The sequence below is a fragment of the Streptomyces malaysiense genome (assembly GCF_000980885.2).
Classification (GTDB): Bacteria; Actinomycetota; Actinomycetes; order Streptomycetales; family Streptomycetaceae; genus Streptomyces; species Streptomyces malaysiense.
Map to the genome: position 1 here is coordinate 1 of NZ_LBDA02000030.1, position 57671 is coordinate 57671.

Sequence of the window (57671 nt, forward strand, 5' to 3'; positions counted from 1 at the left end):
TCCTTCAGCAGGTTGGCCAGGCTCTCATTGCTCACGACATCCGCCTTTCGAGGGTGTCCGATGTGTCCCAGGCCACAGCTCATCAGACGTGAGGGGGCGGTGACAAGGGTCGTCGGAAAAATTGGTTTAGACCTGTGCGATGGAAGAGGGGAGGGGTGGAGTAACGGTTCGTAAAGGATCAGTAATGCCACGTAAAGATCATGTGTGACTTTTCGGGGCAAATAGGCGAGTCGATCCCCCGCGGGAGTGAATAAATCATTTGATCGGCTTGTCGTACTACTTCCTTCTCCGGTCCATGTGATCTTGGGCTGCGCCGTTGGTTCAAACCCGGCGGATCACCATAAAAGGCCCTCAACAGCATTCGTCCGAGAGAAGGAAGAAGGTGGGCGGAACATGGCCGCCAACCAGAGGATCGCCATCGGCGTGGTCGCCGCGGCCTGTGCCGTCTCGCTCACGGCGTGCGGGACCGGCGCTCATGGCGCGCGGGAGGGGACGTCCGGCCCGCGCAAAGGGGCGCCCGCGGCGCCCGCGCCCGAGAGCGTGCTCCGGCTGATCGGCGACGGATCGACCGCGTACACCGGCACACAGCCCCACCTGCCCAGGCCCGAGCGGCTGAAGCCCGGTCAGAAGCCCCCGCAGTTCGTCGTCTTCTCCTGGGACGGCGCGGGCGAGGACAGCCAGAAGCTGTTCTCGCACTTCCGCAAGGTCGCCAAGGAGAACAACGCCAACATGACGTTCTTCCTCAGCGGTGTCTATCTGCTGCCGGAGGACAAACGCGACCTCTACAAGCCCCCGCAGCACTCGCCGGGCAGCTCCGACATCGGCTTCAACGACCAGCAGGGGATCAGCGACACCGTCAAACAGGCCCGGCTCGCCTGGCTGGACGGCAACGAGATCGGCACCCACTTCAACGGCCACTTCTGCGGGCCCGACGGCGGGGTCGGCACCTGGTCGGTGGACGAGTGGAAGAGCGAGATCACCCAGGCCAAGCAGTTCGTGGAGAACTGGAAGACCAACTCCGGCATGAAGAACGCGGCCCCGCTGCCCTTCGACTACGACAAGGAGCTGATCGGCGGCCGTACCCCCTGCCTGGAGGGCCGGAAGAACTTCGTACGGGCGGCCGCCCAGATGGGCTTCCGCTACGACTCCAGCGGGATCGACAACCAGCTCTGGCCGAAGAAGAAGGACGGCCTGTGGGACCTGTCGATGCAGCTGGTCCCCTTCCCCGGGCACGACTTCGAAGAGCTGACCATGGACTACAACTACATGATCAACCAGTCGGGCACGAAGACCCAGGGCGACCCCGACAAGTTCGACTACTGGGGCGACCAGGTGCGCGACAGCCTCCTCCAGGGCTTCGACCGGGCCTACGACGGCAACCGCGCGCCCCTCGTCATCGGCAACCACTTCGAGTCATGGAACGGCGGCACCTACATGCGCGCCGTCGAGGACGTGGTGAAGAAGGTCTGCGGCAAGCCCGAGGTGCGCTGCGTCTCCTTCCACCAGCTGGCCGACTGGCTGGACGCCCAGGACCCCAAGGCCCTGGAGAAGCTGCGGGGCCTGAAGGTGGGCGAGGCACCCAAGCAGGGCTGGGCGTCCTTCCTCTCCGGGCACCCGGCCCCGGCGCCCAAGGGAGTCCCCGGGGCGCCGGCCGTCAAGGGGTAGACACCGGGCGGGAGTCGTCAGGCGGGGGTCGACACGCCCGCCTCCACACCCGCTTCGAGGCCCTCGCCGAGCACGAAGTCGGGGTCGACCTGCGCCGCCAGGTCGGCCCCGGTGCGCTCGTTGCCCCACGACTCGGCGTTCTTCAGGTGGAAGTGCACCATCTGGCGCATGTAGCGCTCCCGGTCCCGCCGCTCGTACATGGCGTCCGCGGTGGCCCTCAGGGTCGCCAGCGCACGGGCGTTGGCCTCCTCCAGGAGGTCGAACCGCGGCGGGCGGCCCTTCTCCATGGCCCGCACCCAGTCCGAGCGCCCGACCGTGACCAGCAGGTCGTCCCCGACCTCCGCGCGCAGGAAGTCGATGTCGTCCTGTTCCTGGATCTTGTTGCCGACGACCTTCAGGGCGACGCCGAAGTCCCGGGCGTACTCCTTGTACTGGCGGTAGACGGAGACTCCCTTGCGGGTCGGCTCGGCGACGAGGAACGTCATGTCGAAGCGGGTGAACATGCCGGAGGCGAAGGAGTCCGAGCCCGCGGTCATGTCGACCACCACGTACTCGTCGGGGCCGTCGACCAGGTGGTTCAGGTACAGCTCCACCGCTCCGGTCTTGGAGTGGTAGCAGGCGACGCCGAGATCGGCGTCGGTGAAGGGGCCGGTGACCATCAGGCGGACGGCGCCGCCGTCGAGCTCCACCGGACGCGCGCAGGCGTCGTAGACCGGATTGGGCTCGCGCACCCGCACCAGCCGCGAACCGTGCCCCGGCGGGGTCGTCTTGATCATGGTGGCGGCGGAGGCGATGCGCGGGTTGCCGCCGCGCAGGTAGTCCTTGATCAGCGGCAGCCGCTCGCCCATGGCGGGCAGCGCGGCCGCCTCGGCCTCGTCCAGGCCGAGCGCGGGGCCGAGGTGCTGGTTGATGTCCGCGTCGATCGCGACAGCGGCGGCCCCGGACGCGGCGAGGTGGCGGATGAAAAGGGAGGAGAGCGTGGTCTTGCCGCTCCCGCCCTTCCCGACGAAAGCAATTTTCATGTTCACCAAGCGTAGTTGCGTGATGGCTGTAGGTGGCATGGTTGAGTGAAGAAGACCACTCCTTCGTGGGGTCTGCCGATCGGGTGCGTACTGTCGTACCCATGAGTACGACAGGTGCGACCCCCGATCCGCTCGCGGCCCTGGGCGCACTGCCCGGCGTGGCCGAGTCCGTGGAGTCCGTGCGCAAGGCCGTGGACCGGGTCTACGGGCACCGGATCATGCGCCGCCGCAGCAACGAGATCACCTCGGAGGCGGCCCTGCGCGCCGCCCGCGGCTCGGCGGCGCTGTCCGGCGCCGACTGGGCGCTGGAGGAGGTGCGGCGGCGCACCGACTTCGGCACCGACGACGAGGCACGCGTCATGGGCGCGGCCCTGCGGCTGACGGCCGAGGCGGGGCAACTGCTGTCCATCTGGCGGCAGTCGCCGCTGCGGGTGCTGGCCCGACTGCACATGGTGGCCGCGGCGAGCGACGAGAGCCGGGTGGGGCGCCCGCGTCAGGCCGGCGAGGCGGTGGACGAGCCGCTGATCGAGCTGCCGCTGCCGGACGCGCGGGAGGTCTCCGGGCGGCTGGACGGCCTCGCGGACCTGATCGTCGCGGGCAGCTCCGCCCCGGCCCTGGTGACGGCGGCCGTGGTGCACGGCGAACTGCTCGCGCTGCGCCCCTTCGCCTCGCACAACGGGCTGGTCGCGCGCGCCGCCGAGCGGATCGTGCTGATCGGCAGCGGCCTGGACCCCAAGGCGGTCTGCCCGGCCGAGGTCGGCCACGCGGAGCAGGGGCGCGCCGAGTACCTGGGGGCGCTGGACGGCTATGTCTCGGGCACTCCCGAGGGCATGGCGGCGTGGATCGCGCACTGCGGGCGCTCGGTCGAGTTCGGGGTACGGGAGTCGACGGCGGTGTGCGAGGCGCTTCAGCGCGGCGCGGCCTGAGGTTTCGCGCCGGGGTGAGGTTTCGCGTCGGGGCGCGGACAGAGATGCGGCGGTACGAATGCTCGTACCGCCGCTGGCATGAGCACCGGGTTACCAAGCGTCCTCGATGACTTGCCCATCAGGACGGGGACTTTGCCCGTACCTGGTGCGGCTGGCCCGTATTCGACGGGTCGACGTCGCGTGGGTGCCCGGTGTTCATGCAGTGGTCCGTGGGCCAAATGCGTAGTGACTGGGGATCCTCTCGGATGTCCATGGTCGCGCGGGCCGCTGACTTCTTTGTACCGCGCGGTGCGGACAAGCGGAACCCCCGCCCGCACTTCTTTACTTTCAGGTGCGAGCAGGTGCGAGCAGGGGCGAAGGGGACACCCGGCGGCGTTGTGGCGCGTGATCCGTCAGGCGTTGCCGCGGCGGCGGTTGGCGTACCAGACGAGTCCGGCCGTCGCGGCCGCCGCGCCCACGGCGGCCGCCGCGACCAGCGCGGGGCGCGGCGGTACGGAGAGGGTGGGCAGCCGCTTCTTGAGCGGGACCGGGCGGCGGAACTCCAGTACCGGCCAGTCCCGCGCGACGGCCTCGCGGCGCAGCGCCCGGTCCGGGTTGACGGCGTGCGGGTGGCCGACCGCCTGGAGCATCGGCAGGTCGGTCGCCGAGTCGCTGTAGGCGAAACAGCGGTCGAGGTCGTAGCCCTCGGAGACGGCGAGTTCCCGGATCGCCTCCGCCTTGGTCGGGCCGTAGGCGTAGTACTCCACCTCGCCGGTGAAGCAGCCGTCCTCGCCGACGACCATGCGGGTGGCCACCACCCGGTCCGCGCCCAGGAGTTCACCGACCGGCTCGACCACCTCGGCGCCCGAGGTGGATACGATCACCACGTCCCGGCCGGCCGTGTGGTGCTCCTCGATGAGCGAGGCGGCCTCGTCGTAGATGATCGGGTCGATCAGGTCGTGCAGGGTCTCGGCGACGATCTCCCGCACCTGCTGCTGGTTCCAGCCCCGGACCATGTCCGAGAGATAGGCGCGCATGCGTTCCATCTGGTCGTGGTCCAGACCGCCGACCAGGAACACGAACTGGGCATAGGCGGTGCGCAACGCGGCCCTGCGGTTGATCAGCCCGCCTTGGTAGAAGGACTTGCTGAAGGTGAGTGTGCTGGACTTCGCAATGACCGTCTTGTCCAGGTCGAAGAAGGCCGCAGCGCGAGGCAAGGAGTGGTTTTCCACGTCCCCGAGCATAGGCGCCCACCATTCGGCGTAAGGTGGGGCGCGTGGGTTTGCCTGAGAAGGCTCTCGGGTACACCATGGAAGTCACGGATCGTTCGCGACCGTGCTAACCCGGTCCGGCTCCTCCCCCCCCGAGTCGGCCGTGGGGACGACCCCCGCTCTCCCCCCCGGCGGGGGTCGTCGCATGTCCGGACGCGTTTTTGCCCCTCTTTCCTTCCCTCGTACGGCCGAGCGGCCGACGCCGACGCGTCGAGACCGCCGCTTCCGCGCGCCCACGATCCGTTACTCCGGGTAATCGTAGGGCTGCGCTACGGATGCCGCACAGGGGTCGGTGCCGACGTCACCGGTATGGGTGACGGAGTTATTCACAGGACCTGAGTTGTCCACGGTTTTCCACCAAGATCCACACGATTTCCCGGATCGCCGCACTGTGATTCCCACGCGCTCCCGCCGCGGCGAGTTCACGGCCGGTTCCGTTTGCGGGAGGCGTATGGCCGATTCCGGTCGGCCTTCACACAGCCGTTCATGTCGCCGTTCATATGGAAGCCGCCCGCCGGTTCTCCAGATGTCGGGAAATCGCGTGGCCGCGGGGCCGCGCGGCGAAGGGGGAACACCGTGTCCGGAACCATCACCCATGACCCGCCGCCCGCCTGTGGCGGCAGCCCGCTCATCGTCACCGAGGACGCCGCGCTCCTGGACGATCTGCTGCGGCTGTGCGCGGCCGCGGGCGCGACTCCCGAAGTCCGTCACGTCGTCCCCGACCAGGGGGACACCTGGGCGGCGGCCCCGCTCGTGCTGGTCGGGGACGACGCCGCCCACCGTCTGCTCGGGGCCGCGCGCCGGCGCCAGGTCGTGCTGATCGGCCGCGACCAGGACGACCCGGACGTGTGGCGGCGCGGCATGGAGATCGGCGCCGACCATGTCCTGATCCTGCCCGACGGCGAGCAGTGGCTGGTCGACCGGATCGCCGATGTCGCCGAGGGAGCGGGCCGCCCGGCCCTCACCGTCGGTGTGATCGGCGGCCGGGGCGGGGCCGGCGCGTCCACCCTGGCCTGCGCGCTCGCCGTCACCGCCGCCCGCGAGGGGCTGCGCACCCTGCTCGTGGACGCCGATCCGCTCGGCGGCGGGCTCGATGTGCTGCTCGGCGGCGAGGGCGCCGAGGGACTGCGCTGGCCGGCCTTCGCCGCCTCCCGGGGCCGGGTCGGCGGCGGCGCCCTGGAGGAGTCGCTGCCCGCGCTGCACTCCCTGCGGGTGCTCAGCTGGGACCGGGGCGACTGCGTCGCCGTGCCGCCCCAGGCCGTGCGCGCGGTGCTCGCCGCCGCCCGGCGCCGCGGCGGCGCCGTCGTGGTCGATCTTCCCCGCCGCCTGGACGACGGGGTGGGCGAGGTCCTCGCCCAGCTCGACCTGGCCCTGCTCGTGGTCCCCGCCGAACTGCGGGCGGTCGCCGCGGCCGGCCGGATCGCCGGCGCCGTCGGCATGGTCGTCCGCGATCTGCGGATCGCGGTGCGCGGTCCGTACGCGCCCGGCCTGGACGACCGTGAGGTGGCGCGCCTGCTCGGCCTGCCGCTCGCGGGGGAGGTGCCGGCGGACCCGGGGCTGCTGCGGCCGAGGGGCGGGGGGAGACCGCCGGGCGCGAGCGGGCGCGGCCCACTGGCCCGGTTCTGCCGGGAGTTCTGGGAGCGGGCACTGGTGGAGTCCGGGGGTGCGCGGTGAGTTTCGAAGCTCTCGACCAGGCCGCCCTGCTCGACGGGGTGCGCCGGCGGCTCGCCGAGAGCGGCGCCGAACCCACCCCGGCGCGGGTGGCGCAGGCGCTGCGCGCGCAGGGGCGGGTGCTCGGGGACGCCGAGATCCTCGGAGTGGCCGAGCGGCTGAGATCCGAACTCGTCGGAAGCGGGCCCCTGGAGCCGCTGCTCGCGGACCCCGGGGTGACCGACGTCCTGGTGTCCGCGCCCGACCGGGTGTGGGTGGACCGGGGCGGCGGTCTGGAGCTGACACCGGTGACCTTCCCCGACGCGGCGGCGGTGCGACGCCTCGCGCAGCGGCTGGCGGCGGTGGCCGGACGCCGGCTGGACGACGCCCGGCCCTGGGCGGACGCCCGGCTCCCGGACGGCACCCGGCTGCACGCCGTGCTGCCCCCGGTCGCCGTCGGCTGTACCTGCCTGGCCCTGCGGGTGGTACGGCCCCGGGCCTTCACCCTCGCCGAACTGGTGGCGGCCGGCACGGTCCCGCCCGGTGGCGACCGCATCCTGCGCGCCCTGCTGGCCGCCCGGCTGTCCTTCCTGGTCAGCGGCGGCACGGGCAGCGGCAAGACCACGTTGCTCAGCGCCCTGCTGGGCCTGGTCGGCGCCGAGGAGCGGATCGTGCTCGCCGAGGACTCCGCCGAGCTGAGACCCGACCATCCGCATGTCGTCCGGCTGGAGACCCGGCCCGCGAACCAGGAGGGCGCGGGCCTGGTCACCCTCCAGGATCTGGTGCGCCAGGCCCTGCGGATGCGGCCGGACCGGCTGGTCGTCGGAGAGGTGCGCGGGCCCGAGGTCGTCCATCTGCTCGCCGCCCTCAACACGGGCCACGAGGGCGGGTGCTGCACGGTCCACGCCAACACCGCCGGGGACGTCCCGGCCCGCCTGGAGGCACTGGCCACGGCCGCGGGCCTCGACCGCGCCGCTCTGCACAGCCAGTTGGCGGCCGCCCTGTCCGTGGTGCTCCACCTGGTGCGGGACCGCTCCGGCCGGCGGCGGATCGCGGAGGTGCACGTCCTGGAGCGGGACGCCACGGGCCTCGTGCGGACGGTGCCCGCGCTGCGGTGGGGGGAGCGGGCGTTCGTGCGGGAGGAGGGGTGGGGGCGCTTGGCTCGACTGCTGGCAGGTGTGGGCGAGTGCGCGGACGGGATCGGTGGTGGTGGTGAGGACGGCGGGCGCGGTGGCGCCGAAGGTGCCGGGTCCGGGGACGGCGGAGGCACCGGGTCCGGGGACGGCCGGGGTGGTGGATTCGGAGGTGGCGAAGGTGATGGGTGAGATCTCGGCGGGTGAGATGTCGATGGGGGCAGCGCTGATCTGCCTGGCCGCGCTGGGGTGGCTGCTGTACGAGCGGCATCACGGGGTGCGGCGGGCGCGGCTGTTGCTGGCCGGGGGCGGGGAGCCGGGTGCCGGTCTCCCGGTCCAGGACCGACTCGTCTCGGTGTTGGGGCGGTTGCGCGCCCGCTGGGGCGTCGAGTGGTGGGCCCTGGCCGCGGGGCTGCTGCTCGCGCTGCTGGGCGGCTCGGTGATTCCGGTCGCCGCGGGGGCGGCCGGGGTGCCCGTGCTGCGCCGGGTGCGGCTGGCCGGGGAGGCGAGACGCGCCCGGGAGCGGCGGGTGGACCAAGTGATCGCCCTGTGCGGGGCGTTCGCCGGTGAGGTGCGGGCCGGACGGCAGCCCGGCGAGGCGCTGCTGCGCGCGGCGCGGGACTCGGGCGGGCTCGGCGGGGCGCAGGCGGCCGTGGTCGCGGCGGCCCGCTTCGGCGGGGACGTGCCCGGTGCCCTCGCGGTGGTGGCCCGGCAGCCGGGCGCCGAGGGACTGCTCGGGCTGGCCGCGTGCTGGCGAGTGGCCGTCGACCAGGGCGCGGGACTCGCGGCCGGCCTCGACCGGCTGGACGGCGCCCTGCGCGCCGAACGGGACCAACGCGCCGATCTGCGCGCCCAGCTGGCGGGAGCTCGGGCCACCGCCGTCCTGCTCGCCGCCCTCCCCGCCCTGGGTCTCCTGCTCGGCGCGGCCATGGGTGCCGCCCCGCTGCGGGTCCTCCTGCACAGCGGCCCCGGCCTCGGCTGCCTGCTGACCGGCGCGCTGTTCGAGACGGCCGGGCTGTGGTGGTCGGCGCGGATCGTGCGGGGAGCGGGGGCGGCGTGAGGTGCGGGTCGGGGACGTGGCGGGAGGCGTGAGGGTGTGAGCGGGGATTTCGCGCACAGGCTGGGGACGGCCGTGGTCGTGGCGGTGGCGCTCGGCTGGGGCGGCCGGCTGGCGGTGTCGGTCCGGCGCGAACGCCGGGCGCGGCAGCGGGCGGCCAGGCTGCTGGGGCCTGGTTCCGGCGCGCACAGGCCGCGGTGGGCGGTCGTGGACACGGTACGGAGATGGCTGCCGCCCGTGGGCGTGGCGGGTGGCGTGTGGGTACTGGTCGGCGGGACCGCCGGGGCGCTGCTCGGGCTCGGCGTCGGTGCCGTGCTCTGGCGCCGGCGGGTGGGGCAGGCGGCGGGCGGGGTGGTGGTCGTCGACACCGCCGAGGCCGCGCGCCGGCTGCCGCTCGCCGCGGATCTGCTGGCCGCCTGCATCGAGGCCGGCGCCGGGCCCGTGGCCGCCGCGCAGGCGGTGGGGGAGGCGCTGGGCGGCCCCGTCGGACAGGCGCTGGCGCGGGGCGCGGCGGAGGTACGGCTCGGCGGCACACCGGCGGACGCGTGGCGCGGGCTGGCCGCGCTGCCGGGCGCGGCAGCCCTGGCACGGCTGCTGGAACGGGCCGGCGAGTCGGGGCTGCCCGCCGCCGCTCCGGTGGCCCGCATCGCCTCGGACACCCGCGCGGACTGGGGCCGCACCGCGACGGCGCGGGCCCGGCGGGCGGCCGTACTGATCGCCGCGCCGGTGGGGCTGTGCTTCCTGCCCGCCTTCGTCGCGATCGGCGTACTGCCCGTGGTGATCGGGCTGGCGGGCGGGGTGATGGCGGGGAGGTGAGGGAGCGGCGCCGGACATCGAGGACGGAAGTCATGAGAACAGACCCGAAAATCATGGGAGTTGAAATGAAGAGGAAGATCGTCGAAGTGCTGGCCGGGGTGCGGGGGGTGTGCCGCCGGGACTCCGGAATGGTGACCTCGGAGTACGCGATGGGGATCATCGCGGCCGTCGGATTCGCCCTGCTGCTCTATGAGGTCGTCACCAGCGGCGAGGTCCGGGCGGAGCTCCAGTCCGTCGTGAAGAAGGCCCTCGGTGCGCGGATGTGAACGGGGCTCGGACGGGGGGTTCGTGACGGCGGAGGCGGCCATGGTGCTCTGTGTGCTGGTGGCGTTCACGATGGCGCTGGTCTGGGGGCTGCTCATGGCGGCGGCGCAGATCCGGTGCGTGGACGCGGCTCGCGTGGGCGCTCGGGCCGCCGCCCGCCAGGACCCGCCCGCCACGGTGCTGTCGGTGACCCGTCAGGCGGCACCGATCGGGGCCCGGGTGGCGATCGGGCGAGAGGGCGACCAGGTCCGCGTGACGGTGGTGGCTAGACCGCCGATGCTCAGCGGCCTGCCCTTCGAACTCCGCGAGGAGGCGGTGGCGTTGGCGGAGGAGACGGTCGGGGAGAAGGGAGCGGGGCCGTGAGGCGGCAGGGGACGCGGGTGCGGGGCAGTGGCCGCGGCTGGGCCCTGGCTCGTGCTCGGGGCAGTGGCTGTGGCCGGGTCCCGGCTCGTGTCCGGGACCGGATTCGGGCTCGTGCTCCGGGCCGGGCTCGGGCTCTGGTCCCGGCTCGGGGAACGGGGGGCCGGTACGGCTCCGACCGGGGTTCCGCCACCGTCTGGAGTCTCGGGGCGATCGCGGTGCTCTGCGTGGTGTTCGGCGCGGTGCTGGCGCTCGGGCACGCCGTCACCGTCCGGCACCGGGCGGCGGGCGGCGCGGACCTGGCGGCGCTCGCGGCCGCGGACCACTGGGCGGAGGGCGGCGAGACGGCCTGCGCGCGGGCCGGCCGCGTGGCGACGGCCCAGGGGGTCCGGCTGGTGCGCTGCACGGTGGAGGGCGAGATCGCGGACGTGACCGCGTCCGCGGGGAGGGGCCCGTTCACGGCGGAGGTCCGCTCCAGAGCGGGCCCGGCAGGTCCACCGGCCCCCGCCCTCGCCCCGCCGCCCTCCGGCGAGCCGCCACCGGGCCCGCGGTCCCTCGATCCGCCGCACCCCGCTCCGGGGAACCGGTGACGCGGGCGCCGGGCGGGGCGCCCACCGGCACGTGGGCCGCCGTTCCAGGGCCTGCGAGCCCCCCTCGGGCCGGCGGAGCATCCCCGGCAACCGGCCCGCCGCCCGTACTCGGCGCACCCGTCCGTGGGACCGCCTGCTCCCGGTCCCCGGTCCCCGGTCACCCGCCTCCCGGGTCCCTGGTCACCCGCCTCCCCGGTCACCTGCCTCCCCGTGCGTCAGGCCCCCGGCCCCGTGCCCCGAAGCCGACGCCGAGTCCCCCGGCCGGTCGTCCGGCTCCGCCGCCGCGCCCTTCCGGGCCCGCTCCTCCGGCGGTTCCGGTGCTTCGCGCAGCAGCGTCGTCAGGAGGCGGACCGCGCCGCGTTTGTGAAGGGGGTCGTTGCCGTTGCCGCACTTGGGGGACTGGATGCAGGAGGGACAGCCCGCGTCGCACTCGCAGGAGGCGATGGCCTCGCGGGTGGCGGTGAGCCAGGCGCGGGCGGTGTGGAAGGCGCGCTCGGCGAAGCCCGCGCCGCCGGGATGGCCGTCGTACACGAAGACCGTCGGCAGGAGGGTGTCGGGATGCAGCGGGACGGAGACGCCGCCGATGTCCCAGCGGTCACAGGTCGCGAAGAGCGGCAGCATGCCGATGGAGGCGTGCTCGGCGGCGTGCAGGGAGCCGCCGAGGATCTCCGGGCCGATCCGGGCCTCGTCCAGCTGGTCCTCGGTGACCGTCCACCACACCGCGCGGGTGCGCAGCGTACGAGGAGGGAGGTCGAGCTTGGTCTCGCCCAGGACCTCGCCGGTGATCAGGCGCCTGCGCAGGAAGGAGACCACCTGGTTGGTGACCTCGACGGAGCCGTGGCAGAGGCGGCCCGCGCCCCAGGGGATCTCGGTGTCGGTCTCCAGGACGGAGACGGCGGTGGTGTCGCGGGCGACCGTCGAGTACGGAGGGTCGGCCTGTTCCACCAGGGCGACCGAGTCCGCCAGGTCGAGGGAGCGCACCAGATAGGTGCGGCCCTGGTGGAGGTGGACGGCGCCCTCGTGCACGGTGGAGTGCGCGGCGGCCTCGTCGACCGTGCCGAGCAGGCGCCCCGTGCCCTCCTCCACGATCTGCACCGGCCGCCCGCCCCCGCCGCGGATGTCGGTGAGGTCGGCGGCCCGTTCCCGGCGGGTCCAGTGCCAGGCCCGGGTCCGCCGGCGCAGCAGCTTCGCGGCCTCCAGCTGCGGCAGCACGTCCGCGCACGCGGGACCGAACAGTTCGAGGTCCTCCTCGGTCAGCGGGAGTTCCGAGGCGGCGGCGCACAGGTGCGGGGCGAGGACGTAGGGGTTGTCGGGGTCGAGGACGGTCGACTCCACGGGCCGGTCGAACAGGGCCTTCGGGTGGTGGACGAGGAAGGTGTCCAGTGGATCGTCCCGGGCGACGAGGACCGCGAGGGCGCCCTGCCCGGAGCGGCCCGCGCGGCCCGCCTGCTGCCACAGGGAGGCCCTGGTGCCCGGGTAGCCGCAGATCACCACCGCGTCCAGCCCGGAGACGTCCACGCCCAGCTCCAGGGCCGTGGTGGCGGCGAGCCCGAGGAGTTCCCCGGAGTGCAGGGCGCGCTCCAGGGCGCGGCGCTCCTCGGGGAGGTAGCCGCCGCGGTAGGCCGCGACCCGCCGGACCAGGGAGCGGTCGACCTCGGCCAGTTTCTCCTGGGCGATCACCGAGATCAGCTCGGCGCCGCGCCGGGAGCGCACGAAGGCGACCGAGCGCACGCCCTGCGCGGTCAGGTCGGTCAGCAGATCGGCGGTCTCGGCGGTGGCGGTGCGCCGTACGGGCGCGCCCCGCTCACCGTGCAGCTCGGTGAGCGGGGGTTCCCACAGGGCGAAGACCAGTTCGCCGCGCGGGGAGGCGTCGTCGGCGACCTCCACCACCGGCAGGCCGGTCAGCCGCCGCGCGGCGACGGCGGGCTCGGCGGCGGTCGCGGAGGCCAGCAGGAAGACCGGGGAGGAGCCGTAGCGGGCGCAGACGCGGCGCAGCCGGCGCAGCACCTGGGCGACGTGCGAGCCGAAGACGCCCCGGTAGGTGTGGCACTCGTCGACGACGACGTACTTCAGCGACTTCAGGAACGAGGACCAGCGCGGGTGGGAGGGCAATATCCCGCGGTGCAGCATGTCGGGGTTGGTGAGGACGTAGTTGGCGTACTGGCGTACCCACTCGCGTTCCTCGTACGGGGTGTCGCCGTCGTACACGGCCGGGCGGACCGCGGTGCCCAGCGATTGTGAAAGTTCCTTCACCGATCGGCACTGGTCCGCCGCGAGCGCCTTGGTGGGCGAGAGGTACAGCGCGGTGGCCCCTCGGCCGTTCGGCGCCCGCGAACCCTCCAGAAGGGTGGACAGCACGGGGACGAGATACGCGAGGGACTTGCCGGAGGCGGTACCGGTGGCGACGACCACCGAATCGCCGTCCAGTGCGTGCTCGGCGGCCAGCGCCTGGTGCGCCCAGGGATGCTCGATGCCGCACTCCTGGACGGCCGCGATCACTTCGGGCCGAATCCGGTCGGGCCAGACTGCATGGCGACCCGTGCGCGGGGGCAAGTGCTCCGTATGAGTGATGCGCGCAGCCCGGTTCGGACCGGAGGCGAGTCTGCCCAGGACAGCGCCCGGCGACGGGCGGGACTCCGGGTCCGGCACGGGAAGATCGGATCGGTGATTCTTGGCCATCGGCACCGAGTGTGTCACTGGAGTGACGGACAATGGGGTCAAGGCGTCGTGCGCGCAGGCCGGTAAGTGATTGAATGCCATCGCGGCTGGCGTTGCGTCCCGGGGGCCGCAAGCCGAGGTGCCCGAGGGGCGACCGCTCGATAGCAAGGTGCTGGAGGATCCGTGGACCTGTCCCTGTCGACCCGTACCGTCGGCGATCGTACGGTCGTCGAGGTCGGTGGCGAAATCGATGTATACACCGCGCCCAAGCTGCGCGAGCAGCTGGTCGAGCTGGTGAATGACGGCAATTTCCATCTTGTCGTCGACATGGAGGGCGTGGACTTCCTCGACTCCACCGGACTCGGCGTGCTGGTCGGCGGCCTGAAGCGGGTGCGTGCCCATGAGGGCTCGCTGCGCCTGGTCTGCAACCAGGAGCGCATTCTCAAGATCTTCCGTATCACCGGCCTCACCAAGGTGTTCCCGATCCACACCTCGGTCGAGGAAGCGGTGGCGGCCACCGACTGACCCTGACCCGTCGCCCCTGCCGCCGGCGTGTGCCCGCGGCGGGGTCACCGGTGGGGCGTGCCTGTTTCCGGCCGTCGTACCCCGTCTCGCACCCCCCAGGGGGCCGTGCCGGGTGTGCCCGGGTGGATCCGGGTAACGAAGTTCATGAGGGGCGGGCCCGGCGAGCCCGTCCGACCGCAGTCCCGTAGTCGTGAGGGGGATGCATGGCCACCGTCGAACTCCGCTTCAGCGCGCTGCCCGAGCACGTCAGGACCGCCCGGCTGGTGGCGGCCGCGGTGGCGCGCAGGGCCGGAGTGGACGAGGCCGTCCTGGACGAGGTGCGGCTCGCCGTGGGCGAGGCGTGCTCCCGTGCCGTGGGGCTCCACCAGGTCGGCGGCATCGACGCCCCGGTGAGGGTGGCGCTGATCGAGGAGGAGAAGCAGTTCTCCATCGAGGTCGGTGACGAAGCCCCGCACGCGGTCCCCGCCGAGCGGGTGGCCGGGGGCGCCGCGGCGGACGCGGACGTGGAGGCCGAGGAGGACGAGATGGGCCTCGCGGTCATCAGCGGCCTCGTGGACGACGTCGAGGTCACCACCGGGAAGAACGGCGGCCTGATCCGCATGACCTGGCCCGCCGCCCCGCCGGCGGTCACCGTCGGCTGACACCGCCGTCCGAAGAGCGCGAACGCACGATCAGGGCCCTGCCGAGCAGGGCCCTGATCGTGTTTCAGGCAGATCATTCACGGCGTCTCCCGGAATTCGTGAAGGAATTCACGATCAATAGCCGTATCATTCGATCAAGGTTCAATGGGACCGACGGCGTTCGTCAATGCTTCAGGGGCATTACTTCTTTCGGGTTCGCCAACCGTAGCGTGCAGGCCAATTCCGTTTACCGTGCTCTTTTGACATCACTCAGGGGTACCTACAATCCGTCCACATCTTGAGCTCAGCCCAAGCGTCAAGGAGGACGAATGGCGGGGCTTTCTCACCCCTCTGAGTTGGACCACCCCACATACCTCGCGGCCGCGGTGCTCACCAACGGCAACAGGGTCATCGTGGCCGTCATCGCGGCGGTAGCCCTCGCCGCGCTGGTGGTCGCGGGGATCCTGGTGCGCCAGGTGCTCGCCGCGGGCGAGGGCACCGACAGCATGAAGAAGATCGCCGCGGCGGTCCAGGAAGGCGCCAAGGCGTATCTCGCCCGGCAGTTGCGCACCCTCGGCGTATTCGCCGTCGTCGTCTTCTTCCTGCTTCTGCTGCTGCCCGCGGACGACTGGAATCAGCGTGCCGGGCGTTCGGTGTTCTTCCTGATCGGTGCGGTGTTCTCGGCCGCCACCGGCTATATCGGCATGTGGCTCGCGGTACGAAGCAATGTGCGGGTCGCCGCCGCGGCCCGGGAAGCGACCCCGGGCGAGGGCGAACCCGAAAAGGATCTCACCGCCGTCTCGCACACCGCGATGAAGATCGCATTTCGCACGGGCGGTGTCGTCGGCATGTTCACGGTGGGCCTCGGCCTGCTGGGCGCCTCCTGCGTGGTGCTCGTCTACGCCGCCGACGCGCCGAAGGTCCTGGAGGGCTTCGGCCTCGGCGCCGCACTGATCGCCATGTTCATGCGGGTCGGCGGCGGCATCTTCACCAAGGCCGCCGACGTCGGCGCCGACCTGGTCGGCAAGGTCGAGCAGGGCATCCCGGAGGACGACCCGCGCAACGCCGCGACCATCGCCGACAACGTGGGCGACAACGTCGGCGACTGCGCGGGCATGGCGGCCGACCTCTTCGAGTCGTACGCCGTCACCCTGGTGGCCGCGCTGATCCTCGGCAAGGCCGCCTTCGGCGACTCCGGGCTCGCCTTCCCGCTCCTGGTGCCCGCCATCGGTGTGGTCACCGCGATGATCGGCATCTTCGCGGTCGCCCCCCGGCGGGCCGACCGCAGCGGCATGACCGCGATCAACCGCGGCTTCTTCGTCTCCGCGGTGATCTCCCTCGCGCTGGTCGCCGCCGCCGTCTTCGTCTACCTGCCGTCGAGCTATGCCGACCTCGGCGGAGTGACGGACTCGGCGATCAAGGCGAAGGACGGCGACCCGCGGATCCTCGCCCTGGTCGCGGTGGCCATCGGCATTCTGCTGGCGGCCGTCATCCAGCAGCTGACCGGATACTTCACCGAGACCAGCCGGCGCCCGGTCCGTGACATCGGCAAGACCTCCCTCACCGGACCCGCCACCGTCATCCTGTCCGGCATCTCGCTCGGCCTGGAGTCCGCCGTCTACACCGCGCTGCTCATCGCGCTCGGCGTGTACGGCGCGTTCCTGCTCGGCGGTACGTCGATCATGCTCGCGCTGTTCGCGGTCGCGCTGGCCGGCACCGGCCTGCTGACCACGGTCGGTGTGATCGTCGCCATGGACACCTTCGGGCCGGTCTCCGACAACGCCCAGGGCATCGCCGAGATGTCCGGCGATGTCCAGGGCGCGGGCGCGCAGGTGCTCACCAACCTGGACGCGGTCGGCAACACCACCAAGGCGATCACCAAGGGCATCGCGATCGCCACCGCGGTGCTCGCGGCGTCGGCGCTCTTCGGGTCGTACCGCGACGCGATCACCACCAATGTGCAGGACGTCGGGGAGAAGCTCAGCGGGCCCGGCGCGCCGCTGAGCCTGTCCCTGGACATCTCCCAGCCCAACAACCTGGTCGGCCTCATCGCGGGCGCCGCGGTCGTCTTCCTCTTCTCCGGACTGGCCATCAACGCCGTGTCGCGGTCGGCGGGCTCGGTGGTCTTCGAGGTGCGGCGGCAGTTCCGCGAGAAGCCCGGGATCATGGACTACACGGAGAAGCCCGAGTACGGCAGGGTCGTCGACATCTGCACCAAGGACGCCCTGCGGGAGCTGGCCACGCCCGGTCTGCTCGCCGTGATGGCGCCCATCTTCGTCGGGTTCACGCTCGGCGTCGGCTCGCTCGGCTCCTATCTCGCCGGCGCGATCGGCGCGGGCACGCTGATGGCGGTGTTCCTCGCCAATTCCGGCGGCGCCTGGGACAACGCCAAGAAACTGGTGGAGGACGGGCACCACGGCGGCAAGGGCAGCGAGGCCCACGCCGCCACGGTGATCGGCGACACGGTCGGCGACCCCTTCAAGGACACCGCGGGGCCCGCCATCAACCCGCTGCTGAAGGTCATGAACCTGGTCTCACTGCTCATCGCGCCCGCGGTGATCAAGTTCTCCTACGGCCAGGACAAGAACCTCGGCGTGCGGATCGGGGTCGCGATCCTCGCGCTGCTGGTGATCGGATCGGCCGTGTACATCTCCAAGCGGCGCGGCATCGCCGTCGGCGACGACGAGGAGGGCGCCGAACGGGTGGCCAACTCGGCCGACGCGGCGGTGGTTTCGTAGGCTCCGGGAGACGGCCTGCGAGAAGAGCGGGCGGGCGGCGCGTTCGAAGGACGCGCCGCCCGCCCGTTCGCGTGCGCGGGTACGGACCCGTCGTGAGCCTTCTCTCGGACAAAAAATAATAAAAGGTACTTACGGGGCGATCGGTGTGCGGAGGGCGTGCGTCCGCCGTGTAGGGTCCGGGGCCCGAGAGCCATGGAAGGGACCAATCCGGTGAACAAGAAGCTCGCGGCCGCACTGTCCGGCGGTGCGGTACTGGTGGCTGCGCTGTCGGGATGCAGCGGCAACAGCGCCCCCAAGGGGCCCGACCCCAAGCTGGTCTCCTGGGCCAAGTCGGTGTGCGACGCCGTGCCCGCGCAGGACGCGAAGATCAAGGCGGCGAACTCGGCGATCTCCACGACCGCCGCGGACACGGCCAAGCCCGAGACGCTCCAGAAGACCGACTCCAAGGCATTCCAGGACATGGCCGACGGCTACAAGGCGATCGCGACCGCGGTCAACGAGGCCGGCGCGCCTCCCGGGGTCTCCGGCGGCGCCAAGCGGCTCGGCGACGTCGTCAAGAGCTTCAACAGCCTCTCGTCCTCCTACGCCGACCTGAAGAAGCAGGTCGACGGCCTGGACACCAAGAACCAGACGAAGTTCGCCTCCGGGCTGCACGACGTCGCCACTCAGATGGCCGAGCTGGAGAAGAAGCACCAGAGCGCCACCGATTCCCTGAAGAACCTCCAGCAGGGCGAGGTGCAGGACGCCATCAACCAGCAGCCCAGCTGCAAGAAGGTCGCCTCCTCGGCGTCGTCCTCGCCCTCCGCGGCGTCGACGGCGGGCTGACCGGCCCCGGGGCGCGGCATCCGCGACGGGCCGACCGCGCCCGAGGCCCGTGGGGGACGGCCGCGTGCGCCGGCTGTGTGCGCCGTCCCCCTCGGCGCGCGCGGGACACAATGGGACCGTGACTGACTCCGGACCCGCCCCCCTGCCCGCCGCCGACCGTCCCGAGGCCGCCGCGCGGCTGCGGGACGCGCTGCTGGCCGCCTCCTTCACCGCCGACGGGCTGCTCGAACTCCTCGGCGCCCCCGCGTACGCGGCGCTGGCCCGCAGCGAGACCGTGCCCGCGCTGCGCGCGACCCGTGGCGACACGCCGCTGGAGACCCTCGTACGGCTCTTCCTGCTCCAGCAGCCCGTGCCGCGCTCGCGGGTGGCCGCCGTGCTGCCCTTCGAGGAGGCGGCCGAGGCCGGGTGGCTGGTGCGGGTGGGCGCCGACGAGGTGGCCGCCACGGTGGATGTCCGGCCGTACGGCGGTCCCGGCGGCGAGGACTGGTTCATCGTGTCCGACCTCGGCTGCGCGGTCGGCGGCGCGGGAGGTGTCGGGCAGCGGGCCGAGGGCGTCGTCCTCGGGGTCGGGGGCGCGTCCACCACGCTCGCCGGGATCACCGTGCGCACGCCGGTCGCCGCCGCGCTGGACCTCGGCACCGGCTCGGGCATCCAGGCGCTGCACGCCTCCCGGCACGCCACGCGGGTGACGGCGACCGACCTCAACCCCCGCGCGCTGCACGTCACGGCGCTCACGCTGGCGCTCTCCGGCGCGCCCGCCGCCGATCTACGCGAGGGTTCGCTGTTCGAACCGGTGCGCGACGACGAGAAGTTCGACCTGATCGTCTCCAACCCGCCGTTCGTGATCTCTCCCGGCGCCCGGCTCACCTACCGGGACGGCGGCATGGGCGGGGACGACCTGTGCCGTTCGCTCGTCCAGCAGGCGGGGGAGCGGCTGAACGAGGGCGGGTTCGCGCAGTTCCTCGCCAACTGGCAGCACGTGGCGGGGGAGGACTGGCAGGACAGGCTCAGGTCCTGGGTGCCGCGCGGCTGCGACGCCTGGATCGTGCAGCGCGAGGTGCAGGACGTCACCCAGTACGCCGAGTTGTGGCTGCGGGACGCCGGGGACCACCGCGGGGATCCGGCGGAGTACCAGGCGCGGTACGACGCCTGGCTCGACGAGTTCGAGGCGCGCAAGGTCAAGGCGGTGGGCTTCGGCTGGATCACCCTGCGCAGGACCGGCTCGGCCGAGCCGTCCATCACGGTGGAGGAGTGGCCGCACCCGGTGGAGCAGCCCCTCGGGGACACCGTCCGGGCGCACTTCGAACGCCTCGACTACCTCCGCGAGCACGACGACGCGGCGCTGCTCGCCCACCACTTCAGGCTGGCCGGCGAGGTGGTGCAGGAACAGGTCGGGCTGCCCGGCGCGGAGGACCCCGAGCACGTCGTGCTGCGCCAGCACCGCGGTATGCGCCGCGCCACCAAGGTGGACACGGTCGGCGCCGGCTTCGCGGGCGTCTGCGACGGCACCCTGAGCGCGGGCCGCATCCTGGACGCCATCGCCCAGCTGATGGGTGAGGACTCCGTCCGCCTGCGCGACCAGACCCCGGCCCAGATCCGCCTCCTGGTGGAACAGGGCTTCCTGGAGCCGGTCGGCTGAGATGCGCGGGGCGCGGGGCGCTCCGCGCGGAGCCGCCGGTGATCGCGATCGGTCGGCGGTGGCCCGGGGGCGTACCCCGGCGGCCCGCGGTCGCGTGGAGGCGCAATGCCCGGCGGGGGCGGCTACCGGGGGGCCTGGTTCGTGTCCCTGGCACTCGTGGCCGCCCCGCCGATCGCAAAACGGCCGGAAAATTATCCGGCCCGGGGCGGGAGAGCCGTACCGGCGTCCTCCGGCCCCCTCGGAGGTCGTCCCGTCGGCCTCCCGTTCACCCCGATGTCGCCTGCCCGTCGCCCCCGCGTGCCAGTGTCCACGCGCTGGGTGCGGCCGGAAGGGGTGGGGCGGATGGAGCGGGGGCCCGCGATTTTCGTGGGGGCGGTGTTTGTCCTGTTCGGAGGGGCTCTGCTGGTGTGGACCGGGGTGCGGCTGCGACGCGGTGAGGCGGTGGCCCTCGGTGTGAACCGGATCGCATCGGCCACCCTCGCGAGCGTGGCCGCGACCCTCGCGCTGGCCCTCGGCGGCTACTGCCTCACGCGCCTCTGACGTCGGCGGGCGTCCGCTCGCCGGTGTGCCGCGAGAGCAAGAGGAGCATCACGCTCCGGACAGACCGGGACGGGGTACCCGGTGGTCCGGGCGGCAGGAATGCCGGTAGTCGGGTTACCGTTCGAGTGGCCGTTGTGGGCTTTTCCCGTTTGACACGGGGGCGGGATGTACCGTCACACTCCGCAGCGTCACACGTGCCAGCAGTACGCCGCGACCCCGGGACCAAGGCCTGGGGAGGCCACAGCGTCGACCGGAGAGAAGAGCGAAGTTGTCCCCGACCAGCGAGACCGCACAGGGCGGCCGCCGACTCGTCATCGTCGAGTCGCCTGCCAAGGCGAAGACGATCAAGGGCTACCTCGGCCCCGGCTACGTAGTCGAAGCGAGCGTCGGGCACATCCGCGACCTCCCCAACGGCGCCGCCGAGGTACCCGAGAAGTACACCGGTGAGGTGCGCCGCCTCGGCGTGGACGTCGAGCACGACTTCCAGCCGGTCTACGTGGTCAACGCGGACAAGAAGGCGCAGGTCAAGAAGCTCAAGGACCTGCTGAAGGACTCCGACGAACTCTTCCTGGCCACCGATGAGGACCGCGAGGGCGAGGCCATCGCCTGGCACCTCCAGGAGGTCCTCAAGCCGAAGATCCCCGTCAAGCGGATGGTCTTCCACGAGATCACCAAGGACGCGATCCGCGAGGCCGTCGCCAACCCGCGCCAGCTCAACCAGAAGCTGGTCGACGCCCAGGAGACCCGCCGCATCCTCGACCGCCTCTACGGCTACGAGGTCTCCCCGGTGCTGTGGAAGAAGGTCATGCCCCGGCTGTCGGCCGGCCGTGTCCAGTCCGTCGCGACCCGGCTCGTGGTCGAGCGGGAACGCGAGCGCATCGCCTTCCGCTCCGCCGAGTACTGGGACCTCACCGGCACCTTCGGCACCGGCCGCGCGGGCGACTCCTCCGACCCGTCGTCGCTGGTCGCGCGCCTTCAGACCGTCGACGGACGGCGTGTCGCGCAGGGCCGCGACTTCGACTCCGTGGGTCGGCTGAAGACCGCGAACACCCTCCACCTGGACGAGCCGACCGCCCGCGCGCTGGCCGCCGCCCTGGAGAACACCCGCTTCGCCGTGCGCTCGGTGGAGTCGAAGCCGTACCGTCGCTCGCCGTACGCGCCGTTCCGTACGACGACGCTCCAGCAGGAGGCCAGCCGCAAGCTCGGCTTCGGCGCCAAGGCGACCATGCAGATCGCCCAGAAGCTGTACGAGAACGGCTACATCACGTACATGCGTACGGACTCCACGACGCTGAGCGAGACCGCCGTCGCGGCCGCCCGCGCCCAGGTCACGCAGCTGTACGGCGCCGACTACCTGCCCCCGCAGCCGCGTACGTACGCGGTGAAGGTGAAGAACGCGCAGGAGGCGCACGAGGCGATCCGTCCCTCGGGTGATCGTTTCCGCACCCCCGCGGAGACCGGCCTGACCGGCGACCAGTTCAAGCTGTACGAGCTGATCTGGAAGCGGACCGTCGCCTCCCAGATGAAGGACGCGACCGGCAACAGCGTGACCGTGAAGATCGGTGGCACCGCCGCCGACGGCCGGGACGTGGAGTTCAGCGCCTCCGGGAAGACGATCACCTTCCACGGCTTCCTCAAGGCGTACGTCGAGGGCGCCGACGACCCGAACGCCGAGCTGGACGACCGTGAGCGCCGGCTGCCGCAGGTCGCCGAGGGCGACGCGCTGTCCGCCGAGGAGATCACGGTCGACGGCCACGCCACCAAGCCCCCGGCCCGCTACACCGAGGCCTCCCTGGTCAAGGAACTGGAAGAGCGCGAGATCGGCCGCCCGTCGACCTACGCGTCGATCATCGGCACGATCCTCGACCGCGGCTACGTCTTCAAGAAGGGCACGGCGCTCGTGCCGTCCTTCCTGTCCTTCGCCGTCGTGAACCTTCTGGAGAAGCACTTCGGCCGGCTGGTCGACTACGACTTCACCGCCAAGATGGAGGACGACCTCGACCGCATCGCCCGCGGCGAGGCCCAGGCCGTGCCGTGGCTGAAGCGCTTCTACTTCGGCGAGGGCACCATCAGCGGCGCCGCCGCCGACGCGGGCAACGGCGACGGGGACCACCTCGGCGGCCTCAAGGAACTGGTCACCGACCTGGGTGCGATCGACGCCCGTGAGGTGTCCTCGTTCCCGGTGGGCAACGGCATCGTGCTGCGGGTCGGCCGCTACGGGCCGTACATCGAGCGCGGCGAGAAGGACACCGAGCAGCACCAGCGCGCCGACATCCCCGACGACCTGGCGCCGGACGAGCTGACCGTCGAGCTGGCCGAGAAGCTGCTGGCCGAGCCCAGCGGCGATGTCGAGCTGGGCACCGACCCGGCCACCGGTCACACGATCGTCGCCAAGAAGGGCCGCTACGGCCCCTACGTGACCGAGGTGCTCCCCGAGGGCACCCCGAAGACCGGCAAGAACGCGGTCAAGCCGCGCACCGCCTCCCTCTTCAAGTCCATGGCGCTGGACACGGTGACCCTGGACGAGGCGCTGACGCTGATGTCCCTGCCGCGTGTCGTCGGCACCGACGCCGAGGGCCAGGAGATCACCGCCCAGAACGGCCGCTACGGCCCGTACCTGAAGAAGGGCACGGACTCGCGCTCGCTCCAGGCCGAGGAGCAGATCTTCACCATCACGCTGGAGGAGGCCCTGGCGATCTACGCCCAGCCGAAGCAGCGCGGGCGGGCCGCCGCAAAGCCGCCGCTGAAGGAACTGGGCGAGGACCCGGTCTCCAAGCGGCCGGTCGTGGTCAAGGACGGCCGCTTCGGGCCGTACGTCACCGACGGCGAGACCAACGCCACCCTGCGCTCCGGCGACAGCGTCGAGGAGATCACCCCGGAGCGCGGCTTCGAACTTCTTGCCGAGAAGCGCGCGAAGGGCCCGGCCAAGAAGACCGCCAAGAAGGCGGCGGCGAAGAAGACCGCCCCGGCGAAGAAGACCGCCGCCAAGAAGACCGCCGCCAAGAAGACGACGGCCAAGAAGACCACGGCGGGCGCCGCGAAGAAGACGGCCGCCAAGAAGGCGACGGCGACCAGGTCGACGGCCTCCGGCTCGGAGGACTGAGCCACAGGGGCCGGGTTTCCGGCCGTCTCGTCCCGCCCCGCGCACGCCCCGGCATCACTTTGGTGTCGGGGCGTGCGCATGCCAGGAGTGCGGGGTGTGGTGTCGGTCGCTGCGGATAGGCTGAACGCATGACGCGAGCCGAGCAGCCAACGGCCCACACCCCAGCACCGGACGACGCCCTGGTCGCGGACTCCCGCGAACGCGCCGTGCGTTCCCTGTTGCGCCGACCTCAGTTGCGGCGCCTGTGGAGCGCGCAGTTGGTGAGCGGTGTCGGCGACATCCTCGCCCTCCTCGTCCTGGTCGTCCTCGTCCTCCAGGCGGCGATCGTCCAGGGCTCGTTCGGCGGCGGTTACCGGGGCGTGGCGTTCGCGGTCGCGACGGTCTTCGCGGCCCGCGGCCTCGCCGCGCTGCTCTTCGGCGCGGTCCTGCTGGGTCCGCTGACGGCACTCACCGCCCAGGAGGGCCCGCTCGACCGCCGCTGGACCATGGTCGGCGCCGACGGCCTGCGCGCCGCGCTGCTGATCGTGGCCCCCCTGTGGATCGACTGGACCCCGGCGGACGCGCCGGCCGTGCTGCTGGTCACCGCCTTCGTCACCGGCGTCGCCGAGCGGCTGTGGACGGTGTGCCGGGAGAGCGCGGCCCCGGCCCTGCTCCCCGCCCCGCCGCCGGAGGGCGCGACCGTACGGCCGCTGCCGGACCACATGGACGCCCTGCGCCGCCTCGCGCTGCGCACCGGCTTCCTCGCCGTGCCGCTGGCCGCCGCCGCCCTGGTCGTCGCCTCCCTGCTCAACAATCTGCTGGGCACCGGCCTGCCCTGGTTCGACCAGCACCACGCGGCCCTCGCGTCGTACGTGGCGGCGGGCCTGTTCGCCGCCTCCCTCTCCCTGCTGACCTTCCTGGAGCTGCCCGGCACGCGCACCCCCCGCCCCCGGTCCCCGCTGGAGGGCCTGCGCCGCCCGCGCACCGGCGCCGGTGTCGACAAGGGGCGCACGGGCGCGATCCCGCTGCTCGTCCTCGCCTGCGCCGCCGTGGCCGGCGGCATCTCGGCCGCCGTCTCCGTGTGCGTGCTGCACGCGACCGACCTGGGCGGCGGCCCGGTCCTGTTCGGCCTGCTGGTGCTCGGCCTGACCGGCGGCGTCGCCGTCGGCATCCGTACGGCCCCCGCGCTGCTGCCCTCGCTGTCCCGCCGCCGGCTGCTGGCCCTGGCGATCGCCTTCACCGGCATCGCGCTGCTGGCCGCCGGTCTGGTCCCGGACGTCACCACGGTCCTGCTGATCGTCACCCTGGCGGGCCTGGGCGCGGGCGTCGCCGCCAACACCGGGCACGCCCTGCTCGACCAGGAGACCGAGGACTACCGCAGGGCGCGTGTCACCGAGCACCTCCAGGCCGTCGTCCGCGTCTTCATAGCGCTCGGCGCGGTGATCGCCCCGGTGGTCGCCGGGCTGATCGGCCGGCACCGGCTGGAGAACGGCCGCTTCGTGTTCGCGCACGGCGGTGCCTCGTTCACCCTGATGCTGGTCGGCGCGCTGCTGCTGCCGGTGGCAGCGCTGGTGCTCGCCAAGGTCGACGACCGGTCCGGCATCCCACTGCGCCAGGACCTCAAGGACGCGCTGCTCGGCGGCGACGACCCGGTCGAGGCGCAGGCCGCGAACGGCTTCTTCATCGCCCTGGAGGGCGGTGACGGCGCCGGCAAGTCCACCCAGGCCGAGGCCCTCGCCGAGTGGATCCGCGCCAAGGGCCACGAGGTCGTGCTCACCCGTGAGCCGGGGGCCACCCCGGTGGGCAAGCGGCTGCGCTCGATCCTGCTGGACGTCTCCTCGGCCGGCCTGTCCCACCGCGCGGAGGCCCTGCTGTACGCCGCCGACCGGGCCGAGCACGTCGACACCGTCGTGCGCCCCGCCCTGGAGCGCGGCGCGGTGGTGATCTCCGACCGTTACATCGACTCCTCCGTCGCCTACCAGGGCGCCGGCCGCGATCTGTCCCCGACCGAGATCGCCCGTATCAACCGCTGGGCGACCGACGGGCTGGTGCCGCACCTGACCGTGCTGCTCGACGTCGCCCCGGAGGCCGCCCGCGAGCGGTTCACCGAGGCGCCGGACCGGCTGGAGTCGGAGCCCGCGGAGTTCCATGCGCGCGTGCGCTCCGGTTTCCTCACCCTGGCCGCCTCCGACCCCGGCCGCTACCTGGTCGTCGACGCCGGGCAGGAGCCCGAGGCCGTCACCACCGTGATCCGGCACCGCCTCGACACCGTGCTGCCGTTGTCCCAGGCCGAGATCGAGGCCCGGGAGGAGGCGCGCCGCAAGGCCGAGGAGGAGGCGCGCCGCAAGGCCGAGGAAGAGGCCGCGCGCAAGGCCGAGGAGGAGCGCCTGGAGCGTGAGCGCCAGGAGGAGCTGGCCCGGCTGCGTGCCGAGGAGGAGGAGCGCAAGCGCCGCGAGCTGGAGGAGGCGCAGCGCCGCGAGGCCGAGCGGCAGGCCGAGGAGGCCCGGCAGCGGGCGGCCGAGGCGGCCCGGCGAGCCGAGGAGGAGCGGCAGCGGCTGCTCGCCGAGGAGAAGGCCCGCGCCGAGGAGGAGGCGCGCCGCAGGGCCGAGGAGGAGCGCCGCCGCAAGCAGGCCGAGGAGGAGGCCCGGCTGCGCGCGGAGGAGGAGGCCCGCCAGGCCCGGATCCGCGCCGAGGAGGAGGCCAGGCTCGCCAAGGAGCGTGCCGAGGAGGCGGCCCGGCGCCTGGAGGCGCAGCGCAAGGCGGAGAGCGCCCTGCTCCGTGCCGAGGAGGCCCGCCGCCAGGCCGCCGAGGCCGCGGCGGCCGCCGATGTGGCCGCCAGCAGGCCCGGCAGCCCCCAGCCGAAGGCCCCCGGCGTGACCTCGGACGCGGTCACGGTCGCCACTCCGGTGGTGTCGCCCGGTCCCGGCACGGAGGAGACGGTGCCCACGCCGGTCGTCGCGCCGGACGCGGCCGAGCGGTCAGCCCGTGACACTCGTGACACTCGTGACGCCCGTGACGCCCGTGATGTCCGGGACACTCGTGACGCGTTCTCCGAGGCCGAGACGACCGCCGAGCTGCCCCAGCCGCCGGCCGTCGCGGGCGCCGCCGACGAGACGGCGGTGCTGCCGCAGGTGCCCGCGGACGCCGCCGACGCGACCGCCGTGCTGCCGCGGGCGAGCGCGGACGAGACGGCCGTGCTGCCGCCCGTGCGCGACGACGCCCCGGCCGACCGGATGCCGCGCGGCTTCTTCCGCGACGAGCGGACCGCGGGTCCCGACGGCTCCGAGGACCGCACCCGGGAGATGCCCCGCCCCGGCACCGAGGGCACCGCCCGCCGCCGCCCGCGTCCCGACTGGGCCGAGGAGACCCCGCTGGACGACCTGCCGTCGCTGGCGGACGAGCTGCTGGGGTCGTACGACGACGGGGACGAGCCCCGCAGGGGGCGCCGGGGCTGATCCCGGACCTCGTGGAGAGCGGCGCTCGCGTCCTGCCGGAGCAGGGGCGGGCGCCGCTCGGCGTTCCCGGCGTGGTCCTGGACGTGGTTCTGGACGTGGACCTGGGCGTGGACCCGGGTGTGGTCCTGATTGTCCGACCCCACCCGCACAATGGAGGTCGGAACGCGGAGTGCGAGGAAGGGCGGCGTGACCCATGACCGTGTGGGACGACCTCGTCGGGCAGGAGAGGGTGAGCGCGGCGCTGGCCGCCGCCGCCCGGGACGCCGACGCCCTGGTCACCGCCGCCGCGGCGGACGAGCCGCCGCCGGAGACGTCCCGGATGACGCACGCGTGGCTGTTCACCGGGCCGCCCGGCGCGGGCCGTAACCAGGCGGCGCGGGCCTTCGCCGCGGCCCTCCAGTGCGTGAGCCCCGACCGGGCCCTCGGCGGCACCCCCGGCTGCGGCTTCTGCGACGGCTGCCACACCGCGCTGCTCGGCACCCACGCGGACGTCACCGCGGTCGCCGCGGTCGGCGCCGAGATCCTGGTGAAGGACATGCGGGACACGGTCCGCAAGTCGTTCACCGCCCCGGCCGGCGGCCGCTGGCAGATCATCCTGGTCGAGGACGCCGAGCGGCTGAACGAGAAGTCGGCGAACGCCGTGCTCAAGGCCGTCGAGGAGCCCGCCCCCCGCACGGTCTGGCTGCTGTGCGCCCCCTCCATCGAGGACGTCCTGCCGACCATCCGCTCCCGCTGCCGCCACCTGAACCTGTGCACCCCGTCCGTGGACGCGGTCGCCGACATGCTCGTACGACGCGACGGCGTGGACCCCCTGGCCGCCGCCGAAGCCGCCCGCGCCACCCAGGGGCACGTGGACCGCGCCCGGCGCCTGGCCACCGACCCGGCGGCCCGCGAGCGCCGCGCCGCCGTCCTGAAGCTCCCGCTGCGCCTGGACGAGGTCGGCGCGTGTCTGCGGGCCGCCCAGGAACTGGTCGACGCGGCCGCCGAGGACGCCAAGCAGCTCGCCGAGGAGATGGACGGCAGGGAGTCCGAGGAACTGAAGGCGGCGCTCGGCGCGGTCCAGGGCGGCCGGCTGCCGCGCGGCACGGCGGGCGTGATGAAGGACCTGGAGGACATGCAGAAGCGCCGCAGGACCCGCACCCAGCGCGACAGCCTGGACGTGGCCCTCGGCGACCTCACCGCCTTCTACCGCGACGTCCTCGCCCTCCAGCTCGGCTCCCGCGTGGCGATCGCCAACGCCGACGCGCAGGACGCCCTGGACCGGCTGGCCCGCGCCGGCTCCCCGGAGTCCACGCTGCGCCGCATCGAGGCGATCGCCGCGTGCCGCGAGGCCCTGGACCGCAACGTGGCTCCGCTGCTTGCGGTGGAGGCGATGACGATGGCGCTGCGGGCGGGGTGACGGTGACATGACGCGGGTGACGGCGTCCTGCCGAACCCCTCTGGCGCGCCCCGTCCCCCGTAGGGGGCGACAATCCGAACTCCTCGCGTCCATGGCGTCGCCCAGCGTTACTCTCGCCTGATGCAGACCAGGTCCTCCACCTCCCGGCCGCGCGGCGGGCGTCCCGCGGCTCGCGCCCGCCTCACGGCCGCCGCCCTGATGACCGCCGCCCTCCTCGTGTCCGCGTGCTCCCCTGGCAGCAGCTCGATCAAGGCGTCCCCGGCCGCGTCGGCACCGGCCGGCGCGGCGGACGCCCCCGTCCTGGCCCCGCTGCCGCGCGCGGTGCCGGCCGCGCTGACGCCGTACTACACGCAGCGGCTGACGTGGCGCGACTGCGGCACCCCCGGCTTCCAGTGCGCCACGATGAAGGCGCCGCTGGACTACGACCGGCCGGGCGCGGGCGACGTACGGCTCGCGGTGACCCGCAAGGCCGCCACCGGCAAGGGCAAGCCGCTCGGTTCCCTCCTGGTCAACCCGGGCGGCCCGGGGGGCTCGGCGGTGGACTACCTCCAGCAGTACGCCGGTCTCGGCTACCCCGCCGAGGTCCGCGCCCGCTACGACATGGTGGCGATGGACCCGCGCGGCGTCGCCCGCAGCGAGCCCGTCGAGTGCCTCGACGACCGCCGGATGGACGCGTTCACGCAGACCGACGTGACCCCGGACGACCGGGCGGAGCAGAACGCGGCGGTCGCGGCGGACAAGGAGTTCGCGCGGGCCTGCGGGGCGCACTCGGCCCGGCTGCTGCGGCATGTCTCCACGGTCGAGGTGGCCCGGGACACGGACATCCTGCGCGCGGCGCTGGGCGACGCGAAGCTGAACTACGTGGGCGCGTCGTACGGCACCTTCCTCGGGGCGACCTACGCCGGCCTCTTCCCGAGCCGGGTGGGCCGCGTGGTCCTGGACGGCGCGCTGGACCCCTCGCTGGACTCCCGAACGGTGAATCTGGAGCAGGCCCAGGGCTTCGAGACGGCGTTCCAGGCGTTCACACGGGACTGCCTGCGCCGCACCGACTGCCCGCTCGGGGGCGGCGGTACGACGCCGAAGCAGGCCGCCGACCACCTGAGGGCCTTCTTCCGCAAGCTGGACGGCCACCCCGTGGCCACGGGCGACCGCGACGGCCGCAAGCTGGGCGAGGCGCTGGCCACCACCGGTGTGATCGCGGCGATGTACGACGAGGGCGCCTGGGGGCAGCTGCGCGCGGCGCTGACCTCCGCGACGAAGGGCGACGGCGCGCCGCTGCTCGCCCTCTCCGACAGCTACTACGAGCGTGACGCCGACGGCCACTACAGCAACCTGATGATGGCCAACAGCGCCGTGAACTGCCTCGACCTGCCCCCCGCCTTCACCGGTCCCGGTCAGCTGCGCCAGGCGCAGCCCGCGTTCGAGAAGGCGTCACCGGTCTTCGGCGAGGCCCTGGCCTGGCAGTCGCTGAACTGCGCGTACTGGCCGGTGCGGGCCACGGGCGAGACGCACCGCATCACGGCGAAGGGCGCGGCGCCGATCGTGGTCGTCGGCACCACACGAGACCCGGCCACCCCCTACCGCTGGGCCCAGTCCCTGGCCCGCCAGCTCTCCTCCGGCCACCTCCTGACCTACGCCGGCGACGGCCACACCGCCTTCCTCCGCGGCAGCAGCTGCATCGACTCCGCCATCGACGCCTACCTCCTCCACGGCACCCCGCCCTCCCCCGGCAAACGCTGCTCCTAGCCCCCCGCCCGGCCCCGGATCCACCCACTCCGGGGCCGGTACGAAGCACCCCCGGAAACTGTGTAGACTTACCGACGTTGCCGACGGCACCCTAGGTGCACGCAGCAAGCCGCTTTAGCTCAGATGGCCAGAGCAACGCACTCGTAATGCGTAGGTCTCGGGTTCGAATCCCGAAAGCGGCTCCATTGGAACCCCAGGTCAGATGTTTACTGACCTGGGGTTTTGTCATTCAGTGAAGGTGCGGGCGACGCTGGGAGCGGGCCGCGCGGGTATCGGTGGTCTCATTTTTGGTCTCAATGGGTCCCGTCTGGGCCCCGGCCGGTGCGGGGATGAAGAACTCGCCCATGCGCCGCATGGCAATCCACCAGCCGCAACCCCACCCCCAACCGCCGAGCCGAAGCCGCCCGGCGCCGCACGCACTGCTGAACGCCTCGGGAAGCACCCCCAGCCCCCGTGGGGGCATCTCAGCTGCTCCCGAGGTGAGCCGAGCGCGCCGTCCTGCGCGTTAGCTCGCCGACTAATGGTGGGCAGCGGTCTCTCTCCAGACCACTCGACTGTCGGTGGCCGTCGATATCGTGGCTCTCGTGTACGTGCTGTTAGGCGACCGGGGGCATGGAGTGATTGGTGAGGGGGAGCCGGCGTGAACACCGTTAAAGCTCGGGTCTGGCGGTTCGAACCACGGTCAAGCGGGCAAGGTGCGGCTTGGATCGTCGGTCGCGGGCAACTGCCGGTTGGACTGGCTCGTTTGGTCCACATCAATGCACTGGCCTGCGACCTGCAAGGCGTCGTCGACCTTCAGACCAAGGAGCTGGAAGCTCGCCTTCTTCTTAGTTACGTCGACGCTCCAGGAGGGAGTCCCCTCCAACTCGATCATCCCTCCCTTATGGCGAGTTCTCGGCACATACGGAGCTTCGTCAGCGAGTGCGCCGGGCTCGGGCTGCTGACCGCAGCGAGTGAAGCCCTGTTCTCGTGGACGGACGGAACCCACGAACTGCACAGCTTTGATGCTCTGCCGAGACCTCTGTCGAAGTCGTATCGGGGCAGTGGTGTACGCCCTGATCTGCTGTTCCATGTGCCGGAGGGTCCGATCGCGGGAGAGGCCCGTGGGCGGTATCGCAGACAGAAGGAGCTGCTGCCCAGGCGCCTTCTCTCAGAACAGCGACGGCGACTCGCTCAGCTTACGGCCTGGTCTGCTGCTCACGGCGACCACTCCTACTTCATGAGCTGGGTCTACGTCGGTCCGGCAGGGGTGGCTGTGGACATCTTCATCCCCGAAGGCAGTGAATCGGGCGGCACGCTGATAACCGACTGGGCAGACACGGAGGACGAGGACGGCCAGGAGCAGCCCTTCCACTGGGGCGAACCGGAGGCGGATACAGCGTCTGGCCCTGACGTTCTCCCGTCGAGTCAGCCGTCCCCGGCGGTGGGAGCTGCGTCCAGCGGCGCCGCAGGCGAGGAGATCATGGAGCTCGAACCACTTGGACTATTGGCGGCGGAACCCACGCGGCCTCCCCAGGAAATTGCAGAGGATGTGGTGAGTAGGCTCTACGCATCCGCTCCTGAGTCAGACCAAGAGGCCACCCTCGCCGGAATCTCCGTGCGTGGCCGTTGGGTACCGGCCGACGCCTTGGGACCTGCGAAGCACGAAGTCATGGTCGGAGTGCTTGCTGAGAGGCCGCCCCGGCAGGTGGCGATTCGGGAAAGGACGTCACGGTCGGAAGGGCGGTTTGACGTCTGTCTCGACGGACGGCTTCTCACTGTCGTTCGACCTGCTGCAGCACCTAAGCCCGGGTGGCGTCAGTTGGAGCGAGTGCTGTTCGACCCCCGCTAACGAGGTAGGTACTCACAGAGCGAAGATTTGCTAGGAAGCGAGCAGAACATCGTGGCCCCAGTTCGGCGGAGCCCCCGAGGGATACCTCGACCCTCCGGCAGAACCACGATTGTGGCTCGGAGGCGCTGCTCAGGAGAGCAGGGTCACGTCGAGGTAGTCCTGTACCGGCTCGAACAGTCCGTACGGCACGTACTCCGCAATGTCGCCATGAGCGACCCAGGCAAGCTCGGCAAGTTCCTCGGTATCGGCGACATGAGCGGTCCCGCCCAGAATCTGGCAGGCGGTGTACGACATGAGGCGGCCCGTCTTGGGGTGTACGCGTTCGCCGAGCAGCTTGACCGCCTCCACGGTCAGCCCTGTCTCCTCTTGGGTCTCCCGTACGGCGGCGGCCTCACGCTCCTCGCCGGGCTCGACCTCGCCTGCGGGGAACTGCCAGGAGAGCTGCCCCTCGCTCACCCGGCGGCGGACCACGAGAACACGGCCTTCGTGAACGATGATGGCGGCGGCGATGCCCGGCCGCTCGTCAGCGGTCTGCTGCGTCACGTCTGCTCCTCCAGGGCGGCCAGGACGGGTGGGAAGATCGTATCGACGGAGATAAAGCGGGCACCACGTTTCTGGGCACCCACATCACGTCGCCCTGGCGAGACATCCCGCTCGGGCGCCGTACTCGCGACCACGCCCGCCATCGCGACGAGATCCGCCGGCTCAAGGCCGCCGCCTTCAGCCACCTTGACTACCCCGGCGCCCGCCAGGCGATCCAAGTTCTACGGTGGCGACGCGACTTGGGCACCGGAAAGCTGACCATCGAGCGCGTCTCCTGCACCACGTGCGGGACCGCAGGTTCCGCGAGGACAATTCCAAGGTCCGCACCGGCACCCCTGCCTCGCGCCATGGCTTCCCTGCTTAACCCCGCCATTAGCGTCTTCCGCCAGGACGGCCAGACCAACATCGCCGCCGCCCTCCGACGCACCAGCCGCGACTACCACCGGCCCCTACGAGCCCTAGGTCTCACCTGACGAACCTAGACAGATCTCGATCACAATGACCCTGATGCGGGGTCCGAGTCAGGAATGAGCCGCTCTGGCGTCCGTGTGCATGACCGGCAGGCCCCACGGCTCCAGGGTGCCGTCGACGAGTTCGGCGAGGAACTGGACGACGCCCGCCGAGTAGTGCCACCATCCGCCATCACGGTTGGCGACCGTGACCGTCCAGTCATCCGGTGTGCCAACGGTGCGCCAGAGGATGAAGTCGCCCACCACCGTGTCGTTGAAGGGGAAAAGCCCTCCCGGGGCCGGGTACGGACGCATGCCAAGGGACATATCGGCTTCCCACCAGTCCTGGAGGATCACAAGCCCCTCGAATACGCCGGCATTTTCCCGTTCGCGGCCCGGCTGTGGCAGCCCCACGTGGATGAAGTCGTGACTCATCGTGAACGAGGGGTAGTACTCGGCGAGATGTTTGTAATCCGAGGGTAGCGCCGTCCCCAGATCCTCCTCCACCGTCGACCAGGCGATGGGAGCCGGTTCAGGTCTCCGGTATCTGGCCAGATCGGGCACTGCTCGTTCGAGTCGATGCACAGCCTCTGCCGGGTCTGTGATGCGGCCCCGTGGTGCTTGGGTGCCAATGAGGTCGTCATCCATGGCGCCGAGTGTGGCAGACGCCTTTCGAGGGAGTCATTGAGCGTTTCCAAGGTTCCTGTGCTTCGGCTGGCGGTGCGGAAGCGATCGGTCAGGGGCGAGTTTGCCCTGGCTCGCCGACGGCCTGGCGAAGCCGGAGACGTGGCCGGTGTTCGACGACTTCGCTCAGGTGGCCTGGTGAGTCTGCGAGCTAGTTGGCCCGTGACGCCGGTCTCACGGTCCCGCGTCGAAGGGTCTCATTTCGCCGGTCTTCCCGGAGCCCGGCGGGTTCTTGCCCTTCGGGTTCACCACGGATGGTGCCGGACTGTACTGGGTCACGTCCGGTGACGACCCCGACCGATGGACTGTCGCCGGCCGTGGGCTCGGTCTCGAACCCACGTAATTCAACGAGGGTTTCGTTCAGTTCCTCCACACCTTTGGGACGCTTGGCGGCGACCTGCGCGAAGGCCCGCACCAGCAGGTTCGTACCGTTTGATGAGCGCGAGCCGTCCTCCTCCGACGCGGCCGGAACGCCGAGTTCGCCCAGGGCATGTGGGGCCTGCAGAACACCGGCCAGAGGCCCTTGTCGTACCGATCGCGGTGGGGATCGGTACGAGGGGCCATTTTGGTCGTCCGCCCCCGCACGTCCCGCCTGTCCCTTTCCGGCCGGAGTTGTCGGTAGGGGCTTCCGGCCAGGGTAGGTGTTTGCCCACCTCAGAAGTAGGTTTCGGCCCATGGCGCTTGCCGGACCCCGCGCAGCAGCATGATCTCCGGGTCACAGCGCGTGGCCCGGATGACGAGACGGGGTCGGATATGTGGCCGTTTCCGGTGGACGGGGCGGAGCCCTGGCCGGGGAGTGTGCTCGTGGCGTTGACCACGGTCTGTGCTGTGCTGGCCTTCAGAGCGGAGCAGGCGCGCAGCCGGTCGGTGAGCACCGCGCGACCGGCTGGGCGGATCGGCTGGCCGGTAGTGGCGGGGCTGGTGGGTACGGCGGCGTACGGCAGTGTGCCTGTTCTGCTGTTCGCCCTGCACAACTTCGCCGGAGGGGCCGGCTACGTCGTCACCGTGCCGGATCTGCAACCTGACGGGCTGCTTCCGGCGGCGCTGCTGATGGCCGGCCTGCTGGCCACCACGCTGCTCACCTCGACGAGCGTGCCCGGGCGGTGGGTGCTGCCCGCGGTCGCGGCGGTGACCGGGGAACTGCTGGAATGGACGTACTGGCTCACGCATTCCTCTGCCGGCTATGGGCGGACAGTACTGAACATCCTGGTGGGCTGTGTGAGCGTCCCGCTGCTCGCCGCCCTCGCCGGTGCGGCCTTGCGCCGGCCGGCGAACGGCAGGCCCGCGCGTCTGGCCGCGGCCGGCGCGTCGAGCTCCGCGCGCTGGGCCCTGCTGCTGCCCGCCGTCGTGGTGATGACCGGTGACCTGCTCGGCCTCGATCTGTGGCAGTCCGCGTCACCGGGCACAGGTGTCGGGCCGGCAGCGGTGGGTTACCTGGTGGGGCTGGCGCTGCTGGCGGTCGTCGTGGCCGGGCTGGCGCGTTGGCCGAGGGCGGCGGCGGACCTGGCGGTCCTGGGGCTGGTGGGGATCGGGGTGTACGACATCGCCCAGAGCGGGTTCGGGCAATCCCTGGTGGTGGTGCAGAAGTTCGGCTCCCCGCGTGGGCCGGCGCCGCTGCTCCCCGTGGAGACGGCTCACCATGCGTCGGTCCTCGGCGGGATCCAGGGGGCGGTGCTGCTGGCCCTCGGGATCTGGCTGCTGCCGCTGACCGTGTTGCCGCATGCAGGGCGGCTGTTGGGGCGCGGGCCGGATCTGGCGCTTACCCGGCGGGTACGGGAACTGACGGAGACGCGGGCCGATGCGGTCAGCTCCGCGGCGGCGGAGCTGCGCAGGATCGAGCGGGACCTGCACGACGGCGCGCAGGGACGGCTGGTCACCATCGGGATGAACCTTCGGGTCGCCGAGGAGATGATCCACAGCGATCCGCACGAGGCCGCCGCACTGGTCGTGGAGGCCCGCGTCGCCTCGGCGGCGGCGCTGGAGGAACTGCGCGGCCTGATCCGGGGGATTCACCCGCCGATGCTGGCCGACCGGGGCCTGGGGGAGGCGGTCCGGGCACTCGCACTGGATCTGCCCCTGCCGTGCGAGACCGAGATCGATCTGCCCGAACGGCTCGCCGCCCCGCTGGAGTCGGCCTGCTACTTCGTCGTTGCCGAGGTGGTCACGAACGCCGTCCGGCACGCCTCGGCGCACGGACTCCAGATCCGCATGGCCCGGACGGACGGGGTGTTGCGCATCGAGGTGGCCGACGACGGAGTGGGCGGCGCAGATACCGCCCGGGGCACGGGCCTGGCGGGGGTGGAGCGACGGCTGGCGGCCTTCGACGGCATTCTCGCGGTCAGCAGCCCGCCCGGGGGACCGACGATCGTGGCCGTGGAGGTGCCGTGCGCGTAGTCGTCGCGGAAGACCTCTTCCTGCTCCGGGAGGGACTGGTCAGGCTCCTCAAGGCACGTGGGTTCGAGATCGTGGCGGCCACCGACAGCGCGCCGGGCCTGTTCGGCGCGCTGCTGGAGTTCCGGCCGGACCTCGCGATCGTGGACATCAGGCTGCCGCCCACCCACACCGACGACGGCCTCCGTGCGGCGCTCGACGCCCGGCAACGGATACCCGGACTGCCGATCCTGCTGCTCTCCCAGTACGTCGAGCAGATCTACGCCCAGGAGTTGCTCGCCGACCAGGCCGGAGGGGTCGGTTACCTGCTCAAGGACCGGGTGTTCAGCGACGACCAGTTCGTCGACGTGATCCGGACGGTCGCCGCGGGCGGCACGGTCATGGACCCCGAAGTGGTCACCAAGCTGCTGGGCCGCGGCAGCCGCGGCGGACGCGGGCCCCTCTCCCGGCTGACCGAGCGGGAACGCCAGGTGCTGGAGCTCATGGCCGAGGGACGCTCCAACAGCGCCATCGCGAAGCGGCTCTTCATCAGCGAGAAGGCCGTTTCCAAGCACAGCACCAGCATCTTCACCAAGCTGGAGCTCGCCCCCTCCGACGACGACAACCGCCGCGTGCTGGCCGTGCTCGCCCACCTCATGCCCGCGCCGCGTGAAAGCCGCATCGCCCTGGGCCACTGAGCTGATCGATGCCGAAACGTTGCTGCGCCGGGCCGGCGGTTCAAGCGCCGGTGGTGGCCCGGTGCTGCCCGGAAACCCCGTGCTGCCCATAACCCCAGGGAGGGTTTGTGACAACCACGCCGTTCATGAACCGAGAAGGAATGACGCGCCGCCGTATGCTCGCAGCCGCGCTGGCGGTCGGGGCCGCCGCGCCGATGGGCGCCGCAGGCCCGGCGTTGGCGGCTTCGACCGCCCCGGGCCCGGCGCAGCTCACCCTGCCCGTGCCCACCGGACCGTACCGGGTGGGCACGGTGCCCCTGCACCTCGTCGACGCTTCCCGTCCGGATCCCGTGGCCGGCCCCGGGCGTCACCGCGAGCTGATGGCCGCAGTCTGGTACCCCGCACGCAAGGCCGAAGACCTGCCGCGCGCCCCCTGGATGACCGAGGGCGCGTTGCGGGCGTTCCTGGCGGATGTCGGCTTCCTCCTCGACCCCGCCCTCGGCCCGCTCACTGCCGGGCACGTGGGAGCGCCCGTACACCGTGCGGGCCATCGCCTGCCCGCCATCGTGTACTCGCACGGCTCGGGCAGCCACCGCGGCGACCACACCATCATGGTCCAGGAACTCGCCAGCCACGGCTATGCCGTGGTCACCGTCGACCACACCCACGACACGTTCACCGAGTTCCCCGACGGCCGGGTGCTCACCCCGGGCGACGTCCCGATGTACCCGAGGGACTTCGCCGCGGACCTCCGGTTCCTGCTCGACTGCGTGGAGGGGCTCGCCGCCGGGCGCAATCCCGACGTCGACGGCAAGCCACTGCCCCAGGGCCTGCTCGGCGCTCTCGACCCGCAGCGCATCGGCGCGTTCGGCTGGTCGAAGGGCGGCACCGCCACCGCGCTCACCATGCTCGCCGACCGGCGTGTCCGCGCCGGGCTCGGCATCGACGGCCCGATGCAGCCGACCATCACTGCCGACCTGGACCGGCCCTTCATGATGATGACCGCCGTGTTCACCCGGACCGCCATGCCGGACGTCGAGGAGTTCTGGACGCATCTTCGCGACTGGCGGCTCGACATCCGGGCCGACGGGGCCGTCCACAACTCATACGGCGACAACGCGACGCTGATCCCGCAAGCGGGCAAGATCCTCGGTATGACCGACCAGCAGATCCAGGACTGGATCGGCACCCTCGACCCGGCTCGGGCCGTACGGATCCAGCAGGCGTATCCGCTCGCCTTCTTCGACCTGCACCTGCGGCACCGGGGGCAGGGGCACCTGCTCGACGGCCCGTGTCCGGCCTTCCCGGAGGTGAGGTTCATCCCGTGAAGCGACTGCCGCGTCATGCTTCGGGCCGGTATGCGTACTGGTCGAACCCACGGTCTGCGTGAGCGATGCGTGAGCGGACGGTGCGGCACGAACGGTCACGAGCCGCACCGCGCATCACAGCGCACATCATTCTGAAAAGCGGCTCGGTCGGGGCCCGGCTCGGGCATTTTCCGAGCCGGGCTTCATTGTTTCCGCGCATATGGTGCCTACCAGGGCAGCGGGCCCGTCGCGTCGAAGTAGCCGCCGGTCGGGCCGTCCGGGCCCAGCTGGGCCATCCGGACGATGATCTCGGCGCCCTGCTCGACGCTCTGCGTGCCCTCGTGCCGGTTCAGGTCCGTCGCGGTGTAGCCGGGTTCCACGGCGTTGACCCGCATCCGGGGGAACGCCTTGGCGAACTGCACGGTGAGCATGTTGACCGTGGTCTTGGAGGCCGGGTAGGCGACGCCGGGGTAGCCCTTGCCCGCGTGGGTCAGCGAGGCGAGGCTGCTGCTGACGTTGACCATGACCGGGGCGGCGGAGCGTTCCAGCAGCGGCAGGAAGGCGTGGGTCACCCGGACCAGGCCGAAGACGTTGGTCTCGAACACCTCCCGCATCACGTCGGCGGTCAGCTCCGCGGCGCCGATGATGCCGCCTTGCGGTGACCGCACCTCGATCCCGGCGTTGTTGACCAGGACGTCCAGGCCGCCGTCGGCCTCGACGGCGGCCGCGGCGGCGGCGACCGAGGCGTCGTCGGTGACGTCGAGCCGTACGAACCGGGCGCCGAGCCCGGCCGCGGCCGCCGTGCCCCGCTCGACGTCGCGGGCTCCCACGTAGACGGTGTGGCCGGCGGCGATCAGACGGCGGGCGGTCTCGTGGCCGAGGCCCTTGTTGGCTCCGGTGATCAGGGTTGTCGTCATGGGGCCCAGCCTCCCTCCGGGGCCTCGCGATCGACCAATGGTTTAAGGGAGCCCGGCGCCCCGGCACGGTGTCCTCGTACGCCCCGCGAGGTCCGTACACCGTGCGGGCCGGACGGCGAGCGGCTACGGTTCGGGGACCGTCGGCAGCCAGAAGGCAGGGGGAGGACGTGCGGGAGCTCGGTCCGGCTGAGGGGAGGGCGCTGCGCGCGTGGGCGCAGGGTGTGGGCGGGGAGCGGCGCGCGGCGTCGGTCACCGAGGTGCTGGAGCGGTGCCTGGCGGTGCAGGCGCAGGACGTGCGGGCGGCGGCGCTGGGGATCAGGGCGCGTGGCCATGGGCTGACCGAGGCGGATGTGCGCCGGGCGCTCGGTGCCGGGCCCGGCGTGGTGCGGGGCTGGTTCATGCGGGGCACGCTGTACCTGGTTTCTGCCCGTGACGCGGGCTGGCTGCGGGAACTGCTCGCGCCGCTGCTGCTGCGCCGCAGCGAGCGCCGGTACCGCGAGCTGGGGCTCGGTACGGCCGAACTCGACCTGGGGGAGCGGGTGATCGCGGAGGCGCTCGCGGACGGACCCCTGACCCGGGACGAGCTCGCGGCACGGATGACCGGAGCCGGCCTCCACGCCGTCGGACAGGTCCCGTTCCATCTCGTACGGCGGTCCGCGCTGCTCGGCACCGCCTGCTTCGGCCCGGTCCGGGAGGACGGCTCCGCCACCTATGTGCTCGCCGCCGACTGGCTGCCCGACGCGGCCGGGCCCCGCGGCGCGGACGCCGTGCGGGAGTTGCTGCGCAGATACCTGACGGCGCACGGCCCGGCGACGGTGGCCGACTTCGCCACCTGGTCGGGGCTGGGGCTGCCCGCCGTGCGCGCGGCGTGGAAGGAACTGCTCGGGGCCGGGCTGACCGAACCGTGCCGCGTCGAGGGGCAGGACGGGTACGTGCTGGCGGCCGGTATCCCGTCCGGTCCGGAGCCGGTGGGAGATGTCCGGCTGCTGCCGGCCTACGACAACTACCTGGTGGGCTTCACCGACCGCCGGCTGTCCGTCGAGCCCGAGCACACCCGCCGGGTCTGGCCGGGCGGCGGTCAGATCAGCCCCACCGTGGTGGTGGACGGGCTGGTGCGCGGGGTGTGGCGCCGGGACCGGACGCGCGGTGTCGACCTGGAGATGTTCCACGGCGCGGACGGGCGGACCCCGGACGCGGACGGGCCCCACGCGCGGGCCCTCGACGCCGAGGTCCGGGACGTCGCCCGCTTCCTCGCCGTCTGACCCCGGGGCGGCCGCGCCCCCGCGCCGCATAACCCCGGGCTAACCGCGCCCCCCTACGGTCCTGGCAGACGTGCCGAGACCGTAGGAGAACAGGTGGCGATCATCCCTCCCCCGGGTGCACCCGCGCGCTCACCGGAACGGGCCCGGCTGCTGAGGGCGCTCGCGGAGCGCCGGCCGGTACGGCACGGCATCGCGCGCCGGGATCCGGCCGGGGCGCTCGTCCCAGCGTCGTACGCGCAGGCCGGGCTGTGGATGGTCGCCGAGCTGGAGCAGGGGACGTCGGCGTACACCGTGCCGCTGCCCGTGTCGTTGCGCGGCGATCTGCACGTCGACGCGCTGGGCGCGGCGCTGAGCCGCGTGGTCGAGCGGCACGAGGCGCTGCGCACCACGTTCACCGAGCGCGAGGGGGAGTTGTACCAGGTCGTCGGCGAGGCCGTGCCGGTTCCGCTGCCGGTGCGCGACCTGGCCGGCGCGGACGCCGAGGAGGTGTCCCGCAGGCTCGCCGCGGCGCAGGCGGCCCGGTTCGACCTCGGCAACGGGCCCCTCCTGCGCGCCGAACTGCTCCGGCTCGGGCCGCGGGAGCACCTGCTGGTGCTCACCGTGCACCACATCGCCTGCGACGGCTGGTCCGTGCCCCTCCTGCACGCCGAACTGGCGGATGCCTACAACTCGATCCTGCGCGGTGCCCCGTCGGGAATGCCTCGACTGCCCATCCAGTACGCGGATTTCGCGAGCTGGCAGCGGGACCGGCTCGACGCCGCCGAGCGGGAGCGGCTGATCGGCTACTGGCGCACCAGGCTGGACGGCGCGGGGATCACCCTGCCGACCGACCGGCCCGCCGATCCTGCGCGGGCGGCGGAGGCGGCGGACGGCGGCCTGTGCCGGGCGACGGTGCCCCCGTCCACCGTGGAGCGGCTGGATCTGATCGCCCGGGGCGCGGGCGCGTCCCGGTTCATGACCGTCGCCGCGCTGCTCGGCGTGCTGCTCGCCCGGCACACCGGGCAGCGGGACCTGCTGTTCGGCTCCACCGCGGCCCAGCGCCAGGAGCCGGAACTGCGCCATCTGATAGGGCTGTTCACCAACGCGTTCCCGGTCCGCGCCGACCTCTCGGGCAATCCGACGTTCCGGGAGCTGCTCGCGCGTACCCGCCGCGACATGGTCGCCGACTACGCGGGCAGCGCGCTGCCGTTCGGGCTGCTCGTCGATGCCGTGCGGACCGAACACACCGGCACCCGGACGCCGTTGATACGGGTCCATGTCCAATTCGAGGAGGGGGAGGGCGAGTCCACGGCGTATCAGCGGCTGCCGGCGTACGACGGGCTGACCGCGGCGGGGCTCGTCCCGGAGCTGAGGGCCGCCAAGTTCGACCTCAACTTCATGGTGCGCGCCGAAGCGGGGGCGTTCGTACTGGACCTCGTCCACGCGCGGGACCTGTTCGACCCGGCCTCCGCCGCCCGGCTCGCCGCGCTCTACGCCCGGGTGGCCGAGGCGGTGGCGGCCGATCCCGATCTGGGCGTCGAGGACCTGCCGCTGCCCGAGCCGCCGCGGCCCGTCGCACGGGTGCGTACGACCGTGTCGGCGCCTGCGCCTGCGCCTGCGCCGGCCCCGGCGCCGGCCGGCGCGCCCGGTCCGGAAGCCGGTCCGCAGCTGGAGCGGGTCCGCCTCGCCTGGCGGGAGGTGCTGGGCGCGGCGGAGATCCATCCGCACAGCGACTTCTTCGACCTGGGCGGCAACTCCTTCGCCGCGCTCAAGGTACGGCGGCTGCTCGGCGGCGGCGTACCGCTCGCCGAACTGTTCCGTCACCGGACCGCGGGGGCGCTCGCCGGCTATCTGGCCGAGGGGGCGCCGCCGGACGGGCGGCTGCTGTGGCCGCTCACCAGCGACGACTCCCGGGCCGGGCTGACCGTCGTCGCGATCCCCTACGCCGGCGGGGCCGCGACCGCCTACCAGCCGCTCGCGGACGCGCTGCCGCCGCGCTTCCGGCTGTGGGCGGCGAGCCTGCCCGGCCACGAGGGCGACGACCGCGAGTTCCTGGAGTTCGGCGTGGCAGTCTCCCGGCTGGCCGACGAGATCCAGGAGCGTGTCACCGGCGCCCTCGTGGTCTACGGGCACTGCGCGGGCGCGTCCCTCGCCGTGGCGGTGGCCCGCGAACTGGAGGCACGGGGAGCCGAGTTGCGGGCCGTCCATGTCGGAGCCAGCCTCACCGACCCGGACGCCGAGGCCAACCTGGCGCGCGTCATGGAGAGTTCGGGCGACGAGTTCTACACCTACATCAAGGCCATCGGCGGCTTCGACGGCGCCCTGGACGACGCCGACCGCGATCAGGTGCTCGCCGCGGTACGGCACGACATGGCCGGCGCGACCCGCTTCCAGGCCGCGGCGCACGGCACGCCCGGACCACGGCTGCGCGCCCCGCTGCACTGCGTGCTCGGCACCGCCGACCCGGTCACCCCGGACCCGGAGCGCGGCCACCACGGCTGGTCGGTCTTCGCCGACGACGTGCGGCTCGACCTGATCGAGGGCGGCGGCCACTACTTCGTCCGCGACCACGCCGCGGAGCTGGCCCGGGTCATCGGCGCGGCGTCTCCGGCCGTCGCCGCGCCGGCGCCCTCCGCCGCGCCGGCGGCCCGGCTGCCGGTCGTCTGCCTTCCGCACACCGGTGCCGGCGCGTCGTTCTTCCGCCCCTGGCGGACCGGCCCGGACTTCGAGATCATCGCGCCCGATCTGGCCGGGCACGACAAGCGGTTCGGCGAGCCGCCACACCGCACGGTGGCCGCCGCCGTCGCCGATCTGCTGCCCCGGGTGCTCTCGGCCCTGGACGGCCGGGACGAGGCCGTGCTGTTCGGCCACTGCCTGGGCGGCACCGTCGCCTTCGAGCTGGCCGAGCTGCTCCCGCGGCACGGCGTACGCGTCCGGCACCTGGTCATCAGCGGTACCCCGGGCCCCACCGTGCCCCGGCCCCCGCGGACCACCGGGCTGCCGGACGGGGAGTTCCTGACCCGGCTGGAGGAACTGGCCGGATACCGCCACCCGGCGCTGGCCGACCCGGAGATGGCGGACCTGCTGCTACCGGTCCTCCGCGCCGACCAGGAGATGTACGAGGGGTACCACCGGGCCTCGGTCGCCCCGCTCGACGTGCCGGTCACCGTGCTGCGCGGGGCGGCCGACGCACTGGTGAGCGCCGTCGACTCGGCGCGCTGGCAGGAGGCGACGACCCGGCCGCTGCGCACCCTTGAGGTCGCCGGCGGCCACATGTACCTGGCGGACGACCCCGGGCCCGTCCTGGAGCTGGTCGAATGGCTGGCCGACGGTGTCGGGGAACGGCTCGCCGCCGTGCTCGCCGCGCCGAGCCCGCGCCCCGACTGGGGGCTGCCGGAACTCGCCGGACCGGCCTCCCGGAGCACGTGGGGAACGGGCGCGGCGCCACGGCACCGTGTGCTCGCGGCGGCCGCGCTCGTCCTGGGCAGGTACCAGAACCTGCCGGTCACCGTTCTCGCGGTACGACAGGACACGGAGGCCGACCAGCCGGTCCTGGTCGCCTTCCCGACCGACCCGGCGGACGAGGCCGCCCATCTGCTCGCCGTCGCGAGGGAGGCGCTCACGGGGAGGTGGCCGCGATTCGGTCCCCTGCTCGCCGCCGTGCTGGGCGAGGGCGCTCCGGCCGTCGAGGTCCGCTTCGACGAGGCGGCGCGGACCGGTTTCCCGCTCACCCTGACCGTGGGCGGCCGTCGTGCCGGGGCCGTCGGCGGTGACCTCGCCGGCACACTCACCACGACCGTGCGCGGCGATCTGATCGGCCCGGGGGCCGCCGAGCGGTTCGCGGGTGCCGTCGCACACGTCGCCGGGCAACTTGCCTCCGAAGAAGGCCGGTTGGACCGGATCGAGCTGCTGGACGCGGCCGCCGCGGAGCGTGTCCGGCGTCTGGGCACCGGGCTCGCGCTGCCCGCCGGGCAGCACCGGATCGACGATCTCGTCGCCGCCCGCGCCGCCGAGCGGCCGGACGGCGTCGCGGTCACCGACGGTCGGCGCCGGCTGAGTTACGGCGCCCTGGACCAGGCCGCGAACCGGGTCGCGCGGGCGCTGCGCGAGCTGGGCGTCGGACACGGCGACCGCGTCGGCGTCTGCATGGCCCGGGGCTGGGAGCTGGTCGTGGTGCTGCTCGGGGTGCTGCGCGCCGGAGCCGCGTACCTGCCCATGGAGCCGGACAACCCGCCGGAGCGGCTGGCGCGGATCGTCGCCGCCGCCGGCCCCCGGCTCGTGGTGACCGGGGTGGCCGGCTTCCCGGCGGCCGGGAACTGCCGGCGGGTGTCCCCCTCGCGGCTCGGCGTCCTCGCCGGGCGTCAGTCCGCGGCGCCCCCGGAGCGCACCGGGGACGCGGGCGACGCGGCCTACGTCATCTGCACCTCGGGCTCGACGGGTGCGCCGAAGCCGGTCGCGGTCGCGCACCGCAGCGTCACCGCGCTGATCGCCGGCACCGGGACCGCCTTCGGATTCGACCCCGGCGACGTCTGGGCGCTCTTCCACTCGGTCGCGTTCGACATGTCCGTGTGGGAGATCTGGGGCGCGCTGACCACGGGGGGCCGGCTCGTCGTGGTGCCGGGGCGGGTGACCCGCGCCCCGGACGAACTGCACCGGCTGCTCGCCGAGGAGGGGGTGACGGTGCTGAACCAGACGCCCACCGCCTTCGGCATGCTCATCGACGCCGACCGGGACGCCCCGCGCCGGCTGGCCGTCCGCCTGGTCACCCTGGGCGGGGAGCCGCTCGACACCCGGATGCTCCTGCCCTGGTTTTGGCGGTACCCGCGGCGGTGCCGGCTGGTCAACCTCTACGGCATCACCGAGACCACCGTGCACAGCACCTGGACGACGGTGACGCCGGAGATCGCCGCGACCGCGTCCCGCTCGGTCGGGGTGCCGCTGCCGGGGGAGTCGCTGACGGTCCGGGACCGGGCCGGCCGGCTCCTGCCGGTGGGTGTGCCGGGGGAGATCCACGTGGGCGGGGTGGGGGTGGCGCTCGGTTACGTCGGTCTGGCGGAGCTGACGGCGCAGCGGTTCGGGGTGGATCCGGACGGCACCCGGGTGTACCGGAGCGGGGACCGCGGCCGGTTGCTGCCCGACGGGACGGTAGAGCACCTGGGCCGGCTGGACGACCAGGTCAAGCTGCGCGGCTACCGCATCGAACCCGGGGAGGTACGGGCCGCGCTGCTCACCGCGGACGGCGTCACCGGCGCGGCGGTGGTGATCGGCGGCACGCCGGAGGCCCCGCGTCTCGACGCCTATGTGACGCCCGCCGGGGTGGATCCGGCGGCGGTACGGCGGCGGGTGCGCGCGCTGCTGCCCTCGTACATGGTCCCGGCCACGGTCACCGCGCTCGACGCGTTCCCGCTGACGGTGAACGGCAAGCTCGACCGGGGGCGGCTGCCGGGGCCCGGCGCCGACGCGGTGTCCGGGAGTCCGCCGGCGGCAGGCGGTACGGCGGCGGCAGGCGGTACGTCAGGGGCCGCTGTGCCGGAGGTGACGGAGGATCTGCTGGCCGGGATCTGGGAGCGGCTCACCGGGTTGCGGGCCGGTGGGGAGGGCAACCTCTTCGATGCGGGCGCCGATTCCGTGACCATCAGCAGGTTCGTCGCGGAGCTGCGCGCCCGGGGCCTCGGCCAGGTGACCGCCCGGGACGTCTACGAACGGGCGACACCCAGGGACTTGGCCGCACACCTGCGCAGCCGCCCGGCGTAACCGCCGGATAACTCATCGCTCTTACCGTACCGCGCGTCCCACGACTCATGACCGTGCACGACGAACCAGGAGCACAGATGACCGGCGACACCGAGGCTTTACCGGCGCCGAACCCGCTTCGCTGGAAGGCCCTGATCGGACTGGCCCTCGTCCAGTTCATCATCTTCCTGGACGCGACGAACGTGAACGTCGCGCTGCCGTCGATCCAGCGTGATCTGAACCTGAGCCAATCGGAGCTGACCTGGGTGGTCAACGCGTACCTGATCGCGGCGGGCGGTCTGCTGCTGCTCGGCGGCCGGCTCGGGGACCTCGTGGGGCGCCGCCGCGTGTTCACCGCGGGTGCGGCCCTGCTGGCCGTCTCCTCGCTCACCGCCGCCCTGTCCACCTCGTCGGGCATGCTCATCGGGAGCCGGTTCGCGCAGGGCGTCGGCGAGGCGCTCGCGGCACCGACCGCGCTCTCCATGGTGGCGCTGCTCTTCACCGACGAGCGGGAGCGGACCAAGGCGCTGGGCATCTGGGGCGGCCTCGCGGGTCTCGGCGCGGCGTCGGGTGTGCTGCTGTCCGGGGTCCTCACCGACCTGGCGAGCTGGCACTGGATCTTCTACATCGGGGTCCCGCCGTGCGTGATCTCGCTGGTGATGACCCTCAGGCTGGTCCCGGAGACACGGGAGGCGGCGGAGACCGGCGGGCGCCGGACGAGCTGGCTCAGTGCCGTACTGCTGACCGGCGGCATGATCGCCTTCGTGCACGGCCTGCTCAACGGCATCGACCACCCGTGGGGTTCGTCCGCGGTGCTCGCGTCCCTGATCGGCGGCCTGGTCGCGCTGGCCGTGTTCGCGGTGCTCCAGCTGCGCAGCGCGAATCCGCTCATCCCGCTGGGGTTCTTCACCAGCCGCACCCGGCTGACGGGGTACGCGGGGCAGGTGTTCATGGCGGTCTCCACCTCGGTGATGTTCTTCCTCGTGGTGCTGTTCATGCAGCAGACCGCGCACTACTCGCCGCTGCAGAGCGGCCTGGCCTGGCTGCCGTACACCGTCCTGTTCGCTCCCGGGCTGGTGCTCTCCACCCGGCTGATGCCGGTGCTCGGGTCGCGGCTGCTGCTCTCGGTGGGGCTGCTGGTCATCGGGGTGGGGATCTTCCTCTTCAGCCTGCTCGGCGGGCACAGCGGCTTCGTCACCGGTCTGTTGCCGGGGATGGCGCTCGCCGCGTTCGGCTCCGGCCTCGCGGCCCCCGCGCTCCAGCTCTCCGCGCTCGACGACGTCTCGCCGAGCAACGCGGGGCTCGGCTCGGGTGTGCTGACGTCGCTCCAGCAGATCAGCCAGTCGCTGGGCCTGTCGGTGATCATGACCATCGGGCTGAGCCACGCGCACGCGCTCCGCGTCTCGGGCACCGGTGCGGCGAAGGCGGCGGAGGAGGGGCGGTCGCTCTCCTTCGTGATCGCCGGTGCGGTGCTCGTGGTGGGCGCGGTCACCTGCTACCTGATCGCCAACCGCACGATCAAGCCGGCGGCCGCCGACGACGCGGCCGTGCCGCTCACCGCCTAGGAGCGCGTCCGGCCCCGGCCGGCGGCCGGGGAACTTGACGAGAGGAGTTCCCCATGCGACATGCGCTCCGGCGGCTCGCCGGGATGACGGCGGAGGAACGCGCGGCGTTCCTCGGGCGGACGGGACCCGCGGCGGAGGCCGCCGCCCCCTCGGCCGAGCCCGCCGGGCGGAGCCGCGGTGCGGCCGCCGGGGCGGACGGTGAGCCCGCCGGGCCGGTTTCCGCCCCGGTCGGCGAGCGGGTTCCGGGAGCCGTCGCGGGGCCGGCACCCGTGGCCGCCGGGCGGCCGGGTTCCGTCGCCGTGCCGGGTGAGCCCGGCGCCGTACCCGGCCCCGCGCCGGCCGCCGCGGCCGACGGCCCCGCCTCGCGTCCGAGCCCCGCCTCCCCCGGTCAGGCCCACCAGCTCTACCTCGACCGGCTGTGGACGGGCGACGGTGCTCCCTACGTCGTGCCGTTCGCGCTGCGGCTGACCGGGGAGCTGTCGGTGTCCGTGCTGCGGCGGGCGCTGGCGGATGTCGTCGAGCGGCATCCGGTGCTCTCCTGCCGCTTCCGGTTCGAGGACGGGACCGCGACGGCCGTGCCCGGGGCGCCGCCGGAGCTGTCCGTCGTAGCGCTGCCCGCGGGGGAGGAGGCGGCGTTCGCGTATGCCGAGCAGCGGGCGCGGCTCCGGTTCGACCTGGAGCACGGGCCCGTGGTGCGCAGCGAGTTGATCACGATCGCGCCGCGGGACCACCTGCTGCTGTGGATCGTGCATCACATCGCCGCCGACGGCTGGTCGGTCGGCGTTCTCATCGAGGAACTGAGCGCGGCCTACCGCGCCAGGCTGGCCGGAGCAGCGCCCGAACTCCCGCCGCTCACCATCCGGTTCGCCGAGTTCGCGGAGTGGCAGTGGCGGCGCCTCGACGCGGCCGACGACCGTATCGAGGCCCACCGGGCCCGGCTGGCCGGAGCCGGGGCGGCGTTCGTGCCCGCGGATCACGAGCGGCCCGCGGTGCAGACCTTCGACGGACGCAGCGTCCCCTTCCGGCTGCCCGCGGAACTCGCCGCCGGTCTGCGGGGCCTGGCCCGGGAGCGTGGGGTCACCCTCTTCCCGGTGATGCTGGCGGCCCTGCACACGCTCGTCGCCCGGTACAGCGGGCTGGACGACGCGGTGACCGGGGTGGTGGTGTCCGGGCGCGCGCGGCCCGGCACCGAGGCGCTGATCGGCCCGTTCGCCAACACGCTGCCGATGCGGATCGACTCCGGCGGCGACCCGCGGTTCGGCGTGCTGGTCGACCGGGTCCAGGACGCCCTCGTGGCCGTGCTGGACGACCAGGACCTGCCGTTCGGGTCGCTCGTCCAGCGGCTCGGCGGCGCGCGGGACACCACCCGCAACCCGCTCTACCAGGTGCTGTTCAGCATGGGCAGCCTCCCGCTCGGGGACGCGGAGGTGGCGGTCACCCCCGAACTGGCCCTGCGCCCGGTGTCGTTCTGCAACAACACCGCGCGGCTGGACCTCGAACTGACCGTGGAGCAGTCGGGCGAGGGCCTCGGCGGACGGCTCGACTACAACAGCGACCTGTACGACGCCTCGACCGCCGAGCGGCTGCTGGAGCGGTACGCCACCCTGCTGGCCGGCATCGCGGCCGACCCCGACCTGCCGATCGGACGGTACCCGCTGGAGCCCGAGGACGCCCGCCTGGCCGCCCTGCGGGAGGCCGCCGTACCGGCGCGGCCGGCGTTCGCGACCACGTTCGGCGAGCTGTTCGCCCGGCAGGTCGCGCTGCGTCCCGACGCGCCCGCCGTGCGCTGCGAGGGCGCCGTGCTCAGCTACGCCGAACTCGACGCGGCGTCCGACGCCGTCGCCGCGGCCGTCCGGGAGCGGGTCCGGGGCGCGGAACCGGTGGTGGCCGTCGGCACCGGCCGTTCCATCGAGTTGCTGCCCGCCGTGCTCGGCATCTGGAAGGCCGGCGCCGTGTACCTGCCGCTGGAGCTGGAGTACCCGGCGGAGCGGCTCGCCCGGCTGCTGAGCGACAGCGGCGCGCGGCTGCTGCTGACCGCGGGCGCCGAACTCCCCCACTTCGAGGGCCTGGTGCTTCCCGCGCCGCCCCCGTCCCTCGACGTACGCGCCCTGCCGGACCACACGTCCGTCCGGCGGGATCCCGAAGCCGATGACCCGGACCGGCTGGCGTACATCATGTACACCTCCGGATCCACGGGGCACCCGAAGGGCATCGCGGTCACCCATCGCAGCCTCGGCAACTTCCTCGCCTCGATGGCCGAGCTGGACGCCCTGCGCGCGGACGACGCGACCCTCGCCCTGGCCAGTCTGCCGTTCGACGGCTCGGTGATCGAGCTGTTCCTGCCGCCGGCCGTCGGCGCGACGGTGACCGTGTGCGGCCGGGCGGACGCGCGGGACGCGGAGCGGCTGGCGGCCCTGCTGCGGGGCGTGACCGTGCAGCACGGCACGCCCTCCACCTGGCGGATGCTGCTCGACGCCGGTGCCGACCTGTCCGGGCTGCGCTCCGTGCTCTGCGGGGGAGAGGCGCTGCCGCCCGGACTCGCCCGCGAGCTGCGGGCCGCCGTCGGCGACGTGTGGAACCTGTACGGCCCCGCGGAGACCACCGTCTACTCGCTGGTGCGGCGCTGGGACGGCGCCGCCCCGCTGATCGGTCCGCCGATCGCCGGTACGACCGCGCACGTCCTCGACGCGGAGCTGCGTCCGGTGCCCACCGGGGTGCTGGGCGAGCTGTTCCTCGGCGGTGCCGGGCTCGCCCGCGGCTACCTCGGCGAACCGGAGCTGACCGCCGAGCGCTTCGTACGGCATCCGGTGACCGGCGAGCGGCTGTACCGGACCGGCGACCTCTTCCGGCGGCACGCCGACGGATCGCTCACCTGCCACGGGCGCACGGACCACCAGCTCAAGATCCGCGGCCACCGGATCGAGCCGGACGAGGTCGCGGAGGCGCTGGAGCGCGACGACCGGGTGCGCGAAGCCGTCGTGATCGGACGGGAGTTCGGCGGCGGCGATCTGCGGCTGGTGGCGTTCGTCCGGCTCGCGGACGGGGCGCACGGCAGCGAGGCGGAGCTCAGGGACGCGGTGGGCGCCCGGCTGCCCGCGTACATGGTGCCGGCCCGGATCGTCGCCGTACCGGAGTTCCCCCACAACTCCAGCGGCAAGGTGGACCGGCGCGCGCTCGCGGCGCGGGATCTCGCGGACACCGTGCTCGCCGGGGACGAGGGTGCCGCCGATCCGCCGGTCACCCCGACCCAGGAATGGCTCGCCCGGCTCTGGGCCGAGCTGCTGGAGCGCGAACGGGTCGGTGTGCGCGAGGACTTCTTCGGGGCGGGCGGCCACTCCCTGCTCGCGGTCAGGATGCTGCACCGGGTCATGACCGGCCGGGGCGCCTCCGTCGGCCTCGCCGACTTCCTCGCCGCGCCGACCGTGGAGGCGCTGGCCGCTCTGGTCGACGAGGAGAACGCCACGGGCGAACTGGAGCGCCGGGTGGACGCGATGAGCGACGACGAGGTGGCGGCGCTGCTGGCCGAACTCGACAAGTCCGAACCGACCCAGGAGGCACACCCCACCATGGCGAACCCTTCCGAAGACGAGGCCTACCAGCGGTTCCTCCTCGTCGCCCATGGGCACACGCTGTTCAACGCCGTCGTCGCGGGCCTGGAACTGGACGTGTTCGGGCATCTGTCCGCGCACCCGGGGGCCACCCTGGACGAACTCGCGGAGCAGGCCGGCACGGCCCCGCACAAGATGCGCGTCCTGCTCGCCTCGCTGTCCGCGATCGACCTGCTGACCAGGACGGACGGCCGGTACCGCAACGCGCCGCTCGCCGAGCGGCTGCTCGCCCCGCGGGGCCCGGAGAGCTGGCGCAACATCTTCCTCTCCCGCCACCGCACCGACTACGCCGGCATGGCCCACACCACGCAGGCGCTGCGCTCGGGCACCAACGACGGGCTGAAGGTGCACGCGGGGGAGGGCGATTCGGTCTACGAACGGCTCGGCGCCGACCCGGAGACCGAGGCGATCCTGCACCGGTCCATCGCCGCCTTCGCCCACCAGGAGATGCAGGGCCTGCTGCGCACCGCGGACCTCGAAGGCACCGGGCACCTGCTCGACGTCGGCGGGGGCAGCGGCGCCAAGGCGGCGGCCATCGCCGGACACCACCCGGGGATCACGGTCACGGTGTTCGACCTGCCGTCGGTGACGGACCTCGCCGCGCGCGAGCTGCCGCCCGGCGTGGACGGCCGGGTGCGCTTCCGGCCCGGCGACATGTTCGCCGACCCGTTCCCGTCCGGCATGGACGCCATCCTGTTCAGCAGCGTGCTCGACGTGTTCGACGCCCACCGGGTGGAGACGCTGCTCGCCAAGGCGTACGACGCGCTCGGGCCCGGCGGCCGGGTGCTGATCTACTCCTGCAACACGGCGCCGGACGAGGCGGGCGGCATCATCGCCACCTCGCTCTCCCTGTTCCTGAACGTGATCGCCACCGGTGAGGGGATGGCCTACCCGGTCGCCGACTACGAGCGGATGCTGCGCAAGGCCGGGTTCGACCAGGTCGGTGCGGTCGGGGGACTGCCCATGGAGCACGCCATGATCACGGCCGTCAAGCACTGAACGGGGCCGTCAGCCACCGGACCCGGCCGGCCGGGCGAGCCTCATGGTCCGCCCGTCCGGGCCGCGCAGGACGCGAGCCGGTCGGACAGCCGGGCGAGGGCCGCGCGGAGTTCGGCCGGGTGCTGGACGGTGAGCGGGCAGCCGAGCCCCGCCAGATAGCCGGCCATGGTGTCGAACCGCTCGGCCCGCGTCTCCAGCAGTACCCCCTCGGCGGTCTGGACGAGGGTCGCCGCAGCCGGTGGGACACGGCGCGCGGCCTGTTCCAGGGTGGTGTGCAGCAGCACCCGGACCCGGTGCCGGCCCGCGACCTCGCCGAGGGCCGCGGTCAGCTGCGCCGCGGGGTCGTACCCGGGTGGTGGCGGGGCCGCCCGGGGATCAGCGGCGGGTTCCAGGGAGCGGACGCGGTCGACCCGGAACACCCGGATCTCGGCGCTGCGCGAGTCGAGGCCGGTCACGTACCAGCGGCCGCCGTGCAGGACCAGTCCGTAGGGGTCCAGGTCGCGGGCGGAGGTCTCGCCCCGCCACGACTGGTAGGTGATGCGTACCCGGCGCCGGTCGCGGGCCGCGGTGGCCAGGTCCAGGGCGATCCGCGGGTCGGGCGCGGCGGCCGGACCGGAGGGCGGGGTGCGGGCGAAGGTGTCGCGCAGGGCGGCCACCTGGTCCGCGACCGGTTCGGGCAGCACCCGGTTGATCTTGGCGAGGGCGCTCTCGGTGGTGCTGCCGGGCAGCCCGTGCGGGGATCCGGCCAGCAGGCCGAGGACGACCGCGGCGGCTTCCTTGTCGGTGAGCGCGAGCGGGGGGAGCCGGAAGGCGGGCGGCAGCCAGTAGCCGCCGTAGCGGCCGCGTTCGGCGGTGAGCGGGATGCCCAGGTCGGCCAGGTGGGCGGCGTAGCGGCGCACGGTCCGCTCGCCCACGCCGAGCCGCCGCGCCAGATCCCGGCCGCTGATGCCGGGGCGGTCCTGTAACAGCTCCAGCATCGCCAGGACGCGGGCCGTGGGTCGCTCGTTCGGCACAAGCCCCCTCTTCCCGACGGCTATCCGGACCGATTTCGTCCTGATGGGAGTCTACCGTCGGAGCGTCGGAGAGTGTGGTGAAGCGAGGAGAAGGCGCATGTCGACATACGTGCTGGTGCCCGGGTTCTTCTTCGGTCCGTGGGTCTGGGAGGAGGTCGGCAGGCTGCTGCGCGACGCCGGGCACGAGGTACGGACGGTGTCCCTGACGGGGCAGGGCGAGCGGGCCGGTGAGGCGACCCCCGAGGTGGGCGTCTCCACCCACGTCGCCGACATCACCGACGCCGTCGGCGACGCGGACGACGTGGTGCTGGTCCTGCACAGCGGCGCGACGATCGCGGGCACCGCGGCCGCCGACCGGCTGCCGGAGCGGCTGCGGCGGATCGTCTACGTGGACACCGCGCCGTTCCCGGACGGCATGGCGCAGATCGAGTTCCTGCCGCCGGACGCGCAGGCGGAGCAGCGGCGGCAGATCGAGACGGAGGGGAACGGCTGGCTGCTGCCGGCCCGGCCCTTCGACGAGGACGACCGGCAGCGGGACCCGGTCGCGCTGGCCGGTCTCTCGGCGGGCGACCTGACCCAGATGCGCGGGCGCGCCTCCGCGCAGCCCGCCGCGCTGGTGCTGGCTCCCGCCCGCCGGCCCGCCGAGATCCCGGACACGCCGCGCACCCTGATCGCCTCCACCTTCACGGCCGAGCAGGTGCGGGCCATGGTCGCGGCCGGGCTGCCGGCCTTCGCGATGCTGGCGGGGCCGGGCTGGACCATCACCGAACTGCCCACCGGACACTGGCCGATGCTGTCACGGCCCAAGGAACTGGCGGAGCTGCTGGCCGCCATGTGACGGGCCGCCCCGCCCCCGGCGCGGCCCCGGTTCAGCCCGCCGCGGAGCTGAGCGTGAGGCCCGCCGGGCCGTCCCCGGTGGGCGGGAGCTGGATCGCCTTGGTCTCGCTGAAGGCGGCCAGCCCCCAGGCGCCCAGCTCGCGGCCGTTGCCCGAGCTCTTGTAACCGCCGAAGGGGGCGCGCATGTTGAACGGGGCGCCGTTGACGTCCACCCGGCCCGTGCGCAGCCGCGTGGCCAGGGCGGTGGCGTGCGCCACGTCCTTCGACCACACCGCGCCGGACAGGCCGTAGCAGGTGTCGTTGGCGATCCGCACCGCGTCGTCCTCGTCGCGGTAGGGCAGTACGACGACGACCGGACCGAAGACCTCCTCGACGACCGCCCGTGCCCGCTCCGGCAGGCCGGCGAGGACGGCCGGGGTCAGCCAGCCGCCGCCGGCCACCCCCGCGGGGGCCTCGCCGCCGGTGACCAGGGTCGCGCCGCCGGCCACCGCCTCGTCCAGGATGCCGCGCACCCGCGCGGCCGCCTCGGGGTGGATGAGCGGCCCGATCCGCGTGGCCGGGTCCCAGGGGTCGCCGACCCGCAGCGTCCCGGCCGCGGCCGCCGCGAGTGCCACGGCCTCGTCGTACCGGGCGGCCGGGACCAGCAGACGGCTCCAGGCGAAGCAGACCTGACCGGTGTTGAAGTTCGCCTGCTGCACGGTCGCCGTCACCGCCGCGCCCAGGTCGGCGTCGGGCAGCACCAGCGAGGCGCTCTTGCCGCCCAGTTCGAGGTTGACCCGGGCGGCCCGGGGTGCGGCCAGCTCGCTGACCCGGCGCCCCGAGCGGATCGAGCCGGTCAGGGACACCACGGCGACCTCGGGGTGCGCGGCCAGCGCCTCCCCGGCCTGCGGGCCCCGCCCGCACACCAGGTTGAACACGCCGGGCGGCAGACCGGTCTCGGCGAGCAGCTCGGCCAGCAGATAGCCGCTCAGCGGCGCCAGTTCGCTGGGCTTGAGCACCACGGTGCAGCCGGCCGCCAGCGCGGCGGGGACCTTCTGCAGGTTCAGCGCCACCGGGGCGTTCCACGGAGTGACGCACCCGGCGACCCCGGCGGCCTCGGAGCGCACCAGGGAGTTGCCGATCCGCTGCTGCCAGACGTGCTCCCGGGCGGCCTCGGCGCAGGAGCGCAGCGCCTCCAGGCCGAAGGGGACCTGCGCGTGCCGGGCCAGGCCCACCGGCATCCCGGTCTCCGCCGTCAGCACACCGGCCACGGTGTCGGCGTGCTTCTCCAGCAGCTCGGCGAGCCGGTCGAGATACCCCAGGCGCTCTTCGAGGGGCGTGTCCGACCAGGCGGGGAACGCCCGGCCGGCGGCCGCGACGGCGGCGTCCACGTCCTCAGGCCCGCCCGCGGGGACCTCCGCGAGGGTGCGGCCGGTCGCCGGGTCCACGACCGGGACGGCTTCGTCGGACCGCGCGGGGCGCCAGTCGCCGTCGATCCACTGGACCGAGCGTGACCGGCGGGCCGCCGCGGGAATCGCTGCGCTCGTGCTCTCCATGGGCCCAGCGTCGGGCCCGCCGGTTATCGGACGGTGACGTAACCCCCGGGTAACTGCGGTTCCTACAGTCGGCGTTGTCGTCCGCCGTCATGTCCGAGGAGTCGCGATGACGATCAGTGTCCCGGAGGACCGCACGCTCCGTACACCGGACGGCGCTGCCGAGGCCGGCGACGAGGCGGCCGCGCTGCCGCCCCTGGTGCCGGAACCGGACGCCGCCGGCGAACCGTTCCCGCTGACTCCCACCCAGCAGGCCCTGTGGGTCGGCCGGGCGGACGCCGTCGAGCTGGGCGGGATCGGCTGCTACGGGTACTTCGAGTGGGAGCGGCCCGAGCTGGACCTGCCCCGTTACCGCCGCGCCTGGGAGCGGCTGGTCGCGCACCATCCCGGGCTGCGCACCGTGGTGCGCCCGGACGGCACCCAGTACGTGCTGGAGCGGCCCGGACCGGTGCCGATCACCGTCGAGGACCTGCGCGCGGACCCGGAGGCGGCACGACGGCTGGCGGAGAGCCGGGACGAGCGGGGCCACCGCGTCCTCGACCCCGGTACCTGGCCGATGTTCGAGCTGCGGGTGGTGCTGCTGGCCGACCGGGTCCGGGTGCAGCTCGGCATCGACCTCCAGCTCATGGACGCCGGCAGCCTGTTCCTCAACCTCTTCCCCGGGCTGGTCACGCTGTACGAGGACCCGGACGCGCCGCTGCCGCCGCAGCGGCTCGCCTTCCGGGACTTCGCCCGCTGGCTCCACGAGGACGTGCGCGGGGGAGCGCGGTGGCAGGCCGACTGGGCCTACTGGCAGCAGCGCCTCGACGGCCTGCCGCCCGCGCCCGACCTGCCCGTGGCCCGGTACGACGCCGGGGGGCCGGGGAAGTTCGAGCGGTGCGCGGTCCGCTACCCGGCCGAGGAGTTCGACCTGCTGCGCGAGCGGGCCCGCCACTACGGACTCACCGGGACGGAACTGCTCGTCGGCGCGTTCGCCGAGGTGCTCCGCGGCTGGAGCTCCGATCCCGCGTTCACCCTCAACGTGCCGGTCTTCCAGCGGTTCGGCATACCCGGCGCCGAGGACGTGATCGGCGACTACACCAACGCGATCCTGCTCGAAGCGCGTCCCGAGGGGCGGACCGTGGCCGAGCGGATCACCGCCCTGGCCGAGCGGCTGCGCACCGACACCCGGCACGCGAGCGTGAACGGCGTGGAGGTGCTGCGCGAGCTGGCCCGGCGCCGGGGGCTCGCCGCCGCGGCCATGCCGGTCGTGGTGACCAGCCTGCTCGGGCTGCCGCCCGCCCGGTCGATCACCGAGTTCGGCACCGAGGTGCACTCGATCACGCAGACCCCGCAGGTGTCGCTGGACTTCCAGATCCGGCCGGAGGACGGGGAGCTGCGACTGGTGTGGGACCACCGGTCCGGCACCTTCGCGCCCGGCGTCGTCGAGAGCGCGTTCGAGGCGTTCCGGGACCTGGTGGGGCGGATGCTCGCGGACGAGCCCGGGTACGGCGTCTGGGAGGCCCCCTTCCTCGACGTGCGCGGCCGACGGGACCGTGCGGTCTGGAACGAGACCAACGACACCGCCGAGCCGGTACCCGCCGTGCTCCTCCAGGAGCGGTTCTTCGCCCAGGCGCGGCGGACGCCCGACGCGGAGGCCGTCGTGGCGCCCGGCCGGCGGCTGACCTACGGGGAACTGGCCCGGCACGCCCGCCGCATCGGGAACGCGCTGCGCGAGCGGGGTGTACGGCCGGGGGACCTGGTCGGCGTGGTGATGGAGAAGGGCTGGGAGCAGTACGCCGCGGTGTACGGCGTCCTGGCCGCCGGCGGTGCCTATCTGCCGCTCGACGCGGCGTCGCCGCGGGGACGTGTCGCCCGGCTGCTGGCGGCGGCCGGAGCCGGCGTCGTGCTCACCCAGTCCCGGCTCGGGGGCGAGCTGGAAGTGCCGGCCGGTACGACCGTGCTGTGCGCCGACACCGATTTCGAGACCGCCTCCGCCGCCGAACTCACCCCTGTGCAGGGGCCGGACGATCCGGCCTACGTCATCCACACCTCCGGATCCACCGGGGAACCCAAGGGCGTCGTGGTGGCGCACCGCGGGGTGGCGAACCTCGTCCGGGACGTGCGGCGCCGGTTCGACGTCACGGCCGCGGACCGGCTGCTCGCGCTGTCCGGCCTGCACTTCGACGCGTCGGTCTACGACGTCTTCGGGCCGCTGGCCTGCGGCGCCACCGTCGTCGTCCCGCCGCCGTTCCGGCGCGCCGAACCGGACGTCTGGGCGGAGCTGGTGCGGGACGAGCGGGTGACGCTCTGGAACTCGGTGCCGGTGCTGCTGGAACTGCTGGTCGGTGAGGCGGAGGCGCGCGCGGACCGGCCGCTGGGCACGCTCCGGCTCGCGGTGGTGTCGGGCGACTGGATCCCGCTGG

At 73.1% G+C, this 57671-nt stretch carries 39 protein-coding genes, 1 tRNA gene and 1 pseudogene (1 of these 41 running past the window's edge); 30 read left to right on the plus strand and 11 right to left on the minus strand.

Features of this window, described 5'->3' with window-relative positions; all coding sequences use genetic code 11:
- Positions 1-191, minus strand: a 191-nt coding sequence (locus VT52_RS38435; RefSeq protein WP_206306505.1) for a hypothetical protein, incomplete at its 3' end; no start/stop codon positions are given.
- Between the two features lie 202 nt (positions 192-393).
- Here VT52_RS38435 and VT52_RS13425 point away from each other — a divergent pair.
- Positions 394-1665: a polysaccharide deacetylase family protein gene (locus tag VT52_RS13425; RefSeq protein WP_046419040.1), complete on the plus strand. Its 1272-nt coding sequence runs from the start codon at positions 394-396 to the stop codon at positions 1663-1665.
- A gap of 17 nt (positions 1666-1682) precedes the next feature.
- Here VT52_RS13425 and VT52_RS13430 read toward each other — a convergent pair whose 3' ends face one another.
- Positions 1683-2687 (minus strand): ATP-binding protein, encoded by a 1005-nt coding sequence (locus tag VT52_RS13430; RefSeq protein ID WP_206306506.1) that lies wholly within the window; start codon positions 2685-2687, stop codon positions 1683-1685.
- 101 nt (positions 2688-2788) lie between these two features.
- Between VT52_RS13430 and VT52_RS13435 the strand changes: the two genes are divergently transcribed.
- Positions 2789-3613, plus strand: coding sequence for a Fic family protein (locus tag VT52_RS13435; protein WP_046419039.1), 825 nt, complete (start codon positions 2789-2791; stop codon positions 3611-3613).
- Positions 3614-4005: 392 nt separating this feature from the next.
- Here the strand turns inward: VT52_RS13435 and VT52_RS13440 are convergent, their stop codons facing one another.
- Complete coding sequence (locus tag VT52_RS13440) at positions 4006-4836, minus strand: HAD family hydrolase (protein WP_046419038.1); 831 nt, start codon at positions 4834-4836, stop codon at positions 4006-4008.
- Between the two features lie 603 nt (positions 4837-5439).
- Here VT52_RS13440 and ssd point away from each other — a divergent pair.
- The 7 genes from ssd to VT52_RS13475 all read left to right on the plus strand — a co-directional run bounded on the left by ssd (position 5440) and on the right by VT52_RS13475 (position 10733).
- Positions 5440-6537: a septum site-determining protein Ssd gene (gene ssd / locus VT52_RS13445; protein ID WP_046419037.1), complete on the plus strand. Its 1098-nt coding sequence runs from the start codon at positions 5440-5442 to the stop codon at positions 6535-6537.
- The gene (locus VT52_RS13450; protein WP_046419036.1) at positions 6534-7838 is read left to right on the plus strand and encodes a TadA family conjugal transfer-associated ATPase; all 1305 of its coding nucleotides are present in this window, start codon (positions 6534-6536) and stop codon (positions 7836-7838) included. The genes ssd and VT52_RS13450 overlap by 4 nt, the downstream gene beginning before the upstream one ends.
- Entirely contained in the window at positions 7831-8706 is an 876-nt protein-coding gene (locus VT52_RS13455) for a type II secretion system F family protein (RefSeq protein WP_046419073.1), read from the plus strand. The genes VT52_RS13450 and VT52_RS13455 overlap by 8 nt, the downstream gene beginning before the upstream one ends.
- Before the next feature lie 36 nt (positions 8707-8742).
- Positions 8743-9519, plus strand: a complete 777-nt coding sequence (locus tag VT52_RS13460; RefSeq protein ID WP_046419033.1) for a type II secretion system F family protein — start codon at positions 8743-8745, stop codon at positions 9517-9519.
- A 65-nt stretch (positions 9520-9584) separates the two neighbouring features.
- Positions 9585-9785, plus strand: coding sequence for a DUF4244 domain-containing protein (locus tag VT52_RS13465; RefSeq protein ID WP_053055457.1), 201 nt, complete (start codon positions 9585-9587; stop codon positions 9783-9785).
- Positions 9786-9807: 22 nt separating this feature from the next.
- Entirely contained in the window at positions 9808-10146 is a 339-nt protein-coding gene (locus VT52_RS13470; protein WP_046419031.1) for a TadE family type IV pilus minor pilin, read from the plus strand.
- A 134-nt stretch (positions 10147-10280) separates the two neighbouring features.
- The gene (locus tag VT52_RS13475; protein ID WP_046419070.1) at positions 10281-10733 is read left to right on the plus strand and encodes an Rv3654c family TadE-like protein; all 453 of its coding nucleotides are present in this window, start codon (positions 10281-10283) and stop codon (positions 10731-10733) included.
- Positions 10734-10913: 180 nt separating this feature from the next.
- On the opposite strand, the gene VT52_RS13480 is transcribed toward VT52_RS13475, so the two are convergent.
- On the minus strand, positions 10914-13493 hold the full coding sequence (locus VT52_RS13480; RefSeq protein WP_240509744.1) for a DEAD/DEAH box helicase: 2580 nt from the start codon (positions 13491-13493) through the stop codon (positions 10914-10916).
- An 81-nt stretch (positions 13494-13574) separates the two neighbouring features.
- Between VT52_RS13480 and bldG the strand changes: the two genes are divergently transcribed.
- The 11 genes from bldG (at position 13575) to VT52_RS13535 (ending at position 30145) form a co-directional block, all read left to right on the plus strand.
- Positions 13575-13916, plus strand: coding sequence for an anti-sigma factor antagonist BldG (gene bldG, locus VT52_RS13485; RefSeq protein WP_010986038.1), 342 nt, complete (start codon positions 13575-13577; stop codon positions 13914-13916).
- Between the two features lie 203 nt (positions 13917-14119).
- On the plus strand, positions 14120-14557 hold the full coding sequence (locus tag VT52_RS13490; protein WP_046419025.1) for an ATP-binding protein: 438 nt from the start codon (positions 14120-14122) through the stop codon (positions 14555-14557).
- Positions 14558-14865: 308 nt separating this feature from the next.
- A complete protein-coding gene (locus VT52_RS13495; protein WP_046419022.1) occupies positions 14866-17274 on the plus strand; it encodes a sodium-translocating pyrophosphatase in 2409 nt (802 codons plus the stop codon).
- 192 nt (positions 17275-17466) lie between these two features.
- Positions 17467-18099 carry a small secreted protein gene (locus VT52_RS13500; RefSeq protein ID WP_167377698.1) on the plus strand — a complete coding sequence of 211 codons (633 nt, stop codon included), beginning with the start codon at positions 17467-17469 and terminating at the stop codon, positions 18097-18099.
- 118 nt (positions 18100-18217) lie between these two features.
- Positions 18218-19738, plus strand: coding sequence for a N5-glutamine methyltransferase family protein (locus VT52_RS13505; protein ID WP_046419019.1), 1521 nt, complete (start codon positions 18218-18220; stop codon positions 19736-19738).
- A 342-nt stretch (positions 19739-20080) separates the two neighbouring features.
- A complete protein-coding gene (locus VT52_RS13510) occupies positions 20081-20278 on the plus strand; it encodes a hypothetical protein (protein ID WP_046419016.1) in 198 nt (65 codons plus the stop codon).
- Positions 20279-20546: 268 nt separating this feature from the next.
- Positions 20547-23381, plus strand: a complete 2835-nt coding sequence (gene topA, locus VT52_RS13515) for a type I DNA topoisomerase (RefSeq protein WP_046419014.1) — start codon at positions 20547-20549, stop codon at positions 23379-23381.
- A 128-nt stretch (positions 23382-23509) separates the two neighbouring features.
- Positions 23510-26815 (plus strand): dTMP kinase, encoded by a 3306-nt coding sequence (tmk, locus tag VT52_RS13520; RefSeq protein ID WP_046419011.1) that lies wholly within the window; start codon positions 23510-23512, stop codon positions 26813-26815.
- A gap of 193 nt (positions 26816-27008) precedes the next feature.
- Positions 27009-28214, plus strand: a complete 1206-nt coding sequence (locus tag VT52_RS13525; protein WP_046419010.1) for a DNA polymerase III subunit delta' — start codon at positions 27009-27011, stop codon at positions 28212-28214.
- 120 nt (positions 28215-28334) lie between these two features.
- Positions 28335-29960 (plus strand): alpha/beta hydrolase, encoded by a 1626-nt coding sequence (locus VT52_RS13530; RefSeq protein WP_046419007.1) that lies wholly within the window; start codon positions 28335-28337, stop codon positions 29958-29960.
- A 108-nt stretch (positions 29961-30068) separates the two neighbouring features.
- Positions 30069-30145, plus strand: a tRNA-Thr gene (locus VT52_RS13535).
- Between the two features lie 497 nt (positions 30146-30642).
- On the opposite strand, the gene VT52_RS13540 is transcribed toward VT52_RS13535, so the two are convergent.
- From VT52_RS13540 to VT52_RS39555, 3 genes and pseudogenes are all read right to left on the minus strand, one after another.
- Positions 30643-30834, minus strand: a complete 192-nt coding sequence (locus tag VT52_RS13540; protein WP_046419005.1) for a hypothetical protein — start codon at positions 30832-30834, stop codon at positions 30643-30645.
- Positions 30835-31920: 1086 nt separating this feature from the next.
- Positions 31921-32334, minus strand: coding sequence for an NUDIX hydrolase (locus tag VT52_RS13545; protein ID WP_046419004.1), 414 nt, complete (start codon positions 32332-32334; stop codon positions 31921-31923).
- Positions 32331-32425: pseudogene (locus tag VT52_RS39555) on the minus strand (NUDIX hydrolase); the annotation flags it as partial. The gene VT52_RS13545 and the pseudogene VT52_RS39555, both read right to left, overlap by 4 nt.
- A gap of 256 nt (positions 32426-32681) precedes the next feature.
- Between VT52_RS39555 and VT52_RS39400 the strand changes: the two are divergent.
- Positions 32682-32807 carry a hypothetical protein gene (locus VT52_RS39400; RefSeq protein WP_276207944.1) on the plus strand — a complete coding sequence of 42 codons (126 nt, stop codon included), beginning with the start codon at positions 32682-32684 and terminating at the stop codon, positions 32805-32807.
- Positions 32808-32855: 48 nt separating this feature from the next.
- Here VT52_RS39400 and VT52_RS13550 read toward each other — a convergent pair whose 3' ends face one another.
- Complete coding sequence (locus VT52_RS13550; RefSeq protein WP_053055455.1) at positions 32856-33431, minus strand: SMI1/KNR4 family protein; 576 nt, start codon at positions 33429-33431, stop codon at positions 32856-32858.
- An 840-nt stretch (positions 33432-34271) separates the two neighbouring features.
- On the opposite strand from VT52_RS13550, the gene VT52_RS13555 reads away from it, so the two are divergent.
- The 3 genes from VT52_RS13555 to VT52_RS13565 all read left to right on the plus strand — a co-directional run bounded on the left by VT52_RS13555 (position 34272) and on the right by VT52_RS13565 (position 37842).
- A complete protein-coding gene (locus tag VT52_RS13555) occupies positions 34272-35861 on the plus strand; it encodes a sensor histidine kinase (protein ID WP_240509746.1) in 1590 nt (529 codons plus the stop codon).
- The gene (locus VT52_RS13560; protein ID WP_046419001.1) at positions 35852-36535 is read left to right on the plus strand and encodes a LuxR C-terminal-related transcriptional regulator; all 684 of its coding nucleotides are present in this window, start codon (positions 35852-35854) and stop codon (positions 36533-36535) included. Before VT52_RS13555 ends, VT52_RS13560 begins: the two co-directional genes overlap by 10 nt.
- A 155-nt stretch (positions 36536-36690) precedes the next feature.
- On the plus strand, positions 36691-37842 hold the full coding sequence (locus VT52_RS13565; protein ID WP_240509747.1) for an alpha/beta hydrolase family protein: 1152 nt from the start codon (positions 36691-36693) through the stop codon (positions 37840-37842).
- 206 nt (positions 37843-38048) lie between these two features.
- Here the strand turns inward: VT52_RS13565 and VT52_RS13570 are convergent, their stop codons facing one another.
- Positions 38049-38738 (minus strand): SDR family NAD(P)-dependent oxidoreductase, encoded by a 690-nt coding sequence (locus VT52_RS13570; RefSeq protein ID WP_046418997.1) that lies wholly within the window; start codon positions 38736-38738, stop codon positions 38049-38051.
- Between the two features lie 167 nt (positions 38739-38905).
- Here VT52_RS13570 and VT52_RS13575 point away from each other — a divergent pair, with 167 nt between their 5' ends.
- From VT52_RS13575 to VT52_RS13590, 4 genes are all read left to right on the plus strand, one after another.
- Positions 38906-40000 carry a winged helix DNA-binding domain-containing protein gene (locus VT52_RS13575; RefSeq protein WP_167377699.1) on the plus strand — a complete coding sequence of 365 codons (1095 nt, stop codon included), beginning with the start codon at positions 38906-38908 and terminating at the stop codon, positions 39998-40000.
- Positions 40001-40093: 93 nt separating this feature from the next.
- Complete coding sequence (locus tag VT52_RS13580; protein WP_053055452.1) at positions 40094-45733, plus strand: non-ribosomal peptide synthetase; 5640 nt, start codon at positions 40094-40096, stop codon at positions 45731-45733.
- A 77-nt stretch (positions 45734-45810) separates the two neighbouring features.
- The gene (locus VT52_RS13585) at positions 45811-47277 is read left to right on the plus strand and encodes an MFS transporter (RefSeq protein WP_053055451.1); all 1467 of its coding nucleotides are present in this window, start codon (positions 45811-45813) and stop codon (positions 47275-47277) included.
- 53 nt (positions 47278-47330) lie between these two features.
- A complete protein-coding gene (locus VT52_RS13590; RefSeq protein WP_053055450.1) occupies positions 47331-51884 on the plus strand; it encodes a non-ribosomal peptide synthetase in 4554 nt (1517 codons plus the stop codon).
- 41 nt (positions 51885-51925) lie between these two features.
- On the opposite strand, the gene VT52_RS13595 is transcribed toward VT52_RS13590, so the two are convergent.
- A complete protein-coding gene (locus VT52_RS13595) occupies positions 51926-52897 on the minus strand; it encodes a helix-turn-helix transcriptional regulator (protein WP_240509748.1) in 972 nt (323 codons plus the stop codon).
- A 97-nt stretch (positions 52898-52994) separates the two neighbouring features.
- On the opposite strand from VT52_RS13595, the gene VT52_RS13600 reads away from it, so the two are divergent.
- The gene (locus VT52_RS13600) at positions 52995-53735 is read left to right on the plus strand and encodes an alpha/beta fold hydrolase (protein ID WP_046418995.1); all 741 of its coding nucleotides are present in this window, start codon (positions 52995-52997) and stop codon (positions 53733-53735) included.
- 31 nt (positions 53736-53766) lie between these two features.
- On the opposite strand, the gene VT52_RS13605 is transcribed toward VT52_RS13600, so the two are convergent.
- Positions 53767-55269, minus strand: a complete 1503-nt coding sequence (locus VT52_RS13605; RefSeq protein ID WP_046418993.1) for an aldehyde dehydrogenase family protein — start codon at positions 55267-55269, stop codon at positions 53767-53769.
- A gap of 106 nt (positions 55270-55375) precedes the next feature.
- On the opposite strand from VT52_RS13605, the gene VT52_RS13610 reads away from it, so the two are divergent.
- Positions 55376-57671 carry the 5' portion of a non-ribosomal peptide synthetase gene (locus VT52_RS13610; RefSeq protein ID WP_053055449.1) on the plus strand. The gene runs 2444 nt beyond the window's last position, so the window shows 2296 of its 4740 coding nt (coding positions 1-2296); the start codon lies at positions 55376-55378; its stop codon lies off the right edge, out of view.

Bases quoted from the DNA above. Each gene is read 5' to 3' on its own strand.
- VT52_RS13510 (WP_046419016.1), top strand. From the start codon at position 20,081: ATGGAGCGGGGGCCCGCGATTTTCGTGGGGGCGGTGTTTGTCCTGTTC.
- tmk (WP_046419011.1), top strand. From the start codon at position 23,510: ATGACGCGAGCCGAGCAGCCAACGGCCCACACCCCAGCACCGGACGAC.
- VT52_RS13565 (WP_240509747.1), top strand. From the start codon at position 36,691: ATGCTCGCAGCCGCGCTGGCGGTCGGGGCCGCCGCGCCGATGGGCGCC.
- VT52_RS13600 (WP_046418995.1), top strand. From the start codon at position 52,995: ATGTCGACATACGTGCTGGTGCCCGGGTTCTTCTTCGGTCCGTGGGTC.
- VT52_RS39400 (WP_276207944.1), top strand. From the start codon at position 32,682: ATGGCTTCCCTGCTTAACCCCGCCATTAGCGTCTTCCGCCAGGACGGC.
- VT52_RS13530 (WP_046419007.1), top strand. From the start codon at position 28,335: ATGCAGACCAGGTCCTCCACCTCCCGGCCGCGCGGCGGGCGTCCCGCG.
- VT52_RS13455 (WP_046419073.1), top strand. From the start codon at position 7,831: ATGGGTGAGATCTCGGCGGGTGAGATGTCGATGGGGGCAGCGCTGATC.
- VT52_RS13590 (WP_053055450.1), top strand. From the start codon at position 47,331: ATGCGACATGCGCTCCGGCGGCTCGCCGGGATGACGGCGGAGGAACGC.
- VT52_RS13525 (WP_046419010.1), top strand. From the start codon at position 27,009: ATGACCGTGTGGGACGACCTCGTCGGGCAGGAGAGGGTGAGCGCGGCG.
- VT52_RS13465 (WP_053055457.1), top strand. From the start codon at position 9,585: ATGAAGAGGAAGATCGTCGAAGTGCTGGCCGGGGTGCGGGGGGTGTGC.
- VT52_RS13430 (WP_206306506.1), bottom strand. From the start codon at position 2,687: ATGAAAATTGCTTTCGTCGGGAAGGGCGGGAGCGGCAAGACCACGCTC.
- VT52_RS13425 (WP_046419040.1), top strand. From the start codon at position 394: ATGGCCGCCAACCAGAGGATCGCCATCGGCGTGGTCGCCGCGGCCTGT.
- VT52_RS13435 (WP_046419039.1), top strand. From the start codon at position 2,789: ATGAGTACGACAGGTGCGACCCCCGATCCGCTCGCGGCCCTGGGCGCA.
- VT52_RS13495 (WP_046419022.1), top strand. From the start codon at position 14,866: ATGGCGGGGCTTTCTCACCCCTCTGAGTTGGACCACCCCACATACCTC.
- VT52_RS13570 (WP_046418997.1), bottom strand. From the start codon at position 38,738: ATGACGACAACCCTGATCACCGGAGCCAACAAGGGCCTCGGCCACGAG.
- VT52_RS13500 (WP_167377698.1), top strand. From the start codon at position 17,467: ATGGAAGGGACCAATCCGGTGAACAAGAAGCTCGCGGCCGCACTGTCC.
- VT52_RS13585 (WP_053055451.1), top strand. From the start codon at position 45,811: ATGACCGGCGACACCGAGGCTTTACCGGCGCCGAACCCGCTTCGCTGG.
- VT52_RS13550 (WP_053055455.1), bottom strand. From the start codon at position 33,431: ATGGATGACGACCTCATTGGCACCCAAGCACCACGGGGCCGCATCACA.
- VT52_RS13540 (WP_046419005.1), bottom strand. From the start codon at position 30,834: ATGATCGAGTTGGAGGGGACTCCCTCCTGGAGCGTCGACGTAACTAAG.
- VT52_RS13440 (WP_046419038.1), bottom strand. From the start codon at position 4,836: ATGCTCGGGGACGTGGAAAACCACTCCTTGCCTCGCGCTGCGGCCTTC.
- VT52_RS13490 (WP_046419025.1), top strand. From the start codon at position 14,120: ATGGCCACCGTCGAACTCCGCTTCAGCGCGCTGCCCGAGCACGTCAGG.
- VT52_RS13605 (WP_046418993.1), bottom strand. From the start codon at position 55,269: ATGGAGAGCACGAGCGCAGCGATTCCCGCGGCGGCCCGCCGGTCACGC.
- VT52_RS13480 (WP_240509744.1), bottom strand. From the start codon at position 13,493: ATGGCATTCAATCACTTACCGGCCTGCGCGCACGACGCCTTGACCCCA.